Below are 56247 nucleotides of genomic sequence, written 5' to 3'. Positions count from 1 at the left end.
GGTCGCTGCGCTCCCTTATTTCGCGCCGAAACTCTCTCCCCCCTCGCCCTGCGGGTTGCACTGCGCCCTCCGGTTGCTAAGGCGGAAAACCGCCTTCCAGCTCGAGCAGACACGGCCGCTGGCGTGATCGGCGTTGCGACGAGCCGTGCACCGGTCAGCGCATCTCGTGCGCGATCTCCAGGAACGCCGCCGCGGACGACCCGATGCGATCGGACCAGATGGCGCGGAGGGGTCGCACGAGTGCTGGTCCGCGGAGGGGCACTCGTATCAGTGAGCGCGCGGCGAGATCTGTTTCGACGGTGAGGATGCTCATGACTGCGGGCGCGATGCCGGCGCGGGCGTTCGCTCGGATGATCGCCGTCGTTTCAAGGATCGCGGCGGGAGTCGTGAGTGCGAGCCCGGCGTCGTGGAGCCATGCTTCGAGGGTCGTCCGGGTGCCGGAGCCTTCCTCTCGTGTCAGCAGTGCGGTGCCGGCCAAGTCCTCGGCGCTGATACTCGCCGCGCGTGCCCAGGGGTGGTCGGGTGCCACGACGACAGCGAGTTCGTCCTCCGTGACCACGTCAGAGGAGAGCGTGGCCGTGGACGCTGGTGTCTCGACGAATCCGAGTTGCGCGGCACCGGATCTCACGAGCTCTGTGACCGTGGCTGAATTGCCGGCGATCAGCTGCACACTCACCTCGGGTGTGCGCTGTCGGAATTCGAGGAGCCAGCGTGGGAGCAGCAGTTCGGCGATGGTCTGCGACGCCGCGAGAACCAGTGAGCCGGTCGGCTGTCGCAGTGCTGCCGCGCCCGCCTCGAGGCGGCGGGACGCCTCGAGGACCGGGCCGGCCAGCTCGAGCACGAGCCGGCCCGCGTCGGTCATCAGGGACCCGGTCGGAGAGCGGCGCACGAGCGGCTGCCCGATGGCGCGCTCCGCGACCCGCAGACGCGCCGAGACGGCCTGCTGGGTGACGCCGAGGTCTTCGGCAGCGCGGGAGAGCGAGCCCGCCTCGGCGATGCGCTCGAGCACCTCCAGCGTGTCGAGATCCAGGATCCGGTCCGTCAATCGCCGCGTCGCCACAAGCACTCATTGTGCCCCGCCAAGACGATCGCTGTATCGGCTGGTGCCGGCGATGCTCAGGCTGGAGGCATGACAACTTTCTCCCCCGCCCGCGCATCTTCCTCGATCGGGCATCCTCCGCGGTCGAGGCGCTTGTTCCGGGAGTTGGAGCATCCGGGACTGATCGTGTCGAACCTGACGCCGAACTGGTTCGCGTCGATCATGGGCACCGGCATCGTCGCGGTCGCCGCCGCGTCCCTGCCACTCCAGTTCCCCGGACTCCGCACCGGGGCCACCGTCGTCTGGGCGATCGCCGCGCTGCTGCTCGTCGCGCTGACGGTCGCGACCGGGCTGCACTGGGTCCGCTACCGCGGTACAGCGGTGAGGCACCACCTGAATCCCGTGCTCTCGCACTTCTACGGCGCGCCGCCCATGGCGTTCCTCACTGTCGGCGCGGGAACCCTCCTCCTCGGCAAGGACTGGATCGGCCTGCCGGCCGCTGTCACCATCGACTGGGTGCTCTGGGGTGCGGGGACTCTCGGCGGGCTGGTGACGGCGGTCCTGGTGCCCTACCTCGCGTTCACCCGGCATGAGAACAAGCCCGATTCGGCGTTCGGCGGCTGGCTGATGCCGATCGTTCCGCCGATGGTGTCCGCTTCCACCGGCGCACTGCTGCTGCCGTACGCGCCCGCCGGGCAAGCGCGGGAGACGCTCCTGTGGTCCTGCTACGGCTTCTTCGGCCTCAGCCTGGTCGCGTCGCTGGTGGTGATCACCCTGATCTGGAACCGGCTCGCGCAGCACAAGGTCGGAGCGGCGGGGATGGTGCCGACGCTGTGGATCGTCCTCGGTCCGGTCGGACAGTCGATCACCGCCGTGAATCTGCTCGCCTCGAACGCGCCCACCGTCGTGGACGCCGGCATGGCGCGTGCGCTGCTGGTCGTGGCTCTGGTGTACGGCTTCGCGATGCTCGGCTTCGCACTGCTCTGGACCGTCATCGCCCTCGCGATCACCCTCCGCACCGCGAAGGAGCACCTGCCGTTCAGCCTGACGTGGTGGTCGTTCACGTTCCCCGTCGGCACCTGCGTCACCGGACTGAACGGCCTCGCCCTGCACTCCGGTCTCACGGTTGTCGCCGGCCTCGCGGTGCTCTACTACGTCGGCCTGGTCGCCGCGTGGATCATCGTCGCCGCCCGCACGTTCCACGGTTCCGTGATCCGCGGAACCCTGCTCGCACCACCGCGGCCGGCCTGACCGGGATCGAGGACCATCGTGGATGTCCGAAGCCTGAACGCCCTCGCCGAGACCTGGCGGAGTACCGCGGACGCGACCGGACGCTTCGTTCCGGGCTTCGATCCCTGCTCCGGCGGCACCGCCAGTCGCGTCCTGGTGCTGATGCAGTCACCCGGCCCTCGGACGATCGCCGCGGGATCCGCTGCCGTCTGCAGCGAGGACAACCTCGGGCCCACCGCCGCCGCGTTCCGGGCGGCCCGAATCGAGTCCGGACTCTCCCGCGACCACTACCTCCGATGGAACCTCATCCCGTGGGAGATCCCTGGCCGCGTCCGCCCCGCGGACATCGAGGAGGGTCGGCTCGCGCTCGGTGAGCTGCTGGAGCTGCTGCCCGCGCTCGGCGCCGTCGTCACCTACGGGACCGTGGCGCTCGACGGGGTCATGCGCTATCTGACCCTGCACGATGATCCCCGTGTCGTCCCCGTACTCGCGGCACCGCACCCCTCACCGGCCAACGGACGTCACCGCGCCGACCAGCACCTCCGCTCCGTGAACGCGCTCCGCCTCGCGAATCGTCTCGGATCCGGTCGGCGAATCGCAGACTGACGGCACTGAAGGGAGACGTCCGCGGCTCGGTCGGCACCGGTCGTCGTGACCGATGAGGCGCTGATCTCAGACGGTCCCCGTCCTCGGACCGCTGACGGGAGCGGCCGGGTCGTCCACGACGTCGACGGTGTACGCCGCGCCGTGCTCGAGCGTGTGGCCGACGGTGCACTGGCGATCCACGGCCCGGTGGGTGCGTTCGGACAGTGAGGCGATCCGCTCGGGATCGAGCGCCGACAGGTCGGCGCGGATCACGGCGGTGATGGAGTCGTAGCGGTCCTCACCCTCGGGCTTGGTCGCGGTGATGTCGGTGGTCGCTTCGAAGTCGGCTCCGAGTCGGCTGGCGAGGAGGTGGTCCGAGGAGAGCATGCCGCAGGCGGCGAGGGCGAGGTGCAGCAGCTCGCCGGGCGAGAACACGCCGTCGGCGTCCGACCCGCCGATGCGGACCTCGGCTCCTCGCGCGTTGCGGCCGATGAAGCTTCTCGGGCCCTCGCGGGTGATGTGCAGCGGTGTGGTCTCGGTGCTCATGGTCTGCTCCTGTCCTGTGTCCGCGGCACCGCGGGCAGTGCCGGGGTCTCCTGCGGGTGGGCGGTGTCTCAGGTGTCGGTGCGGACGAGGGGGGAGTTCGTGCCGCGGACCCTGATGTCGACGCCGGTGATCTCCGACCGGGCGATGCCCGTGGACGCCGCCAGGTCGACGGCGCGCTGCCCGGCCGCCGTCCAGGTGGCGACGGTGATCGTGCTGCCGTCTGTGCGGGTGATCACGAGTTCGTACTCCGCGTCGGCGGGCGCATCACCACTGTAGGTGCAGCTCCACTCCAGCCGGGTGCCCCACGGCTTCCCCTCGACCTGGATGTCCGCAGCGAGAGCGGGATCGTCCGCGATCGGGTCCATCGGTTCGAGGGTCGCCTCGCTCGCCACGGGAGCACCCGCGATGCCCGTGCCGAGAGCGACGCCTCCGAAGACGGAGGCGGTGACGGCGGCCGCGACGGCGAGGGACGTCACCAGCCGGCGCCGACGTCGGCGCGTCCGGACACGGTGAGCGATGGCGGGCAGCGTCACCGGGGAGGGCGGCGCGTCCTCGCCGTCGTCCGATGCGCTGATGGCGAGAGCATCCTCGACGGAGAGCCGACCGACGATGCCGGGCAGTCCTGCCAGCTCTGCCACGGCCGCGCGGCAGGCCGCGCAGCCGCTGAGGTGCTGCTCGTACTCGAGTCGCTGATCCGCGGGGAGAGCGCCGAGGACGTAGGACGCGTCCCAGTCGCGGTACTCGTCCTCCGTCGCAGAGCTTCCGTGGTGGTCGTTCATCGGGTGACGCCCCTTTCCTGCAGAGCCAGTCGCAGTCCGCGCAGTCCGTAGTGCAATCGAGATTTCGCTGTTCCCTCGGGGATGGAGTGCCGGCGGGCGATCTCGGGGACGGTGTGTCCGAGGAAGTACGCGTCCACCACGATCCGACGATGCTCCACCGACAGCGATGCGAGAGCGTCGGCGACGAGGATGCTGTCCAGGACTGCGTCGGTGTGATCGGGGACGGCGCCGCCGCCGTCCTCGTCCTTCGCCGGCACTTCGCGTCGGCTCCGAGCGGAGCGGGCGTCGTCGATGACGAGGTTGCGGGCGACGGTGAACAGCCACGCGCGAGCGGCGTCGGCGTCGCGTTCGAGGACCTGCGGGCGCTGCCAGGCCCGGACCATCGTCTCCTGCACGACGTCCTCCGTCAGCGCCGCGTTCCGAGTGAGGTTCTGCACGAAGCGCCGCAGCGCCGGGCCGTGACTCTCGTATAGCGCCGCCAGGAGCTCATCGACGGGGCGGGGCACAGTGCTCACCGCCTCGAAGCGCCACGGCGCACTCCGTCATCTCGGTTGCTCCGATCACTGCGGGTCATCCCTTCCGGTCCTTGCCTGTCGAGAACCGGCGACCCGTCCGGGCGATGCGCTTCGCTGCGCGCGGGGACGGGTCGCCGGCGCATCAGGACGCCGGGGTGGAGGTGCTCATGCCCGCAGCTTCCTTGTTCGTCGTGCCGTCAGGGAGGAGGACGTACCAGGCGTCCTTCACACCCTGCCCGTTGACCTGGCCCGGTGCGGTGTCCTTCGCGAACCGGTAGACCGGCCATCCGTCGACGGTCAGCTGGGTCGTCCCGTCGGTGCGCGTGATCGAGCCGACCTCTGCGGTGATCCCATCCGCGGCGGTCGTGCTGGACGCCGACACGGCCGGCCAGGTCGTGGCGCACTCGTCGTAGCAGCTGCTGCTGCCCGAGTTCTGCGTGTCCTTCGTGAACGTGTAGACGGTGTAGCCGGCCTCGTCCGTGATGATCTCGCCCAGCGGCGAGGACGCCGTCGTGAGAGCCGCCGTCTCAGCGGAGGCGGAGGCGGTGGCGGAAGGGCTGTCGGCCGGCGCTTCCGACGAGGCGGCCGAGCCGGCGGCCGTCGAGCATCCGGCGAGAAGGACGGCGGCGAACGCCGCAGTGGTCACAGTGGTCGCGATTCGCTTGAGCATGATGCCTCCTGTAGTGCGGGGGCCGAGGTGGTCCCACCGAGGACACGACACAGCAGTCGCGGACGTTCAACGAGGCGAGAAGATCGCTGGGAGAGCATCCGCGCGGCGGGCGGCTTCAGCGAGAGCGACGATCCGTTGCGCGCTCCTTCGCGTGAAGGCCCGAGGCAGCGCGCTGCTCTCCATCCCCGCGCAGACCGAGGCGAACGAGCACGCAGACCGCCAGGGAACGGTACCCGCGGCCGTACTGCTGAGGATCCGGGCCACCTCGTCAGGTGGGATCGGGCTTCGCTGTATCGCCACGAGGCGGACGCCACTCGGCGCGCTCCTGCTCAAGAGCAGACAGCCTCCCAGTAGAGGCTCGTCCTCTGGCCGATCGAACCCCCTCGGCGGAAGTCTCCGCGAGCAAGCAGACGCCGACCTCGGTCGGCGCTGTGGTGTGCGCTGCGCGCATTTTTGCCTGGAAGCCTTCGGCAGCGTACGGGCCTGCGGCGTCCACGCAAGCCGCTGCGCGGCCGGCTCCTCCGAGGTTCCCGCCACGCGGTCGCTGCGCTCCCTCACATCGCGCCGACAACCTCTCCTCCGCCGCCCTCCGGGTTGCGCTCCCGCCTCCGCCTCTGCTCGGCACTACGTGCCTTCCAGGCAAAAAAACGCTGGGAGAGAAGGAAGAACAGGCGAGCCAGACCACCCCCGCTGGCTTGACAAACCTGATTGAGAATCACGGCAAAAGAACGAGGGGGAAGGGCAGGGCAAGACCACCGCCCGGGACCCGACCGACCCGACGACGAGAGGAACCCACCATGAGCGACTCCATCACCGCCACCGCACCGGAGGACTCGAACCTCCGCAACGCACTGGCCGAGTTCGCCTCCGTGTTCAGCGCAGACACCGCCGCGGATCTGGGCGTGCGCCTGAACTGCGCAGAGGCCGACGCGATCGCGGGACTCCTGCGAGCATTCGGACGACACGAGACCGCGGACCTGTGGATCGCCGAGCACGCGACCGCCGACGACGAGGGCGACGCCCACCACACCCAGGAAGGAACCGAGCGATGACCGAGCAGCAGACCAGCGAAGCCGTCACGACCTACCTCGTCGCCGATGCCGCCCACGGCGACTACCGGGAGGAGGCGGGACCGTGGCTCTGATCGTCTACTCCAAGCCCGCGTGTGTGCAGTGCACCGCGACCTATCGGGCCCTCGACGCGAAGGGCATCGAGTACACCACCGTCGACGTCACGACGGACCCGGTGGCGCTCGCGTACATCACCGAGGAGCTGGGCTACCTCGCCGCCCCGGTGGTCGTCGCGAGCGACGAAGACCACTGGTCGGGGTTCCGTCCCGACCTCATCGAGGAGCACGCAGCGTGAGCGGCCCGGACGCCTCGAGCGACGAGTACCGGGCCGGGTACCTCGCCGGGCGCTCGGACAGGCAGGGCGAGGTCGACTGGGCGGAGAACGAGGCCGATCGGTACTACCGCCTCGCCTACGGCGACGAGCGGCGCCTCCCGAGCGTCGCCGTGACCCGCGCCGAGCTCGAACAGCGCAGGGCGCTGTCCGAGCCGCCCATCGAGGTCACCCGACGCGACGCTCTGGCGTCCTGGGGCATCGAAACGCCCCCCACCGACACCCCCGCGGCCGACGCCGCGAACGAGATCCCGCCGACGTCGACGGGACGACCCACGAACCGAACGAGCAGGAGACGACAGATGAGCACCAGAACGATCACCGGGAACCTCGCCACCGACCCCGAGCCTGTGCAGGCGGGCCGCGTGCCGATCGTGAAGCTGCGCGTGATCGAGAACACCGGAGAGTACCGGCAGGGGGAGTGGGTCGCGCACGAGGCCCCGACCACGCACTTCGTGGAAGCGAAGTTCGAGCTCGGCGCCCACGTCCTCGCGTCCCTCCACAAGGGCGACGGCGTGATCGTCGTCGGCTACGAGCGCACCGACACGTGGGGAGAGGGAGAGAACAAGCGCTACGGGCGGGTTCTCGAGGCGGACGCGATCGGCCCGAACCTCACCCGCGCGACCGCCGTCGTCACCGCGGCCGCGCAACGCCCCCCGCGCCGCAGCTCCGCGAACCCGACTCGCCAGGGGGCGGTCGAGGCGTGAGCCGTGGTCTGAGTGGCCCCCGGGAACGTCCTGCAGCCGCCATCTGGGCGGTCGTCATCATCGTCGCCGCGATCGTCATCAGCATCCTCGCCAACTGGAGGACCCCAGCAACTGACGCACTCCCCGACGGTGTTCCCGACACAGCTCAGGCCGCGGTCGTGGACCGCGTCGTCGACGGCGACACCGTCCGCGTCCTCACGGACGCGGGGGAGGAGCTCACCGTACGCCTGATCGGAGTCGACACCCCCGAGACCGTCGACCCCGGCGAGCCCGTCCAGTGCTACGGCCCGGAAGCCTCCGCCTTCACCGCACAGACCCTCCCCGAGGACTCGAACGTGTTCCTCGAGCGCGACCCCAGCCAGGGCGACGTCGACCGGTACGGGCGCACCCTCGCCTACCTCTGGCACGTCGACACCCTCGACGGAGCGCAGCTGCTCAACTACGAGCTCGTCGCAGGCGGATACGCCCGCGAGTACACGTACGACACCGACTACCGCTACCAGCGGCAACTCCGCACCGCCCAGGACACCGCCCGCTCCGCTCGCGCCGGGCTCTGGGGAGTGTGCTGACCGTCGACCGGTGGGATGTCGCCATAGCCTCGGTTCGACCGTGCCGGAGTTGATTCGGACGCTGTCCGGGCGAGGAGGAGCGGATCACCTGGGGGAGTGATCCCTGTTCTGCGCCGAGGTCAACGCGGAGCGCGTCCAGGATGACATGACCTTCACGCATCGCTGCGCGGACCTGCGCGATTGTTGCAGCGCTCGTCTTTCGGCCACTCGATCAGCCCAGCCTGCCGGGCTTCGCAGCTGACAGGTGAGGGGCGATCCTCTCACGAGGTGCGGATGCATCACGCTGCGGTGATGAGGTACATCCGAAGCTCGGTTCCAGTAGCCGGGTAGTTGGTTCCCCACGTGTTGTTGGCGCTGTAGGGCCCGGATTCCCAGCGAAGAACCCAGTGTGCGAGGGTGCCCGCGCTGCCTGCGGGCCATGCTCCGCTGGTGGGGATCGTGAAGTCGTGGCTGTTGGTCGTCCGGGTGCTGATGTCGTAGGACGCGGTGGCGGAGTCGCGAGCTGTGATCGCGGGTGGAGTTGTCACGTCCGGGTCGATGGTGTCGCTGGAGCGGAAGCTCACGCCACTCGTTCCGGTGTTCGTGAAGATGATGCGGCGAGCTTGGTAATTTCCGGACGGGGTTCTGTAGGAGTACCTGCAGGTCATTGTTCCGTTCGGGTTCACGGTGATGGGTGCGCTGTTGTAGATCGGAGTCGCACCGTTGATGTTCGCTGTCCCGTTCCAGGACGAGGCGTAGACGGTGCTGCCGGAGGTGAGGGGGTCGCCGGTGACGTTCTGCGCGGCGTTGGGGACGGCGGTGATGTCGCTGATGCGCCAGGCGGTCGACGTCGTGTTGACGGGGCCCGTGGGGCGGGCGGTGTACAGCTTCGTCTCACCGAGAGAGTTCTCCTTGTAGTAGGTGAGCAATACCCGCTGTGACGCGTCGAAGCCGACCTGGACATTCTCATTGAGCAGTCCGCCGTGCGGTGTTGAGTCCACCAGTGTGGCTGTCGTTGAGTAGGTCATCGAGGCGATCACGGCGTTTGTCGGCGTCGAGGGCGAGGTGTTCATCGGGTACCAGGTGGTGAAGTCCTTCGTCCAGGCGTAGTGGACTGCGCTGGTGGATTCCGCTGATGCCGCTGTTCCTCGCCAGACCCATGCCAGGTGGTAGGCCCCGCCGTACTGGTCGTTGTGGAAGACGGGGGTGGTCGGATATGCGCTGTAGTTGTCCGGCCCCTCGGTGAAGCCGGAGGTGCCGCCGGCGCCGAGAAGTGGCGCACCTGTCGGGACGGTGTTGGTCCACGCGCTGGTCGTCACGTCGTAGCGATAGAGATAGGTGTTCGCCGCGCCGGACTGCCCGTTGCGGAACATCAGATAGAGAGTGCCTGGCTGGTCGCGGAAGAACACGGGGTAGGTGACGAGGGCCTCGTTACCGAGGGCGACCAGATACTTGTACTTGCCTGCAGCGGCAGGCAGTGCCGTGCGGAAGGTGAGTGAGCTCAGATCTCCGGGGGAGGTCGTGCGCCAGTAGCGCATGTCGGAGTTGTGCATCGCGGCAGCGACGTGCAGGTTCCCGGCGGAGTCGAGCGAGATCGCGATCCCGTTGTGGACGTCAGACGAGCCCGCGGAGACGACGACCGGTCCGTTCCCATCGTTCGGGAGCGCTGACGTCCACGCGCCCGCTGACGTCCGCTTCGCGACCGTGAGCCTCCCGGCGCCGTTGTAGTAGCCCACGTAGGTCGCGCCAGTCGCGGCGTCCTGCAGGATCGGCTGGATCATCCCGGTGACGGCGAGCGCACGCGCCGCTCCTCCCGCAGTCGGATTCACGGGATACGCCGAACCCAGCACGACAGGAGTCGGAGCGGCGGCCGGGGCTGCTGCGGTGTCGGTGATCGTCAGCGGGTCTCCCGCAGCGGCCGCTGCCAACGGAGCGAGAAGCGTCGCGGCCCCGGCGGCGATGCTCACGGAGAGAGCCGATTCAACGAAGACGCGGCGAGAGAAGGCCGGTGAAGTGAGGATCATTCGCGTAATGTAGCGAGTCATCGAGCGCTCTGCGGCGACGTTCCGCAAGATCCAGCAGACCCGGCGCGAGTCGGCGCGGACGCCGACGGGCTCTCCCTCGAGCAGCGCGACGGGAGCTCGTTTCCAGCGCATCGCCGATCCTTCCGTCAGAGAGTGAAGGTCGGAGCCGATCCTGGTTGCACCGGGTGCGACGACCTCTGCTGTTACGACTGTCTCAGCGACTGCTAGATCGAGCGCGGCGGGCCGGCCTTCGGATCGGCCCGTGAGGGGCGACCCCCTCACACTCCCCGGCATCCCGTTCCGGGGCGCGAGCTGCACTCGCGCAGCGGCGACAGAGCACCGCCGATCGGAGGCCGCGATGCGGCCCGTTCCCCGCGTTTTCTTCACCTCTCCGCGGTTTCAACCTATTTCGCTCCAGCGGCTTCGTGCCACCGATTCCGGACGCGCCCTGCGGGCTTATTTCGCCCGCAATCGGCGTCACTGCGCCGCCTCCACTCAAACGGTTTTCCCCGCCGGAGAGGCAAAGAAAAACGATCAGCCAGACAGGTCCGTAGGTGGCTTAGACCCACGGAGAACGTCGCCCCGCTGATCCCCACCGAGGGAGAACCGACCGTGACCACCACCACGAAGACCCGCAAAACCACCGCGACCAAGAAGCGCGCACCCCGGACCACGCCGGAGGAGCGCCGCGAGCAGGCCGCCGCGCTGCACGAGAGCATCACCGAGCAGGTCGAGGCGCTGCGCGACTCCGACCAGTGGCGCCGGTTCCTCTCGTTCGCGTCCTCGTTCCACCGCTACAGCCTGGGCAACCTCCTGCTGATCCTCGCGCAGCGCCCCGACGCCTCCGCCGTCGCCGGGTTCCGCGCGTGGCAGGCGAAGGGTCGCCAGGTGCGCAAGGGCGAGAAGGCGATCAAGATCTTCGGGTTCGCTCAGCGCAAGGTCGCCGCCGACGAGGAGGCCGAGGAAGGCACCACGACCAGCACCGACGAGAAGGGGCAGAAGGTCCAGACCTACTACCCGCTCGTGTCCGTGTTCGCGATCGAGCAGACCGACCTCTCGGAGGGCGCCGAGGATCCCCGCGACATCGCGCAGAAGCTCACCGGGGACGAGGACCACGGCGTCATCGAGGCCCTGACGGCCGCTCTCGAGGCCGAAGGATGGACGCTCGAGCGCCGCACCCTCCCGCAGGGCACCAACGGGTACGCCCGCCCCGAGGACTGCACCGTCGTCGTCTGCGACACCCTCGCGCCGGAGCAGGCCGCGAAGACGCTGATCCACGAGACGGCACACGTGCTGATGGGGCACGTCGACGACCTGGAGGAGTACGCGCAGCACCGCGGAGTGATGGAGGTCGAAGCCGAGTCCGTCGCGTTCGTCACTGCTGGCCTGGCCGGGTTCGACACGAGCGCGTACAGCGTCGGCTACGTCGCGTCGTGGAGCAACTGCGACGCCGACGTGATCCGCGGAACCGCGGCGCGCGTGCTCACCACCGTGCACCGCATCGCCGCGATCCTCGACGCCGACGACGACGAGAGCGACGACGAGAGCTGAGCGGCGACGGGCCGGCCTTCGGGCCGGCCCGTGAGGGGCGACCCCCTCACACTCCCCGGCATCCCGTTCCGGGGCGCGAGCTCCGCACGCGCAGCGGCGACGGAGCACCGCCGGCAGGAGCCGCTACGCGGCCCGTTTACCCGTTTTCTTCACCTCTCCGCGGTTTCAATCTATCTCGCTCCGTCGGCTACGTGCCGTCTCTCTCGGACGCGGTCGCAAGCTCCCTTATTTCGCCCGAGAAAGCCGTCACTCCGCCGACTCCACTCAATTGATTTCATCCCGCCGGAGAGGCAAAGAAAAACGATCAGGAAGAGACGACAAAGGCCCCGTAGTTGGCTTAGAACCACGGGACCTGTCGCCTCAATGATCGCACATTGATTGAGGAGAAACCATCGTGAACATCACCGCAACCGGGACCATCGAGCACATCGACCCGGCCGCCCTCGTGATCGAGCAGAACGTCCGCACCAGCGCCCCGCTGACGAAGGAGTTCATCGACTCCATCCGTCAGAGCGGGATCCTGTCGCCCGTGCTCGGACGCCGCGACGAGCACGGAAACGTGATCGTCCGCGCGGGGCAGCGCCGGACCCTGGCGAGCCGTGAGATCGGCCTCGCGACGATTCCCGTCTACGTCGTGGACGGCGACGACAAGACCGCCGAGCGGATCGTGCAGCAGATCATCGAGAACGACCAGCGCGCGGACCTCTCGACCGCCGACCGCACAGCGGCGTGGGCGCAGCTGTCGTTCGAGGGCCTGTCGCCCGCGACGATCGCCAAGCGCACCGGCACCAAGGCCGCGACCGTGAAGGCGGGACTCGCGATCGAGGAATCCGCGGCCGCGCGGACCGCGCTGCACGAGCACGAGCTGACCCTGGACCAGGCCGCGGTCATCCTCGAATTCGAGGACGACGAGGAGGTGCGCGCCGACCTGATCCGCGTCGCCACCACCGACCCGAGCCAGTTCCCCCACACCGCGGAACGCCACCGCAAGGCGCGCGCCCGCCGCGTCGCGGTCCTCGCGGAAGAGGCCAACCAGGAGGCCGCAGGATTCGTCGTTCTCTCCCGCGAAGACCTCGACGGGCCGGAGTCGCCGTGGGTGCGCATCGACCCGCTGCGCACCGCAGACGGGGAGCGCGTCACCGTCGAGCACCTGGCGAGCATCGAGCCCCGCGCGGCATTCGTGACCACCTACTACGACGACACCCCGACCGTGACCTACGCGATCCAGGACCCCACCGCTCACGGATTCAGCTACGCCTACAACGCGCCCGCCGAGCCCGAGACGGACGAGGAGAAGGCCGCGAAGTCCGCCGAGCGCCGCATCCTCCTCGCGAACAACCGCGCGTGGATCGCCGCGGAGACCGTGCGCCGCGAGTGGATCTCGACGCTCCTCTCCCGCAAGACCCTCCCGAAGGACGCCGAGCGCGTCATCGCCCTCGGACTCACCGCGCACCGCTACTCGGTGTCGGGCGCGATGAGCGACGGGAGCGACCTCGCCCACACGCTGCTGGGCATCCAGCGGCCCTCCGGCTTCCGCACCGACGCCCTCGCCGCGCTGGTGGAGGCGAACCCGGCGAAGGCGCGACTGGTCGCGCTGGCCGTGGTCCTCGGCGGCGCGGAGTCGCGCACGAGCAAGGAAGCGTGGCGATACGGCGACGCGCACGCCGCCGCTCACTTCCGCCAGCTCGCGACCTGGGGATACCCGCTCTCCCCGGTCGAGCAGGTCGTCACCGGCGACACCACCGCCGCAGACGCCGCGGGCCTGAGCTAGCCCCCTCCGCGGGGACCGGCCGTCGCCGGTCCCCGCCCCCTCCTCCGACTCTGCAGAAGGGCCCCGCCATGACCACCACCACGACTCCCGCCGCCGTCGACGTCGACGTGTGGGGACACACCCCCGCGCTGCGCGCCGCGCAAGACGCCATGAACACCGCCGCCGAGTCCGGCGACGCCCGCACGCTGCGCGCCACCGTCCACGTCCTCCTCACCGCCGCCGCCCGCCACGCCTGGCCCACCGCTACGGCCCTCGTCTTCAAGCGCGAGGCGCTCGGCACGTTCGCCGGCTCCTGGGCGCTCTACCGCGTCACTGACGCCGGACACCGCGTGCTCCGCGAATGGGAGAACGAGCCCGACGAGATGAGGGACGAATCCGACGAGGAGCGCGTCGCGCTCGACCTCATCAGCAACAGCCACGAGACGCAGGACTACGCCGACACCTTCGGCCCTCTCAGCGAAGGCGTGACGGTCGGATACCACCTCTACATGCTCTGAGCGAGCCCGAGCGGGCCGACCCGAACCGGTCGGCTCGTTTTTCGTGTCCCTAGTTTTGTGGTACTATTTACTCATGGGAGTTGAGTGGCCGAAGAGCGCAGACAAGCACGGGATTCCGCGCGAGGATGCTCTCTACGCGATGGCCCACGCGGAAGCCGCGGCACGGATCGAGGGACGTCCGGGAGAGGTGACGACGGTCTACGTCGGACACCCGCACCCCCAGACGGACCGGTACATCGAAGTGATCGCCGCGATGCGACCCCCGCGAACCCTGACGGTCTTCCACGTCATGGAACTCAGCGACCTGTACCGGCACCTACTCACCTAAGGAGACGACGTGGACAACTACGACGACCTCGCCGCGCGCGCAGAGCGCAGCGAGCTCGCACCCCTCCCCGGCACCCAGCTCCGCGGCGACGACGCCGCCGCGGACGCCCGCGCCGCGCTGCTCGCCGCGACCGGCGCCGACACCCTGGACGAGGCCGTGACCATCGCCCGCGGCCGACCCCGGCTCGACGCCGAGGACGAGGCCGGACCCATCTGGAAGGTTCGCTCGACCAAGCCCCTCGACCAGGCCGTCCGTCAGCTCGCCCAGCGCCGCGGTGTCAGCAGGTCCCAGATCCTCCGCGAAGCCGCCGCGTCCTACGTCAACGCCGCCTCCTGACGACCGGCTCCTGCAGCGTCACTCACGGCCGGCTCGCCGCGAGGGGGAGAGCCCCCTCGACCCCCCCCGGTCTCGCGCGCGGAACAGCCCGTCCGCGCTCGAGCGGTGGTCAGCGGCGGGGACGCGGCTTGTACGTCTTCCCCGCCCGGATGTTCCGGTTCTCGATCACACCCATGACCGCCAGCTCGACGCCAACAGCGCCGCTCGATCTCGTCGCTGAGGTCGACGTCGAGATGTTCGGCTGGGAGCAGGATCTGGGCGAACACGTCGGGCCATCTCGGATCGGAGCTCTGCTTCGAGCCCGCCAGGGCGGAGCTAGTGAGCGGGCATCTGGCCCGGTCGAACCTTAGTCAGGACTTCTGATGGGTGCGAGACGGCACGGTCCGAAAAGACCGGACGGCCGCGAAGACCAGCGTGATGATCAACACCGCTATGACGATGGCTGTACATGTCTCCCACCAGGTCGCGACGGTCCACACGCCGACCGCACAGCTCCAGCCCGCGAGAGCAAGAGCTACCCCCGCGTACACGAGCCACGAAAACCGAGGTTTCTCCATTTCTTCAGGATAATTCACTCGTCATCACGGGTATTGGCTCTCGCCGGTGTTGGCGCTGCACGCGCTAAGGAAGAGGTGACGAGGAGTTGGAACCTCCCATCGGAGTCGGGTCACACTCAGCCGGCGGGGTGGCGATGGTGGAGAACCACCAGGCGGCGAGTTCCTCGTCGCCTGGATCGTCGCAGTCAGTGGGCGGGGGTTCAGTGTTCATGGGTGAACGCTAGGCGGTGCGCTTCGAGTGCGTGCCGAGACGGCGCGGATCTCGGGAAAACCGCGGGCCGAGCTCTCCCTGTGAGGGAGTCGCCAAGCGGCCCACGCAGTACTCCCGTCAGCTCTTCGTGTTCGGCGCCTCCGGGGCGTCGGGGATCCTGGCGATAAGGGCTTCCAGGGCGGTGGTCAGGGCGGTGTTCGCGCCGCGCGCTTCGCTGAGCTCGTCGCGCAGCGCGGAGAGGGCCTGCTCGTGCTCGGCCCGCGCCGTCGCAAGCGCGGCGACCGCCTCAGCAGCGTCAGCCGCGCTGCCAGTGGCGGCCTTCTCGAGGCCCGCGATGCGCTCATCGCGCGCTCGAAGCTCGGCGTCGTGCTGTGCGGTGCTCGTGTCGAGGTCGTCGCCGAGTTCCGCGATCTCCTTCTCCTGGTGCGCGGTCTGCTCCCGCCACTCCCGCTCGAGCGCGGCGTGGGACTCCGCGGCCATCCGGGATGCTTCCGCCCACAGTCCGCCGGCGAGGCGCAGCGCCTGCTCCGCGAAGGCCGGGGGAGTCGCGGCGATCGTGGAGCCGGCGTTCTGCTTCTCCTCGCGCCACTCCTTCAGGTACCGCGTCGCGTCAGCGTTGCTGACCCCGGCTGCGGAGCGCACCGAGGCGACCGTCGGGTTGCGCTCCGCGCTGATGCTCTCCGCGGCCGCGTAGACGCGGTCCTTGATCGATGCCTCCATGAGGGCCGTCCTTTCGCTCTGGTCGGAATAGTAGTATTCCTACTACTACTCCTACAGAATATCGAGCGATTGCGGAAGCATGCCGCGAAACCCCGAGTGGAGCGGCCATTCCCGGTCGTGAGGATCGGCGACGGGCGCGAGCGCACCGACGACAGCACGCGCGGGCTCCGTGCAGGGGAGCGGCCGCACCTACTCTGGGAGTGAGGGAGAGCCGTGTGAGAGGGGGCCGGGCGATGGGTGATCAGGATCCGTGGGGTGTGCTCACCGAAGGAGTCGTGCAAAGCTTCCCGACCCGCGGAGCGGCCCTCGTGTTCCAGCGTGAGCACGCCGCGTTCTGGGGGCGACGCTCACCGCTGATGATGTTCGACGGGGACCGCTGGGTCCCGGCGCCGCCCGAGCCTGGGCAGGTGCCGGCGGGGGAGAAGCCCCGGTGAGATCTCGGACGGCCCGAACCGCGGAGGAGCGTGCTCTCGAGCGGCTCGAGGACCTCTACGCCGAGCTCCCGACCCTGTCCTGCCTGGGCCTGTGCGAGAAGTCCTGCCACCAGCACATCGACGCATCCGCGCTCGAGCGGCGGCGCCTCCTGGCGAAGGGCGTCGACCTCGATGCCCCAACCCCCGACGGCGCCTGCCCGGCGCTGTCACGCACGTTCGGGGCCGGCCGCTGCAGCGTCCACGCGATCCGCCCCACGATCTGCCGGCTCTGGGGAGTATCGGCCGCGATGCCGTGCGAGCACGGCTGCGTCCCCGACGGCGGCAGGGTCAGCGACGCGCAGGCGATGCGGTGGATGCTCACCAGCTACGACATCGGCGGCCACGCCGACACCAGCCCCGACGTCCGAGCCCTGCTCGAGCAGTGCCTCGCCGACGAACACGCGTCAGCGCTGCTCAGCCGATACCTCCGCGGCGACCGCAGCATCACCGCTCAACTGCGCGACCGGATCCTGCAGCTGCGCGTAGGACCCCCCCACCCGTCCTAAGCGCGCGGCGTCGGCGCGACCCGCTGCGCGGATCGCGCGTGCAGCAAGAAGAACCCCGGCGCGATATCACCGTCCAACGCGACGCCCTGGACGCGGAGCGAAGTCGGCGCGGCCATCGATCCACCACACCTCGTGCTCCCGGAATCGCGATCGCTCCATCAGCTCGTCGCTCACGCGAGCCTCTCCGAGAACGACCCGAGCAGATCCCGCCGCGGCGATCGGAAACGCCCAACCGCCGGCCTCCCGTCGCAGTGCCGGCGCCACGACCACCGCCCGCAGGCTCAGGTCGGAATCAGCAGGAGCGGGCGCGTCGTCGAGGGTCATCTACCCAGTGAATTGGGCGGCCTCCGCCGATCCGCGCTCTGCGCCAGGATCGCGAGCAGATTGGCGTCGGCTGCATTGTGCCGCAGCTCGCCGCAGCAGCTCATCGATCCTTGCCCAAGCCGGGCAAGCCTCCACCTACTGCGCGGATCGACTTGCCCTTGTGCGCTGCGCGAATCTCCTTCTTCGACCGCTGGGCTGGCTGCGTCCCGTACGGGCCACACATGCGCCTAGGGAGCGACCCACTCGGGCAGGGTGATGCCCGCTGCTTGCAGCGCAGCACGGAACTCGGTCGCAGGCCGTCGGCGGTCCTCGAAGAACCGCACTTGCAGGTCGGGCCACCTCCGCCGGTATGCGCTGGTCTCGTCCTGAATGTCGAGGATTAGGCCCTGCAGGTCCGAAGTGGACTCGAACTCCACACCCATGCTGAGGTCGTCTGCGGGACCACCTTCAGCGCCCCACCACACCTCGCCGTCTTCCTCGTCAACGTGGCGGTAGATATCGACGTCGTAGAAGTGGCTCATTCCGGGAATCCTCCCTTACGAGGAGGCGTGTCAGAGCATGGCGCTCCGGGTGCGCAGCGCGCGGTTCAGCCGTACTCGCGCTTCTCGACGTCACCCCTCCCCGTGAACGTGTCCACGAGATCCCGATACCCGGACCCCTACCGACAGGACGAACCGATGACGACACCGCCCCCTCGTTCGATCCCGTGCTGCTTGACCTCGCAGACGAGGACGACTACTACATCGTCACCCAGGCGCTACGCGACTTCGCCCACCAGGCGGAGAGCGACGCCGACAACGAAGACGAGAGCGACCGATTCGAGGGCCGGCCCAGTGGCAGCCGCCCCGCGACCTTGCGCGCGCAGGCTGAGCGCGCCCGGGCAATCACGGCCGACGTCGAACGCCAGCTCGACGCCAACGGCGCCGCCCGCCGGCCCTCCTAGAGGACTAGTGGGCGTCGTCGTACGCCTTTTGGACCTCAGCGGAGATGCGGCCGCGGTCGGAGACGTTGTGACCGTTCTTCGCCGCCCACTCCCGGATCGCCTTTAACCGCTCCGGGTGGCTCTTCGAGCGCGCAGGAGCTGAGGAGCCGGCGTTGCCGTCCCGGCGCACGCGGCGGCCGGCGTCGACGTACTTCTCGAACACGCGGCGCAGCTCGGCAGTGTTGTCCGCCGACAGATCGATTTCATAGTTCGCGCCGTCCATCGAGAAGGTGACGGTTCCACCGTCACCCTCGATCGGAGAGCCGTCCAGGTCATCGATAAGGGTGAGCTTCTGTGCCATTCGATGTCTCCAAGCAGGTAGCGGTGATCGCTTGTTTCTAGCAGTCCCTACCTGTCGTCGCGCCGCGCCTCACGGCGAACGATGATCACAAACCCCACGACGACGAACAGGACGACAAAGCCGACCGCGACGAAGGGCAAGTAATCCAGGAACAGAATCAGCAGCAGCGCCCACGGTTCGAAAGTCATCCCCGCTACTCGTCCCCGCGCCGGCGTGCTCGCACCGCGGCCACTACGGCCAGCACGACGAAGAGCACGACGGCTCCAACAGCGATGTACGGACCGAACAGCACCAGCAGGACCAGGGGACTCCACCCACCCACGTCAAACACCGTGCGCCGCCGACTCGTCAGCGGGCCGCGGGGAGGGGATCGAGCAGGTGCGGTCCGTTGTTGCGGACGCTGTTCACGTCGCGGGACACCTCGTAGTGCTCGAGGTCGTGCGCGACCGCGTACGACTCTCGGTCGAGTAGCTGCATCAGGGCGTCGACGTCGAGGTGTCCGCCGAGCCAGTCGTCGTACCCGTCCGGGGTGATGCACGCCGGCATCCGGTCGTGGACCTCACCCGGCGCCACATGCGAGTCGCGGGTGATGATCGCCGTCGACAGCCGCCACTTCTCCGGGTCGTCCTTCGCCTTCGACGGGTCCGGCCACGCCGAGACGACGCCCGCCATGGCGAGGGCCGCGTCGGGCTCGTAGATGAAGTGCGGCTGCTTCCCGGTCTCCGTGACCGTCCACTCGTAGTAGCCGGCCGCCGGGATCAGCACCCGCGACGTCGCGAACGCCTTCCGGAGCATGGGCGAGTTCGCGACCGTTTCGATCCGCGCGTTGATCGGCTGTGGCCGCTGCTTCTTGACGTCCTTCGCCCACATCGGCACGAATCCCCAGTGCACCATCGGCACCGACCGCTCCCCGTCGCGCTCCCGCACGACGGTCACCGGCGACGTCGGCGCCACGTTGTAGTTCGGGCGTAGACCGCCGAAGTCAGCCGAGACGAGATCCGGCAGCAGAGCCGCCGTGGAGTCCTTGACGACGAAGCGACCGCACATACTCTCAGCCTAGGCAGGCGGCTGGTTGACGCAGGTGTCGACTACCCCGCCAGTCGCCTGCGCGGAGAGCTGCGCTCAGACGAAAGGCGGCCTCGTCTTATTCACGTCGTCGATCGAGTTGTTCAGTCGAATGATCGCGGCGTCGAGCCATTCGTCATCGATCCAGAATCGATCCCCCGCAGCCTGCCGATTTACTATCTCCGCACGGTTGAGTCGCTGAGACCCGTCAGGTGCGGTGGCCGGGCGAGCGTGCAGGACGTCGTTCCGAATCTCGCTAGCTGTGAACAACGCTCGGTAGACGGCGGTCAGGTAGTCACGAGTGGGAACGTCGGTCACGTTGGGAACCTGGGCCTTCAGTTTCACAGCGATCCTGGCCGTCTCCCACGGTTCCAGCTCTGCGAGCGTGAGGCCCGCCGAAAGAGTCGCCTGCAACCGATCGAGGTCCCCGAGGATTGTCCATTCCTAGACGACGCTGTGTACGCGATTTCCCCGATCCGCGCCAGGTACTCGGGCTCCGGCAACGCGACACGAGAATGCTCCATGAGACGACGCTAGGGGTCGCGTTCGATCGATTCCCAGTCTGGAGGAGGCGCTACTTGTTGTAGCTGTCGACTACGACCAGGCGCGCGCCGTCGCTGTCCTCAGGGAAGGACCCATCACACGCGAAGTCCCACGAGTCGGTGGAGTCGACCAGTGACGGGATACGTCGCAGGTCGTCGGCTTCACACGTCACCACGGACCCATCGGAGAACGTGATCGTGGACACCGGGTTGAACTTGATCCCGTTGCTGTTCAGGATCGTGAACGCCAGCTCAAGCTCTGTGCCGAGCCCGGTCGTGGTCAAAGTCGCCGCGTCCACCGTGTAGTAGCCCGTGCCCGTGTTGTCGGTGATATCCGTGATCGTCGCGCTGTCGGTGACGGCTAGAGGGTCGGGCTTCTCCTCAGCGCACCCAGACAAGGCCACGGCGAGACCCGCAACGAAGGTCAGGGTCGCAAGGGCGCGTGTTTTCATGCGGCGAGCCTATGGGGCTTGGCCGCCTCCCTGCTGCCGCTCGTCGCGACGCGCAGTGGCATTGCGGGATGGAACGAGGAGCGGCTTTGTCGCCCATAGGAGGATGAAAAGCCCCCCGAGGGGTAGGAGAGCCAACCCGAACCGTCCGAGGGTATTCGACAGGCCAGGAATCGCCAGCACGGCTACCCACAACGCCAGTGACGCGGCCATGACCGCGAACAGCTTGCCAATGAAGTCAAGGCGATCACGGCCGCGATCTGTGCCTCCGAGCTTATGCGCCCCAGCGCGCATGACGGTGCCTAGGAACGCGAACGATGCGAGCCAACCGCCGAGGGCGACGCCCACCTCGGTGATGACATAGCTGAGAACGCTGCCGTAACCCGGCTGGATGGAGTGTGACGGCGGGTCGACGGTGTAGACGACCAACAGCGCGATCCCCCCGGCGGCCAACACGGCGACCAAGACCCACGTGAAAGGTTCGCGGACAGATCTTGCAAGAGTCTTCACATGGATCCTTCGCGTGTCAGGGAGCCTCAGAGGGCGGCAGCCCGCGGACATTGGTCACATTCTGTCGGGTCGCGCAGACCGGCCGTAGAAGGCGTCCGTTCTGTTTGTCGCGGTCACGCATCCGACGGATCACGACATCGCGGCACTCGACAGCCGCTAGTGCCGCGCCCGTCCCGTAAGGGGATCCCCTACTGAGTCCGGGTGCGCATTAGAGCGCCTTGTTGACTCCGGCAACCAGTTTCGTCCACGCGGCGCGTTCTTCGTCGGTGAGGGCGTTGTAGCCGTTCGTGCCGAGCCAGCTCATGAAGGCTTTGGCAAGCCTCCACTTGGATACGGGCTTCCCGTGTTCGGCGGTGAGGATCTGCATGATGGGCCGGGTGGGCTGCGCGGCGATTGTAGTGGTGCTGTCCCAGCCGAGATCTTTAGCGACCGAAGTGATAGTGGAGCGGAAAAGGTCTTCAATCTCTGCGCCCTTGACCGGGTTGGTCAGAAAGTCGGCAACCCGGAGAACGGCTTTCTTCGGCAGCAGCGCGACAAGGGCGTCCTGTTGGGCGGCAAGATCCCCGGCGCCATCGGAGTCTAGTAGCGCGGCGACCCCCAGATTTTGACCTGCATAGATGGTCACGAAGTAGGCGACTTTGCTTGCAGTGCCCGCGGGGATGATCGCTGGGGAGTTCTTGAATGTCGGACCACTATCGGCGGCGGCGGCGTCGTTGGCGGCGTTCAGGTAGAACATATCCGTTACCCCCTCACAGACAAGGTTCCGCTTTTGCGAGAACATGTTCTGGGCGAGTTCGTATCCTAGTGCGGCCTGGAGTGGAAAAACGGAGCGCGGGTCATCGACTTGCAGCCGAGAGTGGATTTTTGTGCCGGCCGTTCGGTCTTGCATCTCAGCGATCCGCACGAGGTCGAGTTCGTCGGAGCCGACCATGAAGGGCGAGTGTGTGGAGTAAATGATCTGGTTGTTCTCGCCGAGCAGCGAGATCGTTTTCCGGAACTCCTGCTGCTTCAGGGCGTGAAGGCTCAGGCCGGGCTCGTCAAGGAGCAGGATCGCGCCTTCGAGGTCGTCTTCTGCTTGGGAGCGGAAGACGACAAAGAATGACACGAGCCACCGGAAACCCTCGCTCCGTTGGTCGAGCTCGATCTCCACCCCGAGGTCGTCGACGACCATCACTTTCAGGTACTGGCCGTCAGCGACAATTCGCAGCTGCAACGTTGCGTCGCCCCACACCCTCCGCAGGTCAGTCGTGAGAGTGACACTTGCGGCGTTGAGCTGATACTGGCGCGCGTCAAGGTTCCGTTGGTGAGCTGCCACGTTGGCGTCGTGCGCTTCTTTCACTGAGGCGTTGGTCTCGTACTGCGCCGGCTTCGAGGGGACGCCTTTTGCCATGTCTGACAGCTCCTGGGCGGTGAAGCCGAGCAGCTTAAGCAGGCAGAGGTTGCCGAAGTCGTACTCCCCGTCGATGTCCCCGCGGGCCTGGCGTGCGGCTAGTGACTCGAGGTCGATACGGGGACGCACGGTGAAGTAGGTCGAGTAGTAGACCAGGAGCGGGATTCGTTTGCGGAGAGCTTCGATCGCCGCAGGCAGGATGCTTCCCTTGTCGGCGGTCGCGTCGACCTTGGTCCAGCGTTCGACTTCTGCCGTGTTGTCTTCCGCGACGAGGGGCAGGGCGGTGCTGAGCATTGTTTTGAGCTTGGCGGCCAGGTCCCCGTCTAGTGGTTCATGGGTGGCGGTCGTTCCGATGCCATCGAGCGTGTCGAGCAGATCTGCGGGCGCAGCCTGTCCAGCGAGGTACGCCCGCATCCTGATCAGGTCTTGCTTGACGTCCGCGAAGGTGGGCGTTGCCGGGAATCCGCTGGTGCTGTACTTGCGCGTATTGTCGAGGTACCGGTGCCAGGTGATCGTTGCGTCAGGATCGAGGTTCATTCCTGACGCGGCGAGAACCGCGGCACGGTCGGTGTCGTCGAGAGTGAATGTCGCTTCAGCGACCTTGATTTCTTCTGGCTCCTTCTTCCCCCTCTGGATTTCGTTGAGCCGGGAGCGGGGGTAGTCGAAGAGGTAGTCCAGCGCAGGGGTGTCTTCCGGGGCATGGATTGACTGCAAAGCTTTGAGAACGGCGGTTTTACCCGCTTCGTTGATCCCCACAAGGATGGTTTTTTCCGGCTCGACGTCGAAATAGCCAGAGTCGATGACTGACCGGTAGTTGGTCACTCGGGCGCGGCTGATGCGCATGGGATTCCCCTCGTTGGTGTAGTCGAACGTACCGGATGGGCTACGCGAGCGGGCTCTCGGCGGTGTGGGCGACGGATCGGGCATGCTGGCCGGATACCGCCCGCTCTGCGTGGTCGGGGCGTTGACGTCCTGCTTGACCCATGAAGACGCGATCCGCAGCTGCAGGATCGCGAGCTCTCTCTAGATGCTTGACCCGGGCGGAGGCTAGACCACTCGAGCGCGCTCGGAAGTGGCGCGGAGGCGTCTCGATAGCCGATGGGTCGCCGGACTGGGTCGATCAGGCGCGCGCGTCGCCTCCGGTGACATCGACGATGTGCTCGCGTTCCGGTGTCGCGTGCGCGACATCCTGAGGGAGAGGGTCATTGCTTTCGAGCGGCGCGGAATGTTCGGCAGTGCCGTGCTCGATGATCTCGACGGCGACCGAATCCCACCGATGGATCTGCACGCCGGCCGCTGGCTGCTGCGAGGTGATGTAGAACAGGCCAGGCCAGGCCAAGGTTCCGATGGGTGGTCCGTCGGGGTCGGGATTCGCCAGTACGACGCCGGCGTTGACGGCGACTTCACCACCGACGTGGAAGGGCATTCCGACCACATCGGGAACCGTCACCAGGTCTGCGTTGCGCTCCGTCACCTCGCCGACAGTACGCCCCGCCGCTTCACTCGACCAGAGCGTGAAGCTGGATTCGCGCGGGCTGCGTGCGCACCCTTTTCAGAGCGTTCCGCATGGGGATCGATCAGCGGGCCGTTCGAATCAGCATCTGGGTCCTGTTTCGTTGGTTAGGCGGGTTCGTTGCCCAGCGTGCACGACTGGGCAGAACGAGCCCCTTCGTCGTTGATGAGCGGGTCGGTGTCTGCCGTCGGGCCTGGAGGAAGATCGCTGTAGAAACTCGCCTCGCCGTTCGCGGATTCCACGGCGGCGGAGAAGTCCGACTGGGATGGGTCGGCAGACGTTGACCACAGGCCAAGCGCGCCGTCGCCCATGCCCTCGCCTTCGATCGAGGCCGTGATGAACCAGGTGCTGTCGTCTCCGGGGCTCACTGCGCTGTGAGCATTGGTGAGCTGCAGATCAGGGTTCACGCCGGCAACGCTTTCTGCGATTACCTCTAGCGCGGCGCCGCTTGGAGACTCGCAATCTGAGTCGTTCGACGTCGAACACCCAGCGAGGGTCGTGGTGGCCGCTATGGCCGTGGCGAGGACGAGGGTGCGTCGCATGCCTACGAGACTACCGACGGACACCGTCTCGACAGGGGGTCGTTCACCGCGCCACTTCGGCGAGCAGGATGCGCCGCGCGCGGGCGCGGGCGGCAGTGTCCCGTTAGACCCGCCCGATGAAATGCCCGGTGATGGGGCGGCTATCGGGACACTGGAGTGGTGGATCAGAAGGCGATGCTACGCACCCGAGCCGAGGTGCTCGACGACCTCGAGCAACAGCTGCGCTCGGACGCCGACTTCGTGGGGGAGCGGATCGTGCGGACGGAGAACGGCTTCCGTCTGCAGGAGACGGAGACCTTCACGGTCGAGGTGTGGAAGATGCTGTTCAACTGGCGCCTCGTTGTGATGCCGCCGCACCAGCAGGTCGAGACGACTCACGGGTACTGCTACTTCGGCACCGGCCTCGAGAGCTTGGCCCGCGCGGTCGCCGCCGGCCTCCAATGGGCAGACCCGATGAAGACTGCTCCGGCGGGGTTCGACAAGCAGGCGTTCTGACGCCGCTCTAGATTTCGGTCGCGGCGAGCTCGTCGGGTCGGGGGAGTGCCAGCGCTCGGTAAAGGGTGGTGCGGTCGACGCCGAGCTTGCGTGCCACTGCTGCTTTCGGGATGCCGGCGGTGATGTCCGCTCGAGCTGCAGCGATTTGGTCGGCGTCGAGCCGACGTTGCCGGCCCGTGTACTTCCCCGCGGCTTTCGCGATGCGGATGCCCTCGGCTTGCCGCTCGCGGATGAGGGAGCGCTCGAACTCGGCGAATGCGCCGAGCAGGTGCAGCATCAGCTGTCCGAGGGCGTCGTCGCCGCCGGGTCCGTAGGTCTGCTGTTCCTTGATGAACTCGACGGAGGCGCCCTTCGCGACGATCTCGTCGACGACGTCGCGGAGATCTCGCAGCGAGCGCGCGAGGCGATCCATCGACGCGACTCGGACGAGGTCGCCGTCTCGGACGTAGCGGATGCAGTCCGCAAGGGCGGGCCGGTCGGTGCGGGTGGCGCCGGAGACTCTCTCTTCGAAGATCCGGTCGACGGAGCCGATCGTCTCGATCTGCCGATCCAGGTTCTGGTCGGTCGTACTGACTCGGACGTAGCCGACGGTCTGCGTTCGTTGCGTCACTCCTAGACCCTGACACAGATGTGTAGCGAAAGGTGGAGAAGAGACTCCACTGCTGCGCGCGTCGTCGGGTTCCCCCACTGTTGCGTTGGGGTGTACCCCAGGCAGACGTCATTCACGTCCGCTCATGCTTTACCGACGGCCTCGACTGGCAATGATGAGTGGGCTGGAACCGAACCGATTCCAGCCCACTTTCATCGAAGCCGTCGAGCCCGCAGTGCTGCTGACCAGTCGATGATCCGATGCCAGCGTCGGGCGGTGAGGCGTTCGGTCGCGTCCCGTGCCCGGCGAGTCCCGCAGCCATGCGGCGAGTCACCGCGGACTTTCCCACGCCCGGCTTGCCGAGCACGAACATCGACAGGTTCGAGATCAGTTGCTACTTGGAGCAGAGACTCGCGCCGACTGTGTGGTAGTTCAGAGTGCCGAAGTCGGAGGAGACGTAAGTTTGCACGCACGCGGTGCTGTTCACATTTCTCAGCCGTATGTAACGGCCGTAAGCGCCGACCGCTCCATCCCTGACTGAGAGGCCGGAGTCACTAGTCGTCGTCCAGCGGCCTTCGGTGTTCAGATCCTGCTGGATCAGAATGGGGCTGGAAAAGGACTGTCGATAGAGGGAGACGCGAGACCAGTTAGCCTGGCATGACGATGAATATCGTAGCTCGAGAACGCCGATTTGTTTCCCCTTGGTAATCCCACGCTCGCCAAAGATGGGTGCCGACTTAACGGTGTACGCGTTGGCGCAGCCCGCGGGACTACCATCTCCCCCTTGGTAGCTGGTCGATACCGCGAGGGCGGGGGAGGCTATACCCGCTAAGCTCAGCGCCACTATCCCCACGGCGGTGGTCAACCCGAACCATTTTCTTTTCACCTGGATTCTCCTTTTTGCTTAGGGTGGATGGTCGTTCTCGAAGAGGGTTGTAGAGACGGCTATATCAGCAAATGAACTGGGTTCCGCTGTCGGCGTAGTTGGAGTTGTCGGGGGTGGTGAGGTAGCCCTGGATGCTGATGCAGGTGGCTCCGGGTGCGTATGCCTGCATGCCGTAAGACCATCCAGTGACCGTGTCGGGCTCGCCGTGCTGGAAGTACGGAGATGCGCGGTCGATGATCTTCCAGGCGGTCGCTGAGGGCTCCCAGTTGTCGACTGCGACCCAGTTAGTTCCGCAGGCGTTCGAGTACATGACTCGCGCGGTGCCCACTCGTGCGCCGTCGCTTGTGCGGTTGATGGGGTAGTCCTTCACCACGGCTGCGGAGGAGGAACATCCCGTTGTCACCGGGTTGGTGCCGTCGTATTCGTAGCCGCTGGTCGCCTGTGCGGGGCCGGCGCCGAGGGTGAGTGCGGCCACGGATGTGACGGTCGATGCGGTGACGAGCAGTGCTGTTCGAAGCTTGCGCATGATGCTTCCTGCTTTCTCGGGACCGCTGTCGTCGCGGTCGCAGTGGGATCGGCTGGTGGTGTCTTCAGGAAGCTAGCGTCCGGGCGCGCACGGCGAGCGAGGACTAGGTCGCATCTGGAAAAAAGCGCGCAGGTCGAGGGATTTTGGTGGTCCAACTGGACTTTCTGGGCGCTGTTGGAACTGGTAGGGCGCGGACGCCGCAGAGTCATAAACCATCGGCGAGCTCCAAGCGCCGGCCGCGGTAACACCTGGAGCCTAAGGAAGGTCAAGGCGTCGTTGGCGTGGAGGCTGTCGACCTGCGCGTGCTCAGGTGCAGAGCGGATCCCCGAGATCGATCGTCTGAGTCTCCAGTGTGACGCTGCCTCGGGCGCAGAGCCGAGTGTCCCCATCGGTCCGGACGATGAGCGCGGTGTATGCGCCCTGAACGTCGGAGACGGTCGCTTCTTGCCGCTGACCGTCCGAGTCTGTACCTTGTGGGGCAATTTCAACGTGGACGGCGTTGTTGCTGCTTTGGTTGTCGTATCGGGTGACGCGGCCCCACGCTGCTTGGCAGCTTTCGGACCACATGACCTCAAGCAGGTAGCTCTCGCTTCGTGTCTCTGCCGCCGCTGGTTCGGCGTCGTCAACGCACGACGTCGCCGCAGGATCGACTCCGGTTCGGATCGCGACCGACGACGCGTCCGCAGAGGGGGTAGCGGCGACCTCATCCGCAGCTTGAGGAGTCAGAATAATGAAGCCTGTCGTGACCGCGATCCCCGCCCCGAATGCGACGACCGCGAGTGCAGCGGCTGCTCGTAGCGACACCATCCGCCTGGGCCCGCGAGCGGCGTTCGAAAGTTCCGCATCGGGTTCTACTGCAGAGGAGACGGTGGCCAGATCAGCTCGTCGATTGAGCCAAGGGCTCGGATCCTCCCCTAGCGCTCGTACCAGTGATACCAGTGTCCGCTCCGAGGGGAGTTGCTTCCCCCTAAATGCCTCGGCGATCGTCGACTTGGAGAGGTTCGTTCGATTCGCCAGTTGGACGAGTGTGGGATCTCCCGCCTCCATCCGCAGCCGACGAAGGTCCTTGGTCAACTCCGCGAGGCTCAGAGGCCGCTGCTGTGGGTCCTCTTCACTCATGCCTGGCCCTTCTTGCGTCGATCCCAGCCCAAGGTACCGGCACGCGACACGACCATCATCGCCGACTCACCCGAACACTGTTCCTTCGAGCTGGTGCAGCGGCCCCGAGGTCGCGGCCCGCCCGACGACGACTCCGATGACGAGTAGAACGGCAGCAGCGGTAGCTACGTGCCTGGTCGGGAGGAAGAGCCTTGAGAGTCCGATCAGCGCGGGTATTGGTGTACCAGCCCAAACGCATGTCGGACCGGACCTAATAGCACATATCGGAACTTACATCAAATTATCCGGCAATACTCCTTCGCTTATACCAAAAGCCACAGAAAGACGCGGAAGAAGATGGCACATAAGGCCCGATAAGCCAATGCTTCCGTTACGGCATGGTCGGAGCGGAGTATTTCTGCCAGCGATCGTGAGCGGCGTGAAGAACGGGTGTGACGCTCAGCGCTAAAGTCGCGATCTGCTCTGGGTCGGCGCTCATGGTGCGCATCCCGTCCAGATCTTCCTCGATGTTCACGCTTTGCAGGATCGACACGAGCGATCCGTGCGACAGGGAACTCAGCATGGCCCAGTTGAGTGTGGCCTCCAGCGGTCGTACGCCGTCGATCAGACCCTCCGCCTCGTGCAGAACCTCGTGAAGGTCGAGCTTCGTCTGTTTGGTATGGGCCGGGTCCAATTGCACGTCGGCCTTCAGTAGCGCGTCCGCGACCTCAGCGAGGAGCTGCTCGATCCGCGGAACGACACGAGCGCGAGCGTCACGACTTCGGTCGTGCGCTCCTGCGTCCTTCACGGCCTTCCTCTCGCGACTGAGCGCTTGCCCCAGATCGTCGCGGGCGCTGCGCGCGGCTCGTCTGATCCGTTCGTCGCTGTCAGACGGCGCGATCACCCACCAAGCTTGCGCTGCGCATTCCAGGACTGCGCGTAGCAACGCATAATCGGCCACCAGGTGGGATTCCTCCCGCTGCCAGAGAATCGAGACAGCCCGGGCCGCGTCGTACGCGGCGAAGAGCTTGCCGGTCGCAACGAAAGCGGGCGACACGGGGCCCGACACCCGCTGCGCATCCGACGCCGCGATGCTGCCCGGAGCAAGCGGTGCCGCCGCCGCCTCGCGGAACAGGTCATGGCTCTGCAACCAGAATCGACTCAACATCGTCAGCGGAGGTTTGGCAGCAGTCACGCTGCGAGCGTAAGCCCCTCGATGACGAGCGCGGGTTGATATCCACACGTAATGATGTGCCGATACCAACACGCCGGGAGATGGTGTCGACGTCGGGCACCAGGCCTGCCCCGGTTACTTGCGCTTCTTCTTCAACGCCTTGTTTTCCGCGCGCAGTCGCTTGTTCTCTGCTCGGAGCTGCCGCTTCTGGCCGGCGTTCTTCTCGTCTTTGGCCTTCTCTCGCGGCGTGCGATTGAGTGCTCCTGGGGTACGGGGCATGGCGGTGCCTTCTCTCGGTCAAGTGGTCGGGGAGCTGAGCGAGCTTATCGAGGCTGCCGATCGGGGTGGCTCCCGACCGATGTGCGCCGGTCGAGAGTCGCGCAGCATCCGTAGACCTCTCCTCAGTCACCGCACGCGGCGTCGACGGGATCCTGCGTCTCGATCGCATCGTCACCCTACGACGGGTCGTCCGTCTGCGCTCAGCATGACGTCACGTGCCATACCGGCGGTCATCAGCAGAGCGCGCCCCCATTTTACGCCCGAGCGACACTCACGCTGACATAATATAGATTATCGGAGGTTCTCTCACGTTGTCGAGTGTGGCAGGCGGCCTTGCCGCCAATAATTACCATCCGCTTCGCAGGTCGACGCGGACGGGAATCGGCGTCGCGGGTTGGGGCGAGCGTTGTTCGGCCGGCGCCGTCGCGCGAACGTGCCGGGTGTCGCTGCGCGGTCGAAGCGGTACGAGGTGTCGGTCACGCCCGAGGAGGACGCGCACCTGCGCGCCCGTGCCGAGGTGCTGGAAGTGACGGTGCCGCGTCTGCTGTTCGAGTCCGCGATGAACGCCCAGGTGCGCACGGACACGGAGTGGCGGTTGGTGGTTGCTGAGTTGTTCCGGGCGTCGAAGCTGTTGCAGAAGACGTCGGAGAACATGAATCAGCTTGCGCGGTTCGCGAACAGCACGGGCCAGTTCCCGGCCGAGGCTGTTGAGGCTGCGGAGGAGTACCGGCGGGTGCGACGCCTGATCGAGGCGACGGCAGACCGGCTCGGTGGACGGTGAGAACGAACATCACGCGCGGCACGCGCATGCGTGGACTGATGGGTTACCTCGTCGGTCCCGGTAAGACGAATGAGCACGAGGAGCAGCACTTGATCGCGGGGGATTCCGCGATCATGGCTGAGTACGGGCATGAGGTTTTGGACGGCGCTGCGGCTGCGGCGATCGCTGCGGATCTGGATCGACCGCGGGAGCTGTTCGGCGTCGAGGTGACGCGCAACAAGGTGCGCACCGACGAGAACGGCGAGGCGGTCCGTGACGCGGCCGGCGCGGTCGTGAAGGATCGCGTGGCGGCTGATGTGTGGCATTGCTCGCTGTCGCTGTCGGCGGAGGAAGGTCAGCTCACCGACGAGCAGTGGGGCCGAATCTCGACCGACTTCGTGCAGCGGATGGGCTTCGCTGGCGAGGACATCGGCAAGGCCGATTGTCGGTGGGTCGCGGTGCGTCACGGCCTGTCGAAGAACGGCAACGACCACGTACACATCGCCGTATCGCTGGTGCGCGAGGACGGCACGAAAGCTTCTGTGCATAAGGACTACGAGCGGTCGCAGACGATCAGCCGTGAGCTGGAGCGCGAGTACGGGTTGCAGGTCTACCAGGCGCCGGAGCGCGAGTTCCCGGAGCGCGGTGTGCGGCCGGGAGCACGCGAGTCCGCTGCGCGCCGTGGGCACGTCGAGCCGGACATGCAGCGCCTCGAGCGCGCCGTGCGCGCGGCCTCGTCCGCATCCCAGGATGAGAGCGAGTTCGTTCGTCGTCTGCGTCAGGGCGGGGTGCTGGTGCGCCCTCGATTCGCGACCGGCCGGGACGATGTGATCGCCGGCTACTCGGTGGCCCTGCGGCCGACGAACGGCGAGAAGGCGATCTGGCACGGCGGCGGCCGGCTCGCTCGCGACCTGACCTTGCCGGAACTGCGGAAGGGCTGGCCGGACCAGCCGGAGTCCGCGTCGGATGCAGCGTCCGAGTGGCGCGCGACGGCGAAGAACCCGTGGCAATACACGCCGGTCAACCCGGGCCGGGAAGTGGCGGAGCCGGCACCGGAACTGTTCGAGGCGTACGCCGCGGACATGGACCGGCTGCACGACTACATCAGGTCCGTGGACCCCTCCGACAAGGCCACGTGGGCGCACGTCGCGCGCGAGACGGCCGGCGCCTACGCGGCGTGGTCCAGGCGCATGGAGCCCACCCCGGGACCGCTCGCGGACGCTGCGCGATCGCTGGCCCGGTCGGCGCACCTGCGGGCGCACGAGACGACTCCGCGACCGGCGGGCATGCCGTCGAGCTCCGCGTCGACCGCGCTCATCCTGGCGGCGGCGGGGAAGAACAAGAACGCGGCCGCGGAGCTGCTGCTGTTCCGTCAGCTCGCGAAGACCAGCCACGCGATCATGAGCGCCCACAAGGCAGCCGGAGACGCCCGCCGATCGGCGGAGCTGTCGTCCACCTTGCAGCGTCAGTTGACGCAGGTCCGGGACGGCTACTCCACTCGCATCGCGTCGGTGAAGGCCGCGGAGCGCGAACAGCAGTGGCAGGCGCTCCCGGATGAGTTGAAGGAGAACCGCCGGCTCACGCAGGCGTCGTTCGGTTCGGGTAGCCCGGTGCCGACGACGCTGACCAAGCGCGAGCAGGAAGCTGCGGATCAGCTCGCACGCCGAGCCCGCGAGAACCGCACCCAGCCAGAGACCGATCGCGGCGACCGCGGCCGATGACCCGCACCAGGCAGAACAACGAGGGGACCCCATGAGTGACGACGACGAGGTAGGCCAGGAGGTCGGTCAGAACGTTCGGATCGCGTTGACGATCGCCCTGCAGATGGGCGAGAAGTTCGCCCGGCTGCGCGAGGAGCTGGCACGCGACGCGCAGGCCCGTTCCGCAGCGCAGGCGCGCGAGCTGTCCGCGCGGTTCGACGCCGAGCGCGGCGCTGCACGAGCGACGTTGCAGGTCGTGGACCGGCCCGACTGGTGGGAGAAGGCGAGCGTCCAGGACATCGCGAAGATCGCAGAGACGGCGCAGGCGTGGAAGACCCACGACCCGATCGCGGAGCGCGCCGCGGCCGTCGTGCAGCGCGAAGTGCTCCACCGCTACAGCGTCGACACCGCCGTGCTCCGCGACGCGGCCAGCCAGGGGAAGTCGGAGCTGGACCTGGCGAAGGAATGGGCCGCGGGCTTCGCGCCGGAGCACTACCACCGCCACGACGATGACCGCCTCACCATGCAGGTGGGCGATCGCGCGGAGCCGGACGTGAACGCGGAGCGCGCTCTGATCACCGATTACCGCGCCGCGCTCGCGGGCGACGCCGGCACCCTCGAACTCTCCGCGGCCGAGGAGTGGAAGCGCGACACCGACCCGGCCGGGTTCCAGGACTACCGCGTGCAGACCTCGATCGACTGGACCGACGCCGGCCAGGTGTCCACCCCGGACCCCGCGGCCGTCGCCGCTGCGCGAGCGGGCCTCGTGGAGGAGTGGAAGAACGCGGTAGCCCCCGAGCGTGCTCGAGCGGCAGCAGAGGCCACCGAAGCACAACTGCTGATCGCGGAAGCCGACCGGCTCGACCGCGCAAACGACGCCCGCGGCCAGGACGCCGCTCGAGAAACCCCCGGCGCCTCCGACGTCGACAACGGTCGCGCGGAGATGGCTGCACAGCTCGAAGCGCGCGCGAACGACTACGACCGCGACGCGGCCGCCGGCGGCACCGAGAACGCGAGTCCCGACGAGCTGCGCGAGCTCGCGGCCGACGCGCGCGCTCAGGCGCAGCTCTTCCGCGACAACGCCCCCGCGGAGCGCCAGGACGCCGCTCAGAGTCCCAATGCGGCTAACGGCGACTCCATGGCTCCCGCGTCCGATCCTCGCGCGTCAGCGGCGCGGGAGACCGGTGAGGCGTCCTACGACAGCGCGGACCGCCGGCAGGCGATGATCGCGGCGATGGAAGCCAAGGGCGTCCCGCCGCACGCGATCGAGACGCGCATGAGCGCCGATGCCGCCCACGCCACCCCCGCCATCGCCGCGGTGTCCAGCACCACCCGGGGCGGCTCCATCCAGCAGACCCGACGCACCCGCGGCAAGGGACAGGGAGCGGACCGCAGCGACCTCGGACGCTGACGCAATGGGGTGCATTGTGGTGAGGGCGCCCGGTCTGAGGCCCCCATGTGCGAATTCTGCTCTCGCCCATCATCCAGTTGAGCCCTGAGTTGCGGCACCCCTGTCCCGGCAAGTGATGCTCAGAGCACAGATGCCATCTGCTTCGCCACCATGCCAGTCGCCCACCGCGGGGCGACTCGGACAAGGCGATCCAGAAGGCGCGCGTCGCGTCCAACGAGGATCCTGAAGCGGCCCTTCTCGATTCCGTCGACGATGGCGCGCGCTGCGGCTTCCGGTGTGGTCGCGCGGACCTTTTTGCCCTTGGCGTCGATCATCGCGACTCCGGAGTTGCCGGTGAGATTCGTCGAGATGTTGCCGGGGAAGATGGTCGAGACGGTGAGTCCTGAGCCGAGCGCCTCCGCGTACAGCCCCTCGCTGAACTGCTTGACGGCGCCCTTGCTGGCTCCGTAGAAGGTCTGGCTGGCGAAGGGGATGAGCGCTGAGAGGCTCGACATGTTGACCAGCACGGAGTGATCGCGGGCTTTCAAGGTCGGCAGGAACTCTCGGCAGACATTGACCGTGCCCCAAAAGTTGACGCTCATGACGCGCTCGGTCACGTCGATGGGAAGTTCTTCGAACGGGGCGAAGGAGTGGATGATGCCGGCGATGTTGATGACGCCGTCGAGATGAGCGTGCCGAGCGAGGACCTCGGTGCGGAGTGCGGCGACGGCAGCCGTGTCGGTGACGTTGGCTGTGTGAGTACTGAGGCGGTCGGCTGTGGTCCGCGCGAGCGTGCGGGTCTCGGCGAGTCCGCTCTCGTTCAGGTCGACCGCCGCGACGTGGCCGCCGCGTCGGAGTATCTCGAGGGCGACTTGTCTGCCCATTCCGTTGCCGCCGCCTGTGACGACGAAGACCTTGTTCTGAACCTGCATGTTGATCTCCTTAGAGGGCGGCGCCGACGCGGCTCGGCCGCGTGCGTCGGGATGGTTCGACGGCGTAGGTCTGGCCGGTGAGGAGTACGTCTGCTGTTGAAGCGATGTCCGCCGAGGACCGCCCGACGAAGAGCTCCACCTGGCCGGGCTCGACGAGCCACCCTTCTCGCTTGTCCCAGAGGGCGAACAGAGTGGTAGGGATCTCGATCGAGAGGTGTCGTGTCTCTCCGGGCTGGAGTGAGATGCGGTCGAAGGCGAGAAGGATGCGGGCAGGGCGAACAGTTCGCGCGTGGACGTCGTGCCCGTAGACCTGGACGACTTCTTCTCCGGCGCTTCTTCCCGTGTTGCTGACAGTGAACGTGAGTCGGATCGTTCCGTCGGTGGGGACGGTGGGGGAGTCGAGGGTGAGATCGCTGTAGTCGAAGGTCGTGTAGCTGAGGCCGTGTCCGAAGGGGTAAAGCGCACGGATGGATCCGTCGACGTATGCCGGCCCTTCGAGGCTGCGTCCGTAGGTGACGGGGGCGGCGCCGCTTGATTCCAGCATCGCAATGGGGAGGCGGCCTGCGGGGTTGGTGTCTCCAAAGAGCATTGCGGCGGTGGCGTTTCCTGCTTCTTCTCCACCGAACCAGGTGGTGAGGATGGCGGGTACGGATTCGGCCATCCACCCCAGCGTGAACGGTCGGCCGTGGCTGAGCACGACGATCGTGGGTGTTCCTGTGGCGACGATTGCTTCCACCAGTTCGCGCTGCACTCCGGGCAGGGTGAGGTCTGAGCTGTCCAGGCCTTCGCCCACGGTTCCGAGGCTGTTGATGCCGGACTGGTCACCGACGACGACGATCGCGACTTCGGCTGACTGGGCTGCTCGTACGGCGTCGTCGAAGCCGGTGCGGTCGTCGCTGGCGATGCGGCTGCCGGGTGCGTAGAGCACGTCGACGTCGGCGCCGGCTCGAGCGCGGATGCCGTCGAGGAACGTCACGATCGGGACTGACTCGACGAGCAGCTTCGCGTCGTCGGGACCGGCGCCGGCGAGTCCTTCGGTGTCTGCGGCTCGGGATTGAGGGTCGTTGGCGGCGGCGAATTGGACGGTCATGCTGTCGAGCACGTGGTAGCTGTAGTGCCCGAGCTGGCCGAGCGGACGGTCGGCGTTCGGGCCGATAACGGCGATGGAGGACAGATCAGCTGGCAGCGGTAGTAGGGGCTTTCCGTTGACGGGCTGGTTCTGCAGCAGCACGATCGATTCCGCTGCGACCGTCTTTGCGAGCGCGCGTGCCTCGTCCGAGTCGAGAGTCTGCGGGACTGCGTCGACGTCGACGTAAGGGTTCTCGAAGAGACCGAGCTCGAACTTCGCTGCCAACACGCTGGAGACCGCACGGTCGAAGGTGGCTTCGTGAAGCAGACCCTCCTGGAGGGCCTGCAGGATCTTGTCCGCGGAGTTGCTGTTGGCGAGGTCGACGTCCATGCCGGCGGTGAAGGCCTGGGCGTAGGCCGCGGCGACGTTCTCGGCGGTGCCGTGCTTGGTGTGAAGCTGGGGGACTGCTTCGAGGTCGGAGATGACGAGGCCGGTGAAGCCGTACTCATCACGGAGCAGACCCGTGAGCAGATCAGTCGACCCTGAGACGGGACTGCCATCGAGGTCGTTGTAGGAAGGCATCACAGCCCGTGCCCCGCCCTCGCGGATCGCTGTCTCGAACGGGCGCCCGTAGACCTCTCGGAGCTCCCGTTCTCCGATGTTCGCCGTTTCGGTGTTCCGGCCGCCGTCGCTGGCGCCGTAGCCGATGAAGTGCTTCAAGGTGGCGATCACGGGGCGGTCGGGGACGGCCCCTTGGATGCCTCGGACGAAGGCCGACGCGATCTGGCCGACGAGGTACGGATCCTCTCCGTACGTCTCGCTCACTCGGCCCCAGCGCGGGTCCTGGGCGACATCAGCCAGCGGTGACAGTGCCTGCCGGGCACCGAGGGAGACCATCTGGGCGCCGATCGTTGCGCCCATGCGTTCGATCAGATCGGGGTTCCAGGTGGAGGCCTGGGCGATGGCTTCGGGGAACATCGTCGCGTCACGGACCTTGAAGCCGACCAGCGCTTCCTCGGCGAAGAGGACGGGGATCCCCAGTCGCGTCGACTCGACGTGCACACGCTGCAGTTCGTTGGCGAGTCGTGCGGTCTCGCGCGGTGGCATCCGCAGCGAGCACAGGCTGGCGGTGACGACTCCCCAGCCGGTGTCCGGCGGAGTGCGCGTGTCGACCATCGCTCCGAAGGGGGACACCAGCTGCGCGGCCTTCTCGGCGGCTGTCATGCGACCGAGGAGGTCGGCGACGCGGTCCGCGAGGGGGCGAGAGGCGTCCCGGTAGGGCGCGTTCTGCAGAGAGTGATCCTCGATCGTGTCAGCCGAGCTGGTCATCGTCGTCCTTTCAAAGGGGAGGCGCGCACTTCGTCGGTGCGAGCGTCTCGCCGGGTTGCTGCCTGCAGCGAGTGTGAATGAGAGAGGTCGGGTAGGAGCGGCTGTCGGCAGCAGCGGGCGCCGTCCGCTCGCCGCTCCTACCCGACGTCGCTCAGGCGAGTTCGAGCCCGAACCCGATCGGGAAGAGCGGGTTTCGTGTGCTCGAGGGAGCATCCGGGGCGGAGTCGCGGATGGTTTCCATGGAGAGTGGGATCTCGACCGGAAGTCGTCCCGCCGGGCTGATCCGGCCGGTGAGAGCGGTCACCAGTGCTTCGTCGGAGACGCCGAAGGTGACCGTGAGCCCGGCCAGCGCCTCCACGATGGGTGCGAGGAGCGCGGGCCGGTCGAGTGCGACGTCGAGGACCAGCGGAGTGGTCTTCGCGATGGTCTGCAACCGGTGAACCAGTCCCGGTCGCATTTCCAGCGATCCCTGGTGGAAGTAGCTCTCGAGGAACAGGTCGTCTCTGAGTTCGAACGGTGCTTCGATGCGGATGATCGCGATATCAGCGTCCTCGACGTCTGCGACGGGGGAGCCCAACTGGGCGAGCACGCTGGGATCGATTCCCTCCGAGTACACCTTCATGCCGGGCGTCAGCGGCAGGACTGGTGCGTCCTCTGGCTGGCCGTTCTTCAGTACGACTACGGATCGCGACTGGGCCTCCAGACCGGCACGTCGCGAGGCGGCGCCGCCGACGAGAGCGGCGGCCGCTTCCTCGTCGACGAAGGGGTTGTCGAAGAGTCCGAGCTGGAATTTCACGAGCAGCACGCGCCGCGCGGATTCGTCGATTCGGGTTTCGGAGATGCTGCCGTCGTGCACGAGCTCGATCAGGAGTTCTGTGCACTGTTCACCGCCGAACTGGTCGGCGCCGGCCTCGAGGATCTTGACCATCCGCTGGCGAGCGTCGAGGTGCTCGACTCCCCAGGCGCGGGCGGGGAGGACCTGGTTGCCGACGATGTTGTCGTTGACGAGTTCCCAGTCGGTGAGGATCACGCCGTCGAAGCCGAGCTTCTCTCTCAGCAGGCCAGTGAGGATCTGCTTGTTGTAGCCGAACCCGACCTCTTCGATGGGTTCGCCGTCGATCTCCAGCCCGATGGGCATGCCGTAGTAGGGCATGATCGCCGCGGTGCCGTTGCGGATGGCCGCCTCGAACGGGCGAAGGTGTACACCGAACGCGTCCGAGGGGTAGACCTGTTCACGTCCGTAGGGGAAGTGCGCGTCTTCACCGTCCTTCTGGGGGCCGGCGCCCGGGAAGTGCTTGGTGACGCAGGCGACGCTGGACGCGTCGAGCGCGGGTCCCTGGAAGCCTTCGAGGTAGGCGGTGGTGTAGTCCACGGCGAGGTCGGGATCGGCGCCGAAAGATTGCAGCTGGCGCGTCCACCGCGGTTCGCTCGCGAGATCGACTTGCGGGTGCAGCGCCATGCTGATGCCCACTGCGCGGTACTCATCGCGCGCGCGTTCTGCGAAGTCGCGGACGGTGTCGCTGTCGTGAAGCGCAGCCATACCGAGAGCGTCCGGCCACTGCGAGAAGGGGCCGGCGGTGAAGGACGCTCCGACGTTGTCGACGAAGGCGTGGCGCGGGTCGGTGGAGATGGTCACCGGGATCCCGTGCGGTGTCTGGGCGGCCAGCTGCTGCAACGCGTTGTTCCATCGAGCGGCTTCGCGTGCGCTGCTGATGCGGTGCACGTTGAAGTGGTTGATGAAACGGTGGCGGACGACTTCGGTCGTGGGGGACTTGCTGATCGCGCCCGGCTGCTCGAGCAGGTCGCCGTCCGGCCCGATCTCGATGACGGTGTGGAAGAGCAGCCCGATCTTCTCTTCAAGGCTCAGGCGATCGAGGAGATCCACGGTGCGCTCGTCCGGTGTCAGCAGAGGATTCTCGAAGGGGTCCATGCGGCCGTTCCCGTTGAGGTCACGGTAGGCCGCCTCAGTGCGTGCGGTGATGGTGGTCATGGGGAGATCCGTTCCATGCGGTCAGGGCAGCGTCGGTGCTGGTCTGGGAGGAGGGCTGATCGCTCGAGTGCTCAGCCCTTGATCGCGCCCTGCATGACGCCGGCGACGAGCTGCTTGCCGAGGATGAGGAAGAGGACCAGCAGCGGGACGATCGATACGAGGACGCCGGTCATGATGAGCGGGATGTCCTTGAAGAATCCGGTCTGCAGCAGCTGGAGTGCAACCGGAAGGGTGGGGTTCTGGGGTCCGAGGACGATGGCCGGCCAGAAGTAGTTCGTCCATGCGCCGATGAAGCTGAACAGGCCCAGCATCGAGGCGGCGGGGCGGACGGCGGGAAGCGCGATCGACCGGAAGGTGCGGAAGGTGGACGCTCCGTCGATGCGGGCCGCTTCGATCAGCTCGAAGGGCAGCGCTGCAGAGAGGTACTGCGTCATCCAGAAGACACCGAATGCGGTGACGACGCCGGGCAGGATGACCGCCCAGAGGTTGCCGACGAGCCCGATCTCACGCATGACGATGTAGAGCGGGACGACGCCGAGCTGGGTGGGGACGGCGAGGGTCGCCACGACGAACGCGAGCAGAGGGACCTGGCCGCGGAAGCGGAGTTTCGCGAACGCGAAACCCGCGAGGGTGGAGAAGAAGACGACGGACACTGCCGTGACGGCGGAGACGAAGAACGAGTTCCACGCGGCCTGCACCAAATCGATGTCGGATTCGAACAGCCTGACCAGGTTGCTGGCCAGCTCCCCGCCCGGAACGACCGAGGGGATGGGGTTCTGCGCTACCTCGGCGGAGGTGTTCGAGGCGAGAAGGACGGTGTAGTAGAGCGGCAGGACCGAGATGAGGATGACGACGCCGAGGACTGCATAGGTCACCCATTTCGGCTTGTCACCGGAGACGCCCTTGTCGCGCCGTCGGGAGGCGGCTTTCGCTGCGCCGGGGCCGGCCGTCTGGTGGATGTACGGGACGGAGGGAGCGGTCATGGCGTCCTCTCAAGAACTTCGTCGGTCGAGACGTTGAGGCTGGGGTTGACGATCGGCGCGACGCTGGTGGCTTCGTCGACTCGAGACGTGCGGCGGGTCTTGCGGGTGGATGGTCTGGCGTCGCCGGAGGCGATGCGGCGGGAGAGCCAGTTGCTCACGAGGGCGAAGACCACGATGAGGATGAACAGCAGCCACGCGACGGCGGCTGCACGGCCAAGTCGCTGCTGGTTCCAGCCGAGCTCGTAGAGATAGAGGGTGATGGTCTTCCATTGCCCGGAGTTCCCGCCGAGGCCCTGAGCGTCGTAGAGCCGGGGCTCGTCGAAGATCTGGAGGCCACCGATGGTGGACGTGATGGTGACGAAGATGATGGTCGGTCGCACGGAGGGGACCGTGACGGAGACGAACTGCCGCACCCGGCCGGCGCCGTCGATGATGGCCGCCTCGTACAGTTCGCGCGGGATGGCCTGCATCGCGGCGAGCAGCACCAGGGTGTTGAACCCGGTCCAGCGGAAGTTCACCATGGTCGCGATCGCGATGTGGGAGGGGAGGCTGTCGCGGTGCCAGCCGATCCCGTCCGCGCCGACCAACTCGAGGACGGCGTTCACGAGTCCCGACTGATCGGCGAAGAGGCGGGAGAAGATGAGGGTGACGGCGACAGGGGCGACGACGTAGGGCAGCAGAACGCCCATGCGCCAGAACGTCTTGGCGCGGATGTTGGCGTTCAGCACGCTCGCGAGCACCAGCGCGATCGCGATCTGCGGGATCGTCGAGAGCACGAAGATACTCAACGTGTTGCCGAGTGAGGTCCAGAAGACGGGCCGGCTGAGCACGAACGTGAAGTTGTCCAGTCCGACGAAGTCGCCCTGGCCGCCGATGAGGTCCCAGTCGTGGAGGGAGACGTAGGCGGTGTAGAGGAGGGGGAAGAGTCCGACGATGCCGAACACGATGAAGAACGGCGCGATGTACGCGTAGGGGGAAGCCTTGAAGTCCCAGCGACCGAGTCGCTCTTTCCAGGGGGAGATCGGCTGTGGGGCGGACCTGGAGCGGTAGGCCGCGTTCGCAACGGGGTCGGACATGCAGTTCACTCTCTTTCGCGATGAGGGGCGCGCGCGTCAGCGCGCGCCCCTCACCTACGGGGGATGTCAGGGCTTATTCGAGGTTGCCCAGCTCATCCAGGAACATGTCCCAGGACTCCTGCGCATTCTGTGTCTTGTCGACGGAGACGCGGTTGATCGCCTTGTTGAAGGCGTCCGTGATCGCGAAGTAGTTGTCACCCTTGAAGGGGATCTCCTTGATCGCGGCGGAGCGGTCGGTGAGGATCTGACCGACGGGCGCGTCGTTGAAGAACGGGTTCGTGACCTGCTGGAGTTCTTCGCTCTGCTGAGCTTCCACCTGGCTGGGGAAGTTGCCGGTCGATTCGAAGGCCTTGAGCTGCTGCTCGGGAGCGGTCAGCCAGTCGGCGAGAGCCTGGGCCTCTTCCTGGTGCTTCGACTGCGTCGGCACGGTCAGGTACGAGCCGCCACTGTTGCCGCCACCGCCGGGGAAGACGTTGGCGACGTCCCAGCCGGTCACACCGGCGGCGTTGCCCTCGATGACACCGAGCATCCACGACGGCGACAGCATCACGGCGAAGCCGTCGTTCTGGAAGGAGCTGGTCCAGTCCTCGGTCCAGCGCGCGAGATGCGCCGAGAGATCGTCGTGCTCCATCGTCGTGTCGTAGATGTTCTTCAGATCCGGGTTGGTGCCGGCGATGATGTCGCCGTTGTCGGGGTCCTCCCAGAGCACCTCGTACTGGTCGCCCCAGCTGGTCGCGATCGAGGCCGAGGCGTCGTAGAACGGCACTCCGGTGTTCGCGGCCTTGAACTGCTCGCCCACGGCGAAGAAGTCGTCCCAGGTCGCGTCGTCTCCGCCGAAGAGCTCAGCGACCGACTCGCGGTCGCTGGGAAGACCGGCTGCCTCGAAGAGGTCGGCGCGGTAGGTGATGGTCGACGGGCCGATGTCGGTGGCGTAGCCGAGGAGCTTGCCGTCGGTGGAGGTGGCCAGGTCGACGTTCCACTGGTTCCAGCGGCCTTCGACGTCGGGGGAGGAGAGGTCGACGAAGTTGTCGGGGTTCTCGAGCACCTGCGGCAGCCAGCTGTTGTCCACGCCGACGACGTCGGAGAGACCGGACCCGGCACCGAGTGAGGTCTGGAACTGCTCCTTCGCCTCGTCGCTGGTGGCGAACTTGTTCTGCTCGATGGTGATGTCGGGGTTGAGCTCCTGGTACTCCTTGATCAGGTCGTCGTATCCCCACTCGCTGAACGTCGAGATCGACAGGGTGACCTTGCCGTCTGCGCCGGCGTCGTTCGAGCCGCTGGCTGAGCAGCCGGCGAGAAGAACGAGCGGGGCTGCTGCCAGCAGCACGAGGGCCTTCGGGATTGATCGCATTCCTACTCCTTTGTGTGTGCGAGGGGCCACCCCGACCGGAACTGCGTCGCTCGGACAATCGAGTCCACGCTTCAGCTGTTGCGATGGACACCGTGATCTCGAGCGGCCCAGCGTTCAGCTGGGACACCGTTCGGAGGTGACGGAGATGAGTATGCGCCCTAACCTGGTCGGTTGACAAGTTTTCGCGTCGATCTTCGTTTCTGGGGGTTATCGTGGGGGAATGGCCACCAGCACCGGAGCGCGCGGACCGTACCGCAAGGGCGTAGAACGCCGCCGCGAGATCGTTGTCGCGGCAGCCCAGCTGTTCGGCGAGTCCGGGTACACCCACGCGTCGATGCGGGAGCTCGCCAAGCGAGTCGGCCTGTCTCAGGCGTTGCTGCTGCACTACTTCTCGGACAAGGAAGACCTGCTCGTCGAGGTATTGAATCTTCGCGACGCGTCTGTCGCCGAGTACCTGGCCGACATCGCTGACAGCGACGTCGCGACGCGTTCTCGGAAGGTCGCGCGCCATGCGGCCGAGCACGAGGGGCTCACGTCGTTGTACATCGCACTGTCGGCGGAGGCCGTCGATCCGGAGCATCCGGCGCATAAGTACTTCGTCGACCATTACCGCTCGGCGCAGGAGCAGACGCGAGAGCCCGGCGTTGAGTCGGGCGCGGTTCCTGCCGGGGTGAGTCCTGAGTTGGTCACGGCGCTGGGTATCGCCGTGATGGACGGTCTGCAGGTGCAGCGCCAATACCGTCCGGATGTGGATCCGGTTGCGGCTGTCGACGCGTATTGGGAGCTCATTGCCGCCGCCCGATCCTGGTGGGCGCTCACAGCGCAGAATCCGGACATCGCCTCGGAGCTGCCCTCCACACTGCAGGGCCCTCCTCGCTCTGACGAGGACTTGAGCGGCCCCGGAAGCGTCGAGGAACCCGTTCTCCAGGGCGTCCTCAGTGGCGAGGGCGCCGCGCCGGCCTCCTGAGCGCGAGGGAGCGGTGCGAACCCGGCGCAGACGCGTCCGCGACTGGCCGGGTCCGCCGGGTAAGGATGGGTCAGGCGCCCAGGTCCACGGTCGTGAGCGACGGCACCGTACGCGCTCGGCAGACTTCGGCGAACCAGTGGGCGCTGAGCTTGGGGGTGCGACGAAGGGTGTCGTAGTCCACCCGGACGATCCCGAAGCGGGGCCCGTATCCGGCGGCCCACTCGAAGTTGTCCAGAAGCGACCAGACGAGGTATCCGTCCACGTTCGCGCCGCGGTCGCGCGCCCGCAGTGTGGCCGTGAGGTGGTCGATGAGGTACTGCGTCCGGTTCTGATCGAGGACCGCAAGCTGCCCGTCGACTTCGGTGACGACGTCGTCGAAGGCGGCGCCGTTCTCCATCACCATGATGGGCAGGTCCGGCCATCGCGCGGAGAGGTCGACGAGGTGGTTCTCGAGCCCCCAGGGTTCGACGGTCCAGCCCATCGCGGTGTGGTCGAAGCCCTCGGGCCGGAACAGCTCCACACGTTCGGATCCGGGAAACTCGGTCCCACCCATCTGCTCGGTGGACGGGTCGTAGTCGGCGCGGCTGCGGATGTGCATGATCTCGTAGTAGTTCACGCCGAGGAGGTCGATCGGCTGGTGGCAGATCTCCTCATCTCCCGGCTGCACGAATCGCCAGTCGGTGAACGCTCTGGTGTCCTCGAGCAGATCTGCTGGGTACGCGCCATCGAGGACAGGACCGGTGAAGACGCGATTGGCGACAGCGTCGAACAGCCGGGCGGCTTCGGCGTCGTCGGGGGATTCGGGTTCGACGCGGAAGATGTTGAGCACGATCGAGACCTTGGCGCCGTCCTTCGTGATCGTGCGCCTCAGCGCACGCACCGCGAGCCCGTGCGCGAGGTTGAGGTGGTGCGCGGCTTTCAGCGCGTCCTCGTGGCTCTTCACTCCTGGAGCGAAGACGCCGTGTCCGTAGCCGGCGAACGAGTTGTTCCAGGGCTCGTTGTGGGTGGACCAGATCGTCACCCGATCGCCGAGAGCCGCGCCGACGATCTCCGCATAGCGTTCGAACGCGTAGGCCGTCTCGCGACCTCGCCAGCCGCCGTACTTGTCCTCGAGAGCCTGGGGGAGATCCCAGTGATTCAACGTGACGACCGGATCGATTCCACGTGCGAGCAGGCCGTCGATGAGGTCGGAGTAGAAGGTGAGACCGGCCTCGTTGACCGTCCCCTCGCCCTCCGGCATCACCCGAGACCACGAGATCGAGAATCGGTACACGTCCAGATGGAGCGACGCCATGATGTCGAGATCGGTGGCGACGTTGTCGTAATGTCCGGCGGCGACGTCTCCGGTGGCGCCACCGGCGGTGGTTCCGGGCGTGTGGCTGAACGTGTCCCAGATCGAGGGCCCCCGGCCATCCTTTGCTGCCGCTCCCTCGATCTGGTAGGCCGCGGTGGCGGCGCCGAGAGTGAAGCCCTCGGGGATGGCGAGGTCGCTCGAAACGAACGCGGGGTGATTCATCAGCTGGCTCCGGAGTAGGTGGTCGTTGGTAGCCGGCCGCCGGACCCACGTCGACGGACGCGGAACCTGGCAGCCGTCTTCACCGTAGGACTCGGCGCTTCCTCCCAGGGGTGAAATCGAAACACTTTCGAACCTTCATTCCGGGGATCGAGAGGCATTCCGCGAGAGGGCGTTGCGCAACGTTTCGATCCGCATAGTCTGTCTGCATGGAACCGGAATCCGCCGCGCGCGCACCCACCCTCCGCGACATCGCGCGGGTGGCAGGAGTGTCCGTTCCGACGGTGTCCAAGGTGCTCAACGGACGGGATGACGTGTCCGCTGACACCCGTGAACGGGTGCAGGAGGCAACGGCGCAGGTCGGATACCGACGGGTACCGTCAGCGGCGGTCGATGCGCTGATCGCAGACCAGCTGGTCGACCTCGTTCTTCCCGCCGTGGGTGATTCCTGGGCGAGCGCGCTGATCGGCGGCGTTGAGCGCATCGCAGCGCAGAATGCTCTCGACCTGGTCATCATCATGGTTCGCAACGGTGAGACGCAGGGCCGGTCCTGGGTGGAGCGGCTCGTCGAGCATCGATCCCGCGGCGCACTGATCGCCGTCGCACAACCGACCCCCACCGAACGACGACACCTCGAGCGCGCGCACATCCCCTTCGTACTCATCGACCCTGCCGGCGCCCCTGACCGCTCGGCACCGAGCGTCGGCGCATCGAACTGGGCAGGAGGTTACGACGCCGCCGACTTCCTGATCGACCACGGCCATACCTCCTTCGCCGTGATCGCCGGAGATCCCCACTCGCTCAACTGCCGCGAACGAACGGGAGGATTCTTGTCCAGAGTTCGCGAACGACTTCCTGAGGTGCGACCGACGGTGCTGTACGGCGGGTGGCTGACGGAAACGACAGCGCGGGTTGCCGTAGAGCTGCTCCGCTCACCCACGAGACCTACCGCTGTTTTCGCGTGCAACGACAACATGGCTCTGGGTGTGTACGCGGCCGCTCACACGCTCGATCTGCGCATCCCCGACCAGCTGAGCGTCATCGGATTCGATGACCTCGTCGAAGCCAGACTCGCGTCGCCACCCCTCACCACGGTTCGGCAGCCCATCGCGGAGATCGGAGCCGCCGCGCTACGCAGCCTGCTGGACATGAGAGGCGGCCATCCCGTCAGTCGCCGGCTCGAGCTCGCCACCGAACTCGTTGTCCGAGAGTCGGTGGCGGCGGCTCCACGGCGGTGATTTGCCCTCGCCCTTCGAACGGGGACGGCGACACGAAGAGCCGCCCGGCAACGTGATGTCACCGGGCGGCTCTTCGGGCGAGATGCACTCTCTCGAACGGTCAGCGCACCGTGACGGTGACCGGCTTCGATTCGGTCGATCCACCCGTGTTGGTGAACACGACGGTGAGCTTGTGCTGGCCGGAAGCGATGCCGGTGAGGGACACCTGCGCCGTCTGCTTGTTCGGGGTAGCCGCCTTCAAGGTCCCCTCGCCGACGACCTGGCCGTCCAGCTTGAAGGCGTAGGAGGTGGCGTTGATTCCCCACTTCAGCGTCGCGGTCGCGACGAATGATCCGTCCCCGTCCCGGTTGTCGGCGGTCACCACCGGCTTGCTCGGCGCGACGTTCTTCACCAGCACCGTGGTGGTCTTCGTCGACGTGACGCCCTGCGAGTTGATGAGTTCGGCGCGGTACTTGTACTTCCCGTTGGTCTTTCCGGAGAAGGACGTGGTCGCCGACTGGGGGGAGTCGTTGAGGGAGTCCAGGCGCTGGGCTGACACGAGGACGTCATTCTCGTAGAGACGGTAGTAGCTGCCCGGTGCACCGTTGCGGAGGTTCATCTTGATGTCGTAGTTGCCGTCGCTCAGCCCGAGCTTCCATCCCGTGTTGGTCAGACTCGCCACGCCGGGTGCCGACGTTGGCTCCACGAACTGCTGCAGCGCGTCTCGGAAGGCGAAGTAGGCGGGCTTGGGGTTGTACTCCTCATCGAAGATCAGCGGCTTGGATCCCGGAAGCCAGGTGTACAGGTGCTTGTCCGTGAAGCCCCAGGTGCTGATTTCCGTCACGCCGGCGGCGAGGGCCTCGGCGACGACGTCGCCGTAGATCTGTGCCTGCTGGGCGGGATCGTAGGTGTGCGCGTCGAGCTCGGCGATCTCGACGTCGAGTCCGAGGGCTCGGTAGGAATTCACCATTTCCGTGATGACGCCGGGGACCGGGCTCGCGAGCGTCTCGTGCATCTGGAGTGCGACGCCATCGATGGGCACGCCGTCGGCGACCAGTCCGGTCAGCAGGTCGAGGAACGCCTGACGCTTGGCGGCGTCGAACTCGACGAGGTTCTCGTTGATGAAGAGGCGTGCGTTGGGGTCGGCGGCTCGGGCGATCCGGAAGGCGTCGGCGATGTAGCCCGGGCCGAGGACCTTATAGAAGGTCGTGGGCTGAAGCGCTGTTCCCTGCGACTCGAGGGCCTCGGACACGACGTCCCAGCGGTCGATCTTCCCGTCGTAACGCTGCATCAGCGTCGTGAAGTGCTCCGTCATCGCGGCCCGCATCTCGTCCGGATCCGTGATCTGGGTGACGTACTCCGGGTCGCAGCAGCTGGAGATGAGTCCATGACCCTTCACCGCCATGTCGTGCTGCTCGGCGAAGGCAACCAGGCGATCCAGACCAGCGAAGTCGTACACGCCCTTCTCCGGCTGAGTGAAGAGCCACTTCATCTCGTTCTCGGGCGAGAGGCCGTTGAACTGCTCGGAGAGCGTGTCAGCGAACTCCGGCTCGGCCAGGTAGTTCGAGGGGCGGCCGTCGGTCGTCCACTCCGCGGCCTTGATCGACCCTGATCCGATCGTGAGACCGGCCGACTCGGCCAGCTCGCGCAACGTGGGCCCGCTGTCGGTCACGGCCGTCGCCGGAACGGCGGCGGTCAGCGTCAGACCGAGGGCGACGGTAGCGGCGATTGCCGCTGATTTGAGTGTTCTCATAGTCGGTTCCAATTCGCAGGCGCGCGAACCCAGCAGCAGTGCTGGTGAGCGCAATGGCGGAATGAGCCGAGTGCAATCCGTAGCGGGGGCGACGATGCCTCTCAGACTCTCCTTTGAGTGAGTAGGCGCAACCCTGACAGGCGACCATCGCGCTGGCGCAAATCCCGAAAGACTTTCGCCCGCCGGGATTGAGCGTTCACCACCGACGCTTCGACAGCCGTTCCTGGGCCTGGCGATCGCGTATCGCTGGCGGACCGACCCGCGGCCGGGGCCGATGCTCAACCTGGCGAGCGTGATCGAGCTCCCGCACCAACCGAGAAACTGACATAATCTCGCTTATGAGAAGCGGCATTGGGAAGCGCCCGGGGGAGCGCGCAAGCCCTGTACCGCCCTCAACGGGCTTGCGTACCGTCGCTGACGACCCGCACCACTCCTCGAGGCACCGGACCGGTGCAGAACAGGTGACAGCACATGACTCGCGAGCAGAACATCGCCGCCCAGCAGGCCTTCGGTGAGGCGGTCAACGCCGGCGACTTCGCCGCGTTCGACGCACTCGTCGCGCCCGACTCGGTCGATCACGACCCGGCGCCCGGCCAGGCACCCGGTCCGGAGGGATACGCCGCGTTCTTCGGCGACCTGCGGACCGCGTTCCCCGACATGGCACTCGAGGTCGAGAAGCTCGTCGCGGACGACGACAGCGTCGCGTTCGCCTACACACTGACCGGCACGCACACCGGTGTGTTCCAGGGCCACGCGCCGACGGGCAAGTCCGTGAAGATCCGCGGCATGCAGATCAGCACCTTCGTCGACGGCAAGCTCGCCGAGCGCTGGGGAAGCAGCGACGAGCTCGGCATCCTCACGCAGCTCGGCCTCGCACCCGGCGCTTAGCCGGCGGGACTCCGACGGGTTCCGAGGCTCGTGTGCAACCACGCCTCGGAGCCCGTCGAGCGGAGTGCGTGCGAATAAACTGACATAACGTCGATTATCGGAGGTTCTCTCACGTTGTCGAGTGTGGCAGGTGGCCTTGCCGCCAATGATTACCATCCGCTTCGCAGGTCGACGCGGACGGGAATCGGCGTCGCGGGTTGGGGCGAGCGTGTTCGGCATCTTTGCGCCCCCATGCGATAAGTGCGCCTCCGGGTGGTTCAGCGCGCAGCGACGGGCCTCTGCGGCGCCATGGCTGCACGGACCCGGGGATCGGTGACGAACCCAACCGGGACAGGCCCGACAGGTCCGGGGAGACGTAGCCGATGACCTCCAAGTAGGGATCGACGGAGTGTCACGGACGATCTAGGGGGCAACCGCGTTCAGCGCGCTTCGTCAACGCGCAGTCGTCGAACATCGTCTAGCACTCCCGAGATGGCCGTGCGAATCGTCAAGAAAACGCCTATGTCTGAACGGTGAGAGACGGGGAGCAGCTGGCTCTGGAGCACGAGCCCCTCGAACATCCCTAAGACGAGACGGACAGTCATGTCTGTAAGCGGAATCGATAGGTCTTGAGCGATTACTGCCGATGCAACCTCTTGGAGAGTTCTACTGTGTGCCGTCGCGACATTTGCTAGCGCAGGATTGGTGTCAAGCATCCGCGCTCGGAGTTCCCACTCTTCTTCGTCCACGAACGACGGCTCGTTTTCGAGCCAGATCATGAAAGCGTCGACAAGTTGCCGATTAGGACCTACTTGACCAATGACTTTCACGAGGCGCTCGGCAGCCTCATCGAAGGACGCGGTCGCAATGTCGAGCTTGGTGGGGAAGTAGGACGACACGGACCTCGGCGACACCTCGGCGGCCGCTGCGATTTCCGACACGGTCGTCGCGTCGTAACCCCGAGCCGCAAAGAGCCTCATCGCGTGCATTTGGATAGCTCGACGCCGGCGTCTCTTCGAGCGCTCCCTGAGGGATAGATCTGACATCCCTCCACTGTACCCGGTTGACGCATTTTTGCGCTGCGGTGTATTGTTGCAGACCACCGCAGTTTGCCAGGGTACAGTTCGACCCGTTCGGCGCTGCTTGAGAGGAGTTTTGATGACCATTTTTCGAGTCGAGGCTGGACCACGCGTGCGCGGCACCCTGGTCCTTCTGGGCACCGTCGCTGTGCTCGCGGTGTGGCTGGAGTTCCTGATCATCCGTCACCACGCTATTTTCGGTGTCGTCAACATTCTCCTCGGAGCAATTCTCGCCGTTCTTGCCATGCAGCGGGGCCGTCGAGGCGGCTGGCTTCTGCTCACGCTGGTGGGGGCGGTGAGCGCGGTGTTGCAGCTGCTCTGGGTGACAACCTCGCTCTATCCGCTCTGGATCGCAGCGTTCATCGCTACCCTCACTCTCGCCGCATGCTCGTGGGCTGTGGCCTGGGGAAGTCGCCGCCACGTGAAGTTGACCGGCGCAGCTCGAAGCCGTCGCTGGATTGCTCGAGCCGGCGCATTCCTGGGGGCGGGGCTAGCAACGCTCGTCTCCCTCGCCTTCGTCGTGCTGGCCATCACCCCGGCGCCGGCCACTGAATCAATCCAAGCGTCGACGGGCTTTGGGAACTCTTTCGAAGCAGCCGCCGCAACCGAGACGCGAGTCGTCAATGGCTCTCGTCTCACCAACGACATCCAGTACGGCACCCGATACCCCAACAGCTTCCTCGACATCTACATCGCTGACAATGACCCCTCGGTGGCTCGCCCCACTTATGTCGTTGTGCACGGCGGAGGATTTATCGTGGGCAGCAAGACGAACGGTGACCCCAACGCTGCAGGCGGCCCCCCGTTCGCTGTCGGTGGGGGCCCGGTCCTGGACGCCGGATACAACGTCGTTGCTATTGACTACGGTCTCGCACCCGGGGTCCCCTACCCCACTCCGGTGATCCAACTCGGAGAGGCCATTGACTTCCTCCAGGAGCATGGTGCGGAGTTTGGGTTGGACATGTCGCGAGTCGTCCTCGCCGGAGGAAGCGCAGGAGGCCACATCGTAGGCCAGTACGCGAACATCCAAACAAATCCCGACTACGCCGGAGAAATGGGTATCGCGCCCACCATCAGCCCCTCCCGTCTTGAAGCTGTGGTTTTGGACAGCGCCGCTCTGGTGCCCGCGAAAGCCGGCTACACCCAGGAACCTTCACTGGCGAATGACTTCCTCTTCGACCTTTCTCTCCGTTCCTACGTCGGCACCTCACAGCACCAGCTGGCAGAAGCAAACATTATTCTCCACGCCGGCCCGGCCTTTCCGCCCAGCTTCATCACAGACGGAAACACCGCGACTTTCGCAGATCAAGCCGAGGAACTGTCCACCAAGCTCACCGAACTCGGTGTCAGGAACGAAGTGGACCTGCCTCCTGTAAGCAATGCAGTCCTCGGACACGCATTCATGTACTCCCCCTCACCCTCCACCGATGAATACAACGAGAAGAAGATCGCGTTCCTTGCAGACGTACTACGCTGAGGATCAAGCTCAAATAAACAGGCAGCAGCTCGACTCAGGGACTGAGCGGTCCCGCTAACGGGAGTGTGCCAGCCTGAGGAGGATCTGATGTATCCCCCTTTCCATTTCCGTGCCGGTTCACTCGAAAGTGTTCAGCGAGGAGGTGGAGGGACCGTCGGACCTCCTCAGGCGGACTGGTGTCGATGCCGAGGTAGCCGTGGTCGACCTGCTGAGCCACGTGGTGGGTGACCTCGACTCCCTCGGATCGAAGACGTGAAGCGAACCGCTTTGTCTGCGCGGTGATGGTGTCCAGCTCGGCGCTCACGATGAGGACGGGGGGCATGTTCGCAGCGAGGTTGGGGTCCAGCAGTGGGGAAGCCGTCGGCTCGAATCGACGAGTTTCGTCGACGAAGTAAGTGCGTTGAATCAGTCGGACCGTTTTTGGGTTGATCAGAGGTCGCGCGAGAGGGGAGATGTATTCCTTCGCAGGGATTGTCATGTCGACGGGCGGCACGATCAGCGCACAGGCGTAAACGGCTGGCCCTTCCAAGCGCGCTAGCGCAAGAGCTGACAGGGCAAGCTTGGCTCCCGCGCTCTGTCCACTCAGGCCGATACGATCCGAATCCCATCCCTGATCTGCGCTGTGTGCAGCCACCCACTGGAGTACGTCGTACGCCTGCTCCTCCGCGACCGGGTATCGGACAGACGGTGCAGTGGAGTAGTCCACGCTGACCACGGTCGCTCCCGCACTTTGCGCGAGCTCGAGCGCGATGAAGTCTTCGACCCGGGCGTTGTTGAGGATGAACCCACCGCCGTGGAGATGAACTACTACGGGCACGGGTCCGACGTTGTCGCCCTTGGCGCGGTAGATGAAGCAGCGCACCAGTCCGTGACGGGTGGGTACCTGAACAACATCGGGCTCCCCCTTCGCGGACACAATGAAGGAACGCGTCGGACCTGGTACCCGAGTGGAAAGAATTCTTCTCATGGCACCGCTGACCAACCGCGGCACCAAAGACATTCTCACGGAGCGCGCTGCAAACCATGCGTTGCTTGTCGCCCGCCCTACATTCATGGAGATTTCGTCGACGAGCATCGCCGCCGACGATTGGGGGAAGCCGACGCCCGTGTCGGGAAACACCCGAACGCGCAAGTTCTGGAGCAACGCGCGATACCCTGTGACATCGATGTCCGCAGAGTCCTCTCCTCCGGCAAGAATCACCGCAGGAGCCGTGATCGGGCGTGCGAGGTGGGTACTACCGTCGCTGCCGGAGGATGTGAGCCGCTCCGCAGAGTCTGTCGTGAGGATCAGTGCGACCGAAGCAACCAGATTCGGCCGCCGATCAGCGACTACCTGACACGCACTGCTGATATCCCCTACCTTTTCGACGATATGAGCCGGTGCGAGTTGCAGAGTTTCGATGAGAACCTCTACGTCCGGCTGCTCACTCCTGAAAGAGTCAATTGGCAGGTGTTGTCTTGGGCCGGTCGGCCCGAATTGGAGAACCCGGTATCCGCGTCCGAGAAGCAACTTAGAGATCTCAGCGGACCATTCATTGCCCTGCTCGGTTTGGCTTGTGAGAAGGATGATGGGACGTCCGTTACGTGGTCCCTGGTCAGTGTAAGTGCGCTGGGCGCCGCTCGCTAGGCGCAACATGGGCATGGGTTTTCTCCTGAGATGTGCTGAGTCCTGCGGTTCAAACGACGATGTGGTGGTCTGCGGCCGGAGCCGGACGAATACGCCCCTTCCGGGGCTGTCCTTATGGCGCTTAGCGCAAAGATCGGATCCGGAACATCAAGATACCAGCAACCACGGCGGCGACCATCCCGAAGACAAACAAGGCTGGGTATCCTCCGAGAAAGGAGATCAATCCTGCGGCGATAAGGGGGGACAATACGATGGGCATTCCGGTGGCTGCGTTGAGAATGCCAAAGTCCCGCCCCGCAGTTTCGGGGTTGGGGAGAACCTTGGTCATGACGGCGAGGTCGACAGCAAAATAAGTGCCGATCGCCGCGCCGATGCACAGCGAGTAAACGATCATGCCCGTCCACGTCGGCCAGATCAACGGAATGACGAGCGACCCAGCGAGTCCGATAGCACTGACACCGACGAACAGCTTGCGACGGCCTAGTTTGTCGGCCAGGGGACCGGTGATGGCGGCTACTGCAACCCACGCGACAATGCTGAGCGACAGCGATGTGCTCACGGCGGTGGCCGCGTCGCCGCCCGGAATCTGCTCGAGCCCGATGTAGTCTTGGAAGACGAAGAATGCATATCCAGAGACGGTGAAGTACGACAGGAACAGGAAGAACCTGCTTGCGAAGGCGAGGGTGAAGTCTTGGTCGTGGAAAGCCGAAAGAAAGGCTGCCGTCCCCGACGCCAAGCCGCGCAACGAGAACGCGACGCGAGGGGGCCGCGGGAGGCTTAAGGATGATTTCTCGCGCGCGCCGACGAGGAAGATCGCCGTCGTCACGACAAGAGCGACCGCGAAAGTCGTGTAACTGACGACCTGGCTGCTCTGGCTGGCGATGTTGACGCCCACAATCACGCCGACGGGCGTACTGATGCCGAGAACCGCCGAGGCCAAGCCCCGCCGTTGCTCCGGCACCCGATCGGGCATGACCGCCACCAGCGCACCACCGTAGATGTTCGCGACGAGCCACAGGGCCGACATGGTGACTGTTAGAACGACAAGATTGGCCGCAAAGTTCATGGCGATGGTGAGGATGGCGGCGGCGATCGACGTGGCAGCCAGCCAGGGGGAACGGCGCCCGAACCGTGAACGCGTCCGATCCGACACGGCACCTCCGATGGGTGAACCGACCATCGCGACAAGCGCGACCACCGCGCTCAAGATCGCCAGATTGCCAATCTTGTTTTCCGGATCGAACGCCTGCACCTGCGCTGGTAGGACAATGCTCTGCACACCGTTGAAGAGCGCATATAAAGCGGTCGATGCGGGAAAAACGGCGAGCAGAAGGCCCGCGACTTTTGGTCTGCGAACCTTAGGTTCAGCGGTTTTGGGAATCAAGCTGGGTTGAGCCATGGTTCTCTCCTTCGAGAAGCGGTACCGCGAAAGCGGTGATTGTATCGACGAATGTCAGCAGTTCTGGCCGTGGAATGCCCGTCCTAGACAATCTCCACCGCCGCTTACCGGTAGTAAAGACGCCCTTGACAGCACCGCTCACGATCAAAGATGGAAGAAACTTGTCGTTCCTATCTGCCGCGCTTTCAGGGGCTATTCCGCTAGCTTAAAACGTGACGTGTTATCGACAGTGCCGCGATCGTAGTAGGCGGTTTCGATGATCGCTTCTACAAATTGGGGCCACAGGGATTCTGTGATCTCGTGTCCCATGCCGGGGAACTTTCGCAACTGTGATCCGCTTATTTGTCGGTGAAGCTCGTCAGCGGCGTGGTGGTCGATAAGAAGGTCCGCGTCGCCGGTGATGATGGTCGTGGGGGCGGTGATCGCGGCTATCGCGGCAACGCGATCGGGCGCCGCGAGTACGGCGGCGGCTTGGCGAACGTTGCCGCTTTTGACTGGATCGCGATCGTAGGACATCTCGGCGAGTTGGCGTAGCCAATGCTGGTCCTGCGGGTATGCCTCCGAGCGGCATGCTCGTTCGCCGGCGAGAAATTCCTCCATGGCCTGCTCTTTGGTGAGCGTCGCGTGATCGTTGAGGATCTCGCGGTCGTAGGCAGGCGGAAGCAACCACTGCTGCGAGGCGCTGGTGTAGAAGAGAGTGAGGGAGGCGACCATGTCAGGGTGATGAATGGCGAGCTCTTGAGCGATCATTCCTCCCATCGACTGGGCGGCGATGTGGGCGGGGGCGATGTCGAGCTTCTCGATGAGGCCGGCGACGTCTTCGGCCATGTCCACGAGTGTGTAGCTCTGGCCTTCGAATTTTTGGGAGAGGCCGACGTCTCTGTTGTCGAACCGGATTACAAAGAATCCTTGGTCAACGAGCAGCTGACAAAATTCCGGCCGCCATTTGATCATTTGCGCTGTAAGCCCTTCGATTAGCACGAGCGGGCGTCCCGTGTGGTGACCGAAGGTGTCGTAGAAAAGGGTCGTGCCGTTGTGGACGGTGAGGGATGGCATCGTGTTATCGCTACTTCTTGAGGGTGGTGACGGAGCGTAGCGCGGTGATGACGTTGTCTCGCCATACGCGGGCGGCGGGGAGGATGTTCGTCAGCGCAGGGCTTGCATGAATCTGACCTTCGGCCATCGTGTAGGTGACGGTCACACCGGCCTGGAGCAGACGCCGGGCGTACAGCTCGCAGCTGCCGCGGGTGAGGTCGAATTCCGAGGTGAGGATCACCGCGCGGGGAAGGTTGGTTAGGTCCTCAGCCCAGGCAGGCGACACGTAGGGGCTTTCCGCGTCGGTCGAGTCAGAGAAGAGGTCGTGAGTAATTTGGTTGATCTCGGGCTTTTCGAGGATGTACCCCTTGTCGTATTCGTGGAGCTGGGTTCGCCAAGTGAGGTCAAGAGCCGCGACTTCAAGCAGCTGCAGAGCGATTTTGGGGCCTGATCGGTCTCGGGCTAGGAGAGACAAGCTCGCGGCTATGTTGCCGCCGGAGGACTGCCCGCCGATCACGAGACGGTCCGAATCGATTCCGAGTTCTTCAGCGTGCTCAGCAACCCATAGCAACGCTGCGTACCCGTCGTTCAGCGCGGTTGGGAACGGGTGTTTGGGGGCCAGGCGGTACCCGACCGCGACCACTACGGCGTTGGCGGCGATGCAGCGTTCCCGGCATGCCCCGTCGTTGAGGCCATAGTGGATGGAACCGCCGCGGAATCCGCCGCCAAAGAAAAACAGGTATCCGGTGTGCGGGCCCGGCGTGGGCGGGGTGTAGATCAGCAGTTCAATGTCGCCGCCTTCGACTGGAATCGTGACCAGCTTCCGGTCCGTCACCTCCGGGTAGGGTTCGGCGAGTTGCGCGGCGATGCTGTTCAGCGTGGCCTTCTCGGTCTGCAAACGCAGAACGGGATCCGCGATGGGCTGCGGGGGTGGGAGCTGGAGGAGAAGGTTCGCGACGATGGGATCGATGGGCACGTACGGCTCCGTTTGCGTCAGTTGGAAAGGTCGGTGACTCACATGTGTGCGAGCGCGGGCTGTCACGCTGCCCTCCCCTCTGCGGGCAGCAGTTGGGG

Annotated in this window: 56 protein-coding genes; 21 read left to right on the top strand and 35 right to left on the bottom strand. The window is 66.1% G+C overall.

Features of this window, described 5'->3' with window-relative positions:
* Positions 1–154 precede the first annotated feature (154 nt).
* The gene (locus ASF48_RS17400) at positions 155–1060 is read right to left on the bottom strand and encodes a LysR family transcriptional regulator (protein ID WP_020624524.1); all 906 of its coding nucleotides are present in this window, start codon (positions 1058–1060) and stop codon (positions 155–157) included.
* A gap of 165 nt (positions 1061–1225) precedes the next feature.
* On the opposite strand from ASF48_RS17400, the gene ASF48_RS17395 reads away from it, so the two are divergent.
* The gene (locus ASF48_RS17395) at positions 1226–2290 is read left to right on the top strand and encodes a TDT family transporter (protein WP_020624523.1); all 1065 of its coding nucleotides are present in this window, start codon (positions 1226–1228) and stop codon (positions 2288–2290) included.
* A gap of 18 nt (positions 2291–2308) precedes the next feature.
* Complete coding sequence (locus ASF48_RS17390; RefSeq protein WP_235576811.1) at positions 2309–2875, top strand: uracil-DNA glycosylase family protein; 567 nt, start codon at positions 2309–2311, stop codon at positions 2873–2875.
* Between the two features lie 66 nt (positions 2876–2941).
* On the opposite strand, the gene ASF48_RS17385 is transcribed toward ASF48_RS17390, so the two are convergent.
* The 4 genes from ASF48_RS17385 to ASF48_RS17370 all read right to left on the bottom strand — a co-directional run bounded on the left by ASF48_RS17385 (position 2942) and on the right by ASF48_RS17370 (position 5364).
* Positions 2942–3400, bottom strand: a complete 459-nt coding sequence (locus ASF48_RS17385) for an OsmC family protein (RefSeq protein WP_055794432.1) — start codon at positions 3398–3400, stop codon at positions 2942–2944.
* Between the two features lie 68 nt (positions 3401–3468).
* Complete coding sequence (locus ASF48_RS17380; RefSeq protein ID WP_055794430.1) at positions 3469–4179, bottom strand: anti-sigma factor family protein; 711 nt, start codon at positions 4177–4179, stop codon at positions 3469–3471.
* Positions 4176–4685: a sigma-70 family RNA polymerase sigma factor gene (locus tag ASF48_RS17375; protein ID WP_055794427.1), complete on the bottom strand. Its 510-nt coding sequence runs from the start codon at positions 4683–4685 to the stop codon at positions 4176–4178. The genes ASF48_RS17380 and ASF48_RS17375 overlap by 4 nt, the downstream gene beginning before the upstream one ends.
* Before the next feature lie 151 nt (positions 4686–4836).
* A complete protein-coding gene (locus ASF48_RS17370) occupies positions 4837–5364 on the bottom strand; it encodes a COG4315 family predicted lipoprotein (RefSeq protein ID WP_055794425.1) in 528 nt (175 codons plus the stop codon).
* 797 nt (positions 5365–6161) lie between these two features.
* Here ASF48_RS17370 and ASF48_RS17365 point away from each other — a divergent pair.
* The 4 genes from ASF48_RS17365 (at position 6162) to ASF48_RS19535 (ending at position 8041) form a co-directional block, all read left to right on the top strand.
* The gene (locus tag ASF48_RS17365) at positions 6162–6416 is read left to right on the top strand and encodes a hypothetical protein (RefSeq protein ID WP_055794424.1); all 255 of its coding nucleotides are present in this window, start codon (positions 6162–6164) and stop codon (positions 6414–6416) included.
* A gap of 82 nt (positions 6417–6498) precedes the next feature.
* A complete protein-coding gene (nrdH, locus tag ASF48_RS17360) occupies positions 6499–6729 on the top strand; it encodes a glutaredoxin-like protein NrdH (protein WP_055794422.1) in 231 nt (76 codons plus the stop codon).
* The gene (locus ASF48_RS19540) at positions 6726–7472 is read left to right on the top strand and encodes a single-stranded DNA-binding protein (protein ID WP_055794420.1); all 747 of its coding nucleotides are present in this window, start codon (positions 6726–6728) and stop codon (positions 7470–7472) included. The genes nrdH and ASF48_RS19540 overlap by 4 nt, the downstream gene beginning before the upstream one ends.
* Positions 7469–8041, top strand: a complete 573-nt coding sequence (locus tag ASF48_RS19535; protein WP_157603227.1) for a thermonuclease family protein — start codon at positions 7469–7471, stop codon at positions 8039–8041. Before ASF48_RS19540 ends, ASF48_RS19535 begins: the two co-directional genes overlap by 4 nt.
* Positions 8042–8319: 278 nt before the next feature.
* Here ASF48_RS19535 and ASF48_RS17345 read toward each other — a convergent pair whose 3' ends face one another.
* On the bottom strand, positions 8320–9987 hold the full coding sequence (locus tag ASF48_RS17345) for a BNR-4 repeat-containing protein (RefSeq protein WP_162238048.1): 1668 nt from the start codon (positions 9985–9987) through the stop codon (positions 8320–8322).
* Between the two features lie 669 nt (positions 9988–10656).
* On the opposite strand from ASF48_RS17345, the gene ASF48_RS17340 reads away from it, so the two are divergent.
* From ASF48_RS17340 to ASF48_RS17320, 5 genes are all read left to right on the top strand, one after another.
* Positions 10657–11595, top strand: coding sequence for an ArdC family protein (locus tag ASF48_RS17340; protein ID WP_055794415.1), 939 nt, complete (start codon positions 10657–10659; stop codon positions 11593–11595).
* Between the two features lie 394 nt (positions 11596–11989).
* Positions 11990–13366, top strand: coding sequence for a ParB/RepB/Spo0J family partition protein (locus tag ASF48_RS17335; protein WP_055794413.1), 1377 nt, complete (start codon positions 11990–11992; stop codon positions 13364–13366).
* A 68-nt stretch (positions 13367–13434) separates the two neighbouring features.
* Positions 13435–13863 (top strand): hypothetical protein, encoded by a 429-nt coding sequence (locus tag ASF48_RS17330; protein WP_055794411.1) that lies wholly within the window; start codon positions 13435–13437, stop codon positions 13861–13863.
* Positions 13864–13936: 73 nt separating this feature from the next.
* The gene (locus ASF48_RS17325; protein ID WP_200931046.1) at positions 13937–14191 is read left to right on the top strand and encodes a hypothetical protein; all 255 of its coding nucleotides are present in this window, start codon (positions 13937–13939) and stop codon (positions 14189–14191) included.
* 9 nt (positions 14192–14200) lie between these two features.
* Positions 14201–14527 carry a ribbon-helix-helix protein, CopG family gene (locus ASF48_RS17320; protein ID WP_055794409.1) on the top strand — a complete coding sequence of 109 codons (327 nt, stop codon included), beginning with the start codon at positions 14201–14203 and terminating at the stop codon, positions 14525–14527.
* A gap of 885 nt (positions 14528–15412) precedes the next feature.
* Here ASF48_RS17320 and ASF48_RS17310 read toward each other — a convergent pair.
* A complete protein-coding gene (locus ASF48_RS17310; RefSeq protein WP_055794405.1) occupies positions 15413–16015 on the bottom strand; it encodes a DNA-binding protein in 603 nt (200 codons plus the stop codon).
* Between the two features lie 430 nt (positions 16016–16445).
* Here ASF48_RS17310 and ASF48_RS17305 point away from each other — a divergent pair, with 430 nt between their 5' ends.
* The gene (locus ASF48_RS17305; protein ID WP_055794403.1) at positions 16446–16994 is read left to right on the top strand and encodes a YkgJ family cysteine cluster protein; all 549 of its coding nucleotides are present in this window, start codon (positions 16446–16448) and stop codon (positions 16992–16994) included.
* 66 nt (positions 16995–17060) lie between these two features.
* Here the strand turns inward: ASF48_RS17305 and ASF48_RS19525 are convergent, their stop codons facing one another.
* Together ASF48_RS19525 and ASF48_RS17300 are read right to left on the bottom strand one after the other, a co-directional pair.
* A complete protein-coding gene (locus ASF48_RS19525) occupies positions 17061–17318 on the bottom strand; it encodes a hypothetical protein (RefSeq protein WP_157603224.1) in 258 nt (85 codons plus the stop codon).
* Between the two features lie 227 nt (positions 17319–17545).
* Positions 17546–17839: a hypothetical protein gene (locus tag ASF48_RS17300; protein ID WP_055794401.1), complete on the bottom strand. Its 294-nt coding sequence runs from the start codon at positions 17837–17839 to the stop codon at positions 17546–17548.
* A 185-nt stretch (positions 17840–18024) separates the two neighbouring features.
* On the opposite strand from ASF48_RS17300, the gene ASF48_RS17295 reads away from it, so the two are divergent.
* Entirely contained in the window at positions 18025–18261 is a 237-nt protein-coding gene (locus tag ASF48_RS17295; protein ID WP_055794399.1) for a hypothetical protein, read from the top strand.
* Between the two features lie 4 nt (positions 18262–18265).
* On the opposite strand, the gene ASF48_RS17290 is transcribed toward ASF48_RS17295, so the two are convergent.
* The 9 genes from ASF48_RS17290 to ASF48_RS17255 form a co-directional block, all read right to left on the bottom strand.
* Positions 18266–18601, bottom strand: a complete 336-nt coding sequence (locus tag ASF48_RS17290; RefSeq protein WP_055794397.1) for a histone-like nucleoid-structuring protein Lsr2 — start codon at positions 18599–18601, stop codon at positions 18266–18268.
* Positions 18602–18648: 47 nt separating this feature from the next.
* Complete coding sequence (locus ASF48_RS19520; RefSeq protein ID WP_157603223.1) at positions 18649–18789, bottom strand: hypothetical protein; 141 nt, start codon at positions 18787–18789, stop codon at positions 18649–18651.
* A gap of 160 nt (positions 18790–18949) precedes the next feature.
* Entirely contained in the window at positions 18950–19648 is a 699-nt protein-coding gene (locus ASF48_RS17285) for an SOS response-associated peptidase (RefSeq protein ID WP_055794395.1), read from the bottom strand.
* A 75-nt stretch (positions 19649–19723) separates the two neighbouring features.
* The gene (locus ASF48_RS17280) at positions 19724–20011 is read right to left on the bottom strand and encodes a hypothetical protein (protein WP_157603222.1); all 288 of its coding nucleotides are present in this window, start codon (positions 20009–20011) and stop codon (positions 19724–19726) included.
* 229 nt (positions 20012–20240) lie between these two features.
* A complete protein-coding gene (locus tag ASF48_RS17275) occupies positions 20241–20660 on the bottom strand; it encodes a hypothetical protein (protein ID WP_055794391.1) in 420 nt (139 codons plus the stop codon).
* A gap of 9 nt (positions 20661–20669) precedes the next feature.
* Positions 20670–21167 carry a hypothetical protein gene (locus tag ASF48_RS17270; protein ID WP_055794389.1) on the bottom strand — a complete coding sequence of 166 codons (498 nt, stop codon included), beginning with the start codon at positions 21165–21167 and terminating at the stop codon, positions 20670–20672.
* A 208-nt stretch (positions 21168–21375) separates the two neighbouring features.
* Positions 21376–23400 carry an AAA family ATPase gene (locus ASF48_RS17265; protein WP_055794388.1) on the bottom strand — a complete coding sequence of 675 codons (2025 nt, stop codon included), beginning with the start codon at positions 23398–23400 and terminating at the stop codon, positions 21376–21378.
* A gap of 277 nt (positions 23401–23677) precedes the next feature.
* Entirely contained in the window at positions 23678–24031 is a 354-nt protein-coding gene (locus tag ASF48_RS17260; protein WP_157603221.1) for a hypothetical protein, read from the bottom strand.
* 146 nt (positions 24032–24177) lie between these two features.
* On the bottom strand, positions 24178–24477 hold the full coding sequence (locus ASF48_RS17255) for a hypothetical protein (protein ID WP_157603220.1): 300 nt from the start codon (positions 24475–24477) through the stop codon (positions 24178–24180).
* A 294-nt stretch (positions 24478–24771) separates the two neighbouring features.
* On the opposite strand from ASF48_RS17255, the gene ASF48_RS17250 reads away from it, so the two are divergent.
* Positions 24772–25107: a hypothetical protein gene (locus ASF48_RS17250; RefSeq protein ID WP_055794383.1), complete on the top strand. Its 336-nt coding sequence runs from the start codon at positions 24772–24774 to the stop codon at positions 25105–25107.
* A gap of 7 nt (positions 25108–25114) precedes the next feature.
* Here the strand turns inward: ASF48_RS17250 and ASF48_RS17245 are convergent, their stop codons facing one another.
* The 4 genes from ASF48_RS17245 to ASF48_RS17240 all read right to left on the bottom strand — a co-directional run bounded on the left by ASF48_RS17245 (position 25115) and on the right by ASF48_RS17240 (position 29401).
* A complete protein-coding gene (locus tag ASF48_RS17245) occupies positions 25115–25717 on the bottom strand; it encodes a recombinase family protein (protein WP_055794381.1) in 603 nt (200 codons plus the stop codon).
* Positions 25718–26646: 929 nt separating this feature from the next.
* A complete protein-coding gene (locus ASF48_RS19130) occupies positions 26647–27108 on the bottom strand; it encodes a DUF2690 domain-containing protein (RefSeq protein WP_082481710.1) in 462 nt (153 codons plus the stop codon).
* A gap of 306 nt (positions 27109–27414) precedes the next feature.
* Positions 27415–28227 (bottom strand): helix-turn-helix domain-containing protein, encoded by an 813-nt coding sequence (locus ASF48_RS19125; protein WP_082481707.1) that lies wholly within the window; start codon positions 28225–28227, stop codon positions 27415–27417.
* 370 nt (positions 28228–28597) lie between these two features.
* Positions 28598–29401, bottom strand: a complete 804-nt coding sequence (locus ASF48_RS17240; protein ID WP_157603218.1) for a hypothetical protein — start codon at positions 29399–29401, stop codon at positions 28598–28600.
* A gap of 691 nt (positions 29402–30092) precedes the next feature.
* Between ASF48_RS17240 and ASF48_RS17235 the strand changes: the two genes are divergently transcribed.
* From ASF48_RS17235 to ASF48_RS17225, 3 genes are read left to right on the top strand one after another with little or no spacing between them, the layout of a single operon-like run.
* A complete protein-coding gene (locus tag ASF48_RS17235; RefSeq protein WP_442965583.1) occupies positions 30093–30440 on the top strand; it encodes a plasmid mobilization protein in 348 nt (115 codons plus the stop codon).
* Between the two features lie 38 nt (positions 30441–30478).
* Complete coding sequence (locus ASF48_RS17230; RefSeq protein ID WP_055794374.1) at positions 30479–32140, top strand: relaxase/mobilization nuclease domain-containing protein; 1662 nt, start codon at positions 30479–30481, stop codon at positions 32138–32140.
* Between the two features lie 31 nt (positions 32141–32171).
* Positions 32172–33530, top strand: a complete 1359-nt coding sequence (locus ASF48_RS17225) for a hypothetical protein (RefSeq protein WP_055794372.1) — start codon at positions 32172–32174, stop codon at positions 33528–33530.
* Between the two features lie 119 nt (positions 33531–33649).
* Here ASF48_RS17225 and ASF48_RS17220 read toward each other — a convergent pair whose 3' ends face one another.
* The 6 genes from ASF48_RS17220 to ASF48_RS17195 form a co-directional block, all read right to left on the bottom strand.
* The gene (locus ASF48_RS17220) at positions 33650–34441 is read right to left on the bottom strand and encodes an SDR family NAD(P)-dependent oxidoreductase (RefSeq protein WP_055794370.1); all 792 of its coding nucleotides are present in this window, start codon (positions 34439–34441) and stop codon (positions 33650–33652) included.
* A 10-nt stretch (positions 34442–34451) separates the two neighbouring features.
* The gene (locus ASF48_RS17215; protein WP_055794369.1) at positions 34452–36839 is read right to left on the bottom strand and encodes a glycoside hydrolase family 3 N-terminal domain-containing protein; all 2388 of its coding nucleotides are present in this window, start codon (positions 36837–36839) and stop codon (positions 34452–34454) included.
* A 151-nt stretch (positions 36840–36990) separates the two neighbouring features.
* Positions 36991–38829 (bottom strand): glycoside hydrolase family 3 protein, encoded by a 1839-nt coding sequence (locus ASF48_RS17210; RefSeq protein ID WP_055794367.1) that lies wholly within the window; start codon positions 38827–38829, stop codon positions 36991–36993.
* Positions 38830–38900: 71 nt separating this feature from the next.
* Positions 38901–39812, bottom strand: coding sequence for a carbohydrate ABC transporter permease (locus ASF48_RS17205; protein WP_200931045.1), 912 nt, complete (start codon positions 39810–39812; stop codon positions 38901–38903).
* Positions 39809–40888, bottom strand: a complete 1080-nt coding sequence (locus ASF48_RS17200; RefSeq protein WP_055794365.1) for a carbohydrate ABC transporter permease — start codon at positions 40886–40888, stop codon at positions 39809–39811. The genes ASF48_RS17205 and ASF48_RS17200 overlap by 4 nt, the downstream gene beginning before the upstream one ends.
* A 73-nt stretch (positions 40889–40961) precedes the next feature.
* Complete coding sequence (locus ASF48_RS17195) at positions 40962–42239, bottom strand: ABC transporter substrate-binding protein (RefSeq protein WP_055794363.1); 1278 nt, start codon at positions 42237–42239, stop codon at positions 40962–40964.
* Between the two features lie 220 nt (positions 42240–42459).
* Here ASF48_RS17195 and ASF48_RS17190 point away from each other — a divergent pair, with 220 nt between their 5' ends.
* Positions 42460–43206: a TetR/AcrR family transcriptional regulator gene (locus tag ASF48_RS17190; RefSeq protein WP_082481701.1), complete on the top strand. Its 747-nt coding sequence runs from the start codon at positions 42460–42462 to the stop codon at positions 43204–43206.
* 70 nt (positions 43207–43276) lie between these two features.
* Here the strand turns inward: ASF48_RS17190 and ASF48_RS17185 are convergent, their stop codons facing one another.
* Positions 43277–44722, bottom strand: coding sequence for a GH1 family beta-glucosidase (locus tag ASF48_RS17185; protein ID WP_055794361.1), 1446 nt, complete (start codon positions 44720–44722; stop codon positions 43277–43279).
* A gap of 206 nt (positions 44723–44928) precedes the next feature.
* Here ASF48_RS17185 and ASF48_RS19120 point away from each other — a divergent pair, with 206 nt between their 5' ends.
* A complete protein-coding gene (locus ASF48_RS19120) occupies positions 44929–45957 on the top strand; it encodes a LacI family DNA-binding transcriptional regulator (protein ID WP_082481698.1) in 1029 nt (342 codons plus the stop codon).
* Between the two features lie 100 nt (positions 45958–46057).
* Here ASF48_RS19120 and ASF48_RS17170 read toward each other — a convergent pair whose 3' ends face one another.
* The gene (locus ASF48_RS17170; RefSeq protein ID WP_055794356.1) at positions 46058–47689 is read right to left on the bottom strand and encodes an endo-1,4-beta-xylanase; all 1632 of its coding nucleotides are present in this window, start codon (positions 47687–47689) and stop codon (positions 46058–46060) included.
* Positions 47690–48160: 471 nt separating this feature from the next.
* Between ASF48_RS17170 and ASF48_RS17165 the strand changes: the two genes are divergently transcribed.
* The gene (locus ASF48_RS17165; RefSeq protein ID WP_055794354.1) at positions 48161–48577 is read left to right on the top strand and encodes an ester cyclase; all 417 of its coding nucleotides are present in this window, start codon (positions 48161–48163) and stop codon (positions 48575–48577) included.
* A 419-nt stretch (positions 48578–48996) separates the two neighbouring features.
* Here the strand turns inward: ASF48_RS17165 and ASF48_RS17160 are convergent, their stop codons facing one another.
* Complete coding sequence (locus ASF48_RS17160; protein WP_200931044.1) at positions 48997–49602, bottom strand: TetR/AcrR family transcriptional regulator; 606 nt, start codon at positions 49600–49602, stop codon at positions 48997–48999.
* Between the two features lie 112 nt (positions 49603–49714).
* Here ASF48_RS17160 and ASF48_RS17155 point away from each other — a divergent pair, with 112 nt between their 5' ends.
* On the top strand, positions 49715–51112 hold the full coding sequence (locus ASF48_RS17155) for an alpha/beta hydrolase (protein ID WP_082481694.1): 1398 nt from the start codon (positions 49715–49717) through the stop codon (positions 51110–51112).
* Positions 51113–51146: 34 nt separating this feature from the next.
* Here ASF48_RS17155 and ASF48_RS19115 read toward each other — a convergent pair whose 3' ends face one another.
* From ASF48_RS19115 to ASF48_RS17140, 4 genes are all read right to left on the bottom strand, one after another.
* Complete coding sequence (locus tag ASF48_RS19115; protein ID WP_082481691.1) at positions 51147–52754, bottom strand: alpha/beta fold hydrolase; 1608 nt, start codon at positions 52752–52754, stop codon at positions 51147–51149.
* A gap of 106 nt (positions 52755–52860) precedes the next feature.
* On the bottom strand, positions 52861–54138 hold the full coding sequence (locus ASF48_RS17150; protein WP_082481689.1) for an MFS transporter: 1278 nt from the start codon (positions 54136–54138) through the stop codon (positions 52861–52863).
* 192 nt (positions 54139–54330) lie between these two features.
* Positions 54331–55194 (bottom strand): alpha/beta fold hydrolase, encoded by an 864-nt coding sequence (locus tag ASF48_RS17145; protein WP_055794349.1) that lies wholly within the window; start codon positions 55192–55194, stop codon positions 54331–54333.
* Between the two features lie 10 nt (positions 55195–55204).
* Positions 55205–56149 (bottom strand): alpha/beta hydrolase, encoded by a 945-nt coding sequence (locus tag ASF48_RS17140; protein ID WP_055794347.1) that lies wholly within the window; start codon positions 56147–56149, stop codon positions 55205–55207.
* Positions 56150–56247: the final 98 nt, after the last annotated feature.

This window comes from Rathayibacter sp. Leaf299, assembly GCF_001423055.1.
GTDB classification, from domain to species: Bacteria; Actinomycetota; Actinomycetes; order Actinomycetales; family Microbacteriaceae; genus Rathayibacter; species Rathayibacter caricis.
This window is presented reverse-complemented; position numbering and strand designations above follow the sequence as displayed.

Excerpts from the sequence above, each read along its gene's own strand:
- ASF48_RS17385 (WP_055794432.1), bottom strand. The coding sequence starts at position 3,400 with ATGAGCACCGAGACCACACCGCTGCACATCACCCGCGAGGGCCCGAGA.
- ASF48_RS17380 (WP_055794430.1), bottom strand. The coding sequence starts at position 4,179 with ATGAACGACCACCACGGAAGCTCTGCGACGGAGGACGAGTACCGCGAC.
- ASF48_RS17370 (WP_055794425.1), bottom strand. The coding sequence starts at position 5,364 with ATGCTCAAGCGAATCGCGACCACTGTGACCACTGCGGCGTTCGCCGCC.
- ASF48_RS17365 (WP_055794424.1), top strand. The coding sequence starts at position 6,162 with ATGAGCGACTCCATCACCGCCACCGCACCGGAGGACTCGAACCTCCGC.
- ASF48_RS17330 (WP_055794411.1), top strand. The coding sequence starts at position 13,435 with ATGACCACCACCACGACTCCCGCCGCCGTCGACGTCGACGTGTGGGGA.
- ASF48_RS17325 (WP_200931046.1), top strand. The coding sequence starts at position 13,937 with ATGGGAGTTGAGTGGCCGAAGAGCGCAGACAAGCACGGGATTCCGCGC.
- ASF48_RS17310 (WP_055794405.1), bottom strand. The coding sequence starts at position 16,015 with ATGGAGGCATCGATCAAGGACCGCGTCTACGCGGCCGCGGAGAGCATC.
- ASF48_RS19525 (WP_157603224.1), bottom strand. The coding sequence starts at position 17,318 with ATGACCCTCGACGACGCGCCCGCTCCTGCTGATTCCGACCTGAGCCTG.
- ASF48_RS17300 (WP_055794401.1), bottom strand. The coding sequence starts at position 17,839 with ATGAGCCACTTCTACGACGTCGATATCTACCGCCACGTTGACGAGGAA.
- ASF48_RS17290 (WP_055794397.1), bottom strand. The coding sequence starts at position 18,601 with ATGGCACAGAAGCTCACCCTTATCGATGACCTGGACGGCTCTCCGATC.
- ASF48_RS19520 (WP_157603223.1), bottom strand. The coding sequence starts at position 18,789 with ATGACTTTCGAACCGTGGGCGCTGCTGCTGATTCTGTTCCTGGATTAC.
- ASF48_RS17285 (WP_055794395.1), bottom strand. The coding sequence starts at position 19,648 with ATGTGCGGTCGCTTCGTCGTCAAGGACTCCACGGCGGCTCTGCTGCCG.
- ASF48_RS17275 (WP_055794391.1), bottom strand. The coding sequence starts at position 20,660 with ATGAAAACACGCGCCCTTGCGACCCTGACCTTCGTTGCGGGTCTCGCC.
- ASF48_RS17265 (WP_055794388.1), bottom strand. The coding sequence starts at position 23,400 with ATGCGCATCAGCCGCGCCCGAGTGACCAACTACCGGTCAGTCATCGAC.
- ASF48_RS19130 (WP_082481710.1), bottom strand. The coding sequence starts at position 27,108 with ATGCGCAAGCTTCGAACAGCACTGCTCGTCACCGCATCGACCGTCACA.
- ASF48_RS19125 (WP_082481707.1), bottom strand. The coding sequence starts at position 28,227 with ATGAGTGAAGAGGACCCACAGCAGCGGCCTCTGAGCCTCGCGGAGTTG.
- ASF48_RS17230 (WP_055794374.1), top strand. The coding sequence starts at position 30,479 with ATGGGTTACCTCGTCGGTCCCGGTAAGACGAATGAGCACGAGGAGCAG.
- ASF48_RS17225 (WP_055794372.1), top strand. The coding sequence starts at position 32,172 with ATGAGTGACGACGACGAGGTAGGCCAGGAGGTCGGTCAGAACGTTCGG.
- ASF48_RS17220 (WP_055794370.1), bottom strand. The coding sequence starts at position 34,441 with ATGCAGGTTCAGAACAAGGTCTTCGTCGTCACAGGCGGCGGCAACGGA.
- ASF48_RS17215 (WP_055794369.1), bottom strand. The coding sequence starts at position 36,839 with ATGACCAGCTCGGCTGACACGATCGAGGATCACTCTCTGCAGAACGCG.
- ASF48_RS17210 (WP_055794367.1), bottom strand. The coding sequence starts at position 38,829 with ATGACCACCATCACCGCACGCACTGAGGCGGCCTACCGTGACCTCAAC.
- ASF48_RS17205 (WP_200931045.1), bottom strand. The coding sequence starts at position 39,812 with ATGACCGCTCCCTCCGTCCCGTACATCCACCAGACGGCCGGCCCCGGC.
- ASF48_RS17200 (WP_055794365.1), bottom strand. The coding sequence starts at position 40,888 with ATGTCCGACCCCGTTGCGAACGCGGCCTACCGCTCCAGGTCCGCCCCA.
- ASF48_RS17195 (WP_055794363.1), bottom strand. The coding sequence starts at position 42,239 with ATGCGATCAATCCCGAAGGCCCTCGTGCTGCTGGCAGCAGCCCCGCTC.
- ASF48_RS17190 (WP_082481701.1), top strand. The coding sequence starts at position 42,460 with ATGGCCACCAGCACCGGAGCGCGCGGACCGTACCGCAAGGGCGTAGAA.
- ASF48_RS17185 (WP_055794361.1), bottom strand. The coding sequence starts at position 44,722 with ATGAATCACCCCGCGTTCGTTTCGAGCGACCTCGCCATCCCCGAGGGC.
- ASF48_RS19120 (WP_082481698.1), top strand. The coding sequence starts at position 44,929 with ATGGAACCGGAATCCGCCGCGCGCGCACCCACCCTCCGCGACATCGCG.
- ASF48_RS17170 (WP_055794356.1), bottom strand. The coding sequence starts at position 47,689 with ATGAGAACACTCAAATCAGCGGCAATCGCCGCTACCGTCGCCCTCGGT.
- ASF48_RS17165 (WP_055794354.1), top strand. The coding sequence starts at position 48,161 with ATGACTCGCGAGCAGAACATCGCCGCCCAGCAGGCCTTCGGTGAGGCG.
- ASF48_RS17160 (WP_200931044.1), bottom strand. The coding sequence starts at position 49,602 with ATGTCAGATCTATCCCTCAGGGAGCGCTCGAAGAGACGCCGGCGTCGA.
- ASF48_RS17155 (WP_082481694.1), top strand. The coding sequence starts at position 49,715 with ATGACCATTTTTCGAGTCGAGGCTGGACCACGCGTGCGCGGCACCCTG.
- ASF48_RS19115 (WP_082481691.1), bottom strand. The coding sequence starts at position 52,754 with ATGCCCATGTTGCGCCTAGCGAGCGGCGCCCAGCGCACTTACACTGAC.
- ASF48_RS17150 (WP_082481689.1), bottom strand. The coding sequence starts at position 54,138 with ATGGCTCAACCCAGCTTGATTCCCAAAACCGCTGAACCTAAGGTTCGC.
- ASF48_RS17145 (WP_055794349.1), bottom strand. The coding sequence starts at position 55,194 with ATGCCATCCCTCACCGTCCACAACGGCACGACCCTTTTCTACGACACC.